41 protein-coding genes (2 of these 41 cut by a window edge) are annotated in these 57,671 nt (G+C 67.3%); 17 read left to right on the top strand and 24 right to left on the bottom strand.

Annotation, left to right across the window (positions count from 1 at the left end; translation table 11 throughout):
- Positions 1 to 830: the 3' portion of a glycosyl hydrolase gene (locus tag ACQY72_RS04930; protein WP_428156149.1), read on the top strand. 220 nt of this gene lie to the left of the window's left edge; the window shows 830 of its 1,050 coding nt (coding positions 221-1,050); the start codon falls outside the window, past its left edge; its stop codon occupies positions 828 to 830.
- A gap of 60 nt (positions 831 to 890) precedes the next feature.
- On the opposite strand, the gene ACQY72_RS04925 is transcribed toward ACQY72_RS04930, so the two are convergent.
- From ACQY72_RS04925 to ACQY72_RS04915, 3 genes are all read right to left on the bottom strand, one after another.
- Positions 891 to 2,822, bottom strand: coding sequence for a methyl-accepting chemotaxis protein (locus ACQY72_RS04925; RefSeq protein ID WP_428156148.1), 1,932 nt, complete (start codon positions 2,820 to 2,822; stop codon positions 891 to 893).
- A 76-nt stretch (positions 2,823 to 2,898) separates the two neighbouring features.
- Positions 2,899 to 4,299: an OprO/OprP family phosphate-selective porin gene (locus ACQY72_RS04920; protein WP_428156147.1), complete on the bottom strand. Its 1,401-nt coding sequence runs from the start codon at positions 4,297 to 4,299 to the stop codon at positions 2,899 to 2,901.
- Between the two features lie 131 nt (positions 4,300 to 4,430).
- Entirely contained in the window at positions 4,431 to 5,792 is a 1,362-nt protein-coding gene (locus ACQY72_RS04915; RefSeq protein ID WP_428156146.1) for a dicarboxylate/amino acid:cation symporter, read from the bottom strand.
- 178 nt (positions 5,793 to 5,970) lie between these two features.
- Between ACQY72_RS04915 and ACQY72_RS04910 the strand changes: the two genes are divergently transcribed.
- Genes ACQY72_RS04910 through ACQY72_RS04900 form a run of 3 tightly spaced genes read left to right on the top strand, consistent with a single transcriptional unit; the run spans position 5,971 to position 10,759 of the window.
- On the top strand, positions 5,971 to 7,806 hold the full coding sequence (locus tag ACQY72_RS04910) for a sensor histidine kinase (RefSeq protein ID WP_428156145.1): 1,836 nt from the start codon (positions 5,971 to 5,973) through the stop codon (positions 7,804 to 7,806).
- Positions 7,803 to 9,140 (top strand): sigma-54-dependent transcriptional regulator, encoded by a 1,338-nt coding sequence (locus ACQY72_RS04905; protein WP_428156144.1) that lies wholly within the window; start codon positions 7,803 to 7,805, stop codon positions 9,138 to 9,140. Before ACQY72_RS04910 ends, ACQY72_RS04905 begins: the two co-directional genes overlap by 4 nt.
- Before the next feature lie 41 nt (positions 9,141 to 9,181).
- Complete coding sequence (locus ACQY72_RS04900; RefSeq protein ID WP_428156143.1) at positions 9,182 to 10,759, top strand: hypothetical protein; 1,578 nt, start codon at positions 9,182 to 9,184, stop codon at positions 10,757 to 10,759.
- Positions 10,760 to 10,761: 2 nt separating this feature from the next.
- Here ACQY72_RS04900 and ACQY72_RS04895 read toward each other — a convergent pair whose 3' ends face one another.
- From ACQY72_RS04895 to ACQY72_RS04870, 6 genes are read right to left on the bottom strand one after another with little or no spacing between them, the layout of a single operon-like run.
- Complete coding sequence (locus tag ACQY72_RS04895; RefSeq protein ID WP_428156142.1) at positions 10,762 to 11,730, bottom strand: hypothetical protein; 969 nt, start codon at positions 11,728 to 11,730, stop codon at positions 10,762 to 10,764.
- Positions 11,727 to 12,851, bottom strand: coding sequence for an N-acetyltransferase family protein (locus tag ACQY72_RS04890; RefSeq protein ID WP_428156141.1), 1,125 nt, complete (start codon positions 12,849 to 12,851; stop codon positions 11,727 to 11,729). The genes ACQY72_RS04895 and ACQY72_RS04890 overlap by 4 nt, the downstream gene beginning before the upstream one ends.
- Entirely contained in the window at positions 12,848 to 14,041 is a 1,194-nt protein-coding gene (locus tag ACQY72_RS04885) for a hypothetical protein (RefSeq protein WP_428156140.1), read from the bottom strand. The genes ACQY72_RS04890 and ACQY72_RS04885 overlap by 4 nt, the downstream gene beginning before the upstream one ends.
- Positions 14,038 to 14,928 carry a HesA/MoeB/ThiF family protein gene (locus ACQY72_RS04880; RefSeq protein ID WP_428156139.1) on the bottom strand — a complete coding sequence of 297 codons (891 nt, stop codon included), beginning with the start codon at positions 14,926 to 14,928 and terminating at the stop codon, positions 14,038 to 14,040. The genes ACQY72_RS04885 and ACQY72_RS04880 overlap by 4 nt, the downstream gene beginning before the upstream one ends.
- On the bottom strand, positions 14,916 to 15,851 hold the full coding sequence (locus tag ACQY72_RS04875) for a hypothetical protein (protein ID WP_428156138.1): 936 nt from the start codon (positions 15,849 to 15,851) through the stop codon (positions 14,916 to 14,918). The genes ACQY72_RS04880 and ACQY72_RS04875 overlap by 13 nt, the downstream gene beginning before the upstream one ends.
- A gap of 31 nt (positions 15,852 to 15,882) precedes the next feature.
- Positions 15,883 to 16,656: a fatty acid desaturase gene (locus ACQY72_RS04870; protein WP_428156137.1), complete on the bottom strand. Its 774-nt coding sequence runs from the start codon at positions 16,654 to 16,656 to the stop codon at positions 15,883 to 15,885.
- 79 nt (positions 16,657 to 16,735) lie between these two features.
- Here ACQY72_RS04870 and crtY point away from each other — a divergent pair, with 79 nt between their 5' ends.
- From crtY to ACQY72_RS04855, 3 genes are read left to right on the top strand one after another with little or no spacing between them, the layout of a single operon-like run.
- The gene (gene crtY / locus ACQY72_RS04865) at positions 16,736 to 17,914 is read left to right on the top strand and encodes a lycopene beta-cyclase CrtY (RefSeq protein WP_428156136.1); all 1,179 of its coding nucleotides are present in this window, start codon (positions 16,736 to 16,738) and stop codon (positions 17,912 to 17,914) included.
- Positions 17,914 to 19,395, top strand: a complete 1,482-nt coding sequence (locus tag ACQY72_RS04860; protein ID WP_428156135.1) for a phytoene desaturase — start codon at positions 17,914 to 17,916, stop codon at positions 19,393 to 19,395. Before crtY ends, ACQY72_RS04860 begins: the two co-directional genes overlap by 1 nt.
- Complete coding sequence (locus ACQY72_RS04855; protein ID WP_428156134.1) at positions 19,392 to 20,324, top strand: phytoene/squalene synthase family protein; 933 nt, start codon at positions 19,392 to 19,394, stop codon at positions 20,322 to 20,324. Before ACQY72_RS04860 ends, ACQY72_RS04855 begins: the two co-directional genes overlap by 4 nt.
- A 4-nt stretch (positions 20,325 to 20,328) precedes the next feature.
- Here ACQY72_RS04855 and ACQY72_RS04850 read toward each other — a convergent pair whose 3' ends face one another.
- The 4 genes from ACQY72_RS04850 to ACQY72_RS04835 all read right to left on the bottom strand — a co-directional run bounded on the left by ACQY72_RS04850 (position 20,329) and on the right by ACQY72_RS04835 (position 23,819).
- On the bottom strand, positions 20,329 to 21,396 hold the full coding sequence (locus tag ACQY72_RS04850; protein WP_428156133.1) for an ABC transporter permease: 1,068 nt from the start codon (positions 21,394 to 21,396) through the stop codon (positions 20,329 to 20,331).
- Entirely contained in the window at positions 21,393 to 22,304 is a 912-nt protein-coding gene (locus tag ACQY72_RS04845) for an ABC transporter ATP-binding protein (protein WP_428156132.1), read from the bottom strand. The genes ACQY72_RS04850 and ACQY72_RS04845 overlap by 4 nt, the downstream gene beginning before the upstream one ends.
- A complete protein-coding gene (locus tag ACQY72_RS04840) occupies positions 22,294 to 23,190 on the bottom strand; it encodes a polyprenyl synthetase family protein (protein ID WP_428156131.1) in 897 nt (298 codons plus the stop codon). The genes ACQY72_RS04845 and ACQY72_RS04840 overlap by 11 nt, the downstream gene beginning before the upstream one ends.
- A 143-nt stretch (positions 23,191 to 23,333) precedes the next feature.
- Complete coding sequence (locus ACQY72_RS04835; RefSeq protein WP_428156130.1) at positions 23,334 to 23,819, bottom strand: sterol desaturase family protein; 486 nt, start codon at positions 23,817 to 23,819, stop codon at positions 23,334 to 23,336.
- 80 nt (positions 23,820 to 23,899) lie between these two features.
- On the opposite strand from ACQY72_RS04835, the gene ACQY72_RS04830 reads away from it, so the two are divergent.
- Positions 23,900 to 24,634, top strand: coding sequence for a sterol desaturase family protein (locus ACQY72_RS04830; RefSeq protein WP_428156129.1), 735 nt, complete (start codon positions 23,900 to 23,902; stop codon positions 24,632 to 24,634).
- On the opposite strand, the gene ACQY72_RS04825 is transcribed toward ACQY72_RS04830, so the two are convergent.
- From ACQY72_RS04825 to ACQY72_RS04815, 3 genes are read right to left on the bottom strand one after another with little or no spacing between them, the layout of a single operon-like run.
- On the bottom strand, positions 24,631 to 25,272 hold the full coding sequence (locus ACQY72_RS04825) for a 2-dehydro-3-deoxy-6-phosphogalactonate aldolase (RefSeq protein ID WP_428156128.1): 642 nt from the start codon (positions 25,270 to 25,272) through the stop codon (positions 24,631 to 24,633). The two genes, ACQY72_RS04830 and ACQY72_RS04825, sit on opposite strands and share 4 nt — an antisense overlap.
- Positions 25,269 to 26,156: a 2-dehydro-3-deoxygalactonokinase gene (locus tag ACQY72_RS04820; protein WP_428156127.1), complete on the bottom strand. Its 888-nt coding sequence runs from the start codon at positions 26,154 to 26,156 to the stop codon at positions 25,269 to 25,271. The genes ACQY72_RS04825 and ACQY72_RS04820 overlap by 4 nt, the downstream gene beginning before the upstream one ends.
- A gap of 1 nt (position 26,157) precedes the next feature.
- The gene (locus tag ACQY72_RS04815) at positions 26,158 to 27,732 is read right to left on the bottom strand and encodes a sodium/sugar symporter (protein ID WP_428156126.1); all 1,575 of its coding nucleotides are present in this window, start codon (positions 27,730 to 27,732) and stop codon (positions 26,158 to 26,160) included.
- 187 nt (positions 27,733 to 27,919) lie between these two features.
- Here ACQY72_RS04815 and ACQY72_RS04810 point away from each other — a divergent pair, with 187 nt between their 5' ends.
- The 3 genes from ACQY72_RS04810 (at position 27,920) to ACQY72_RS04800 (ending at position 31,436) form a co-directional block, all read left to right on the top strand.
- Entirely contained in the window at positions 27,920 to 28,693 is a 774-nt protein-coding gene (locus tag ACQY72_RS04810) for an IclR family transcriptional regulator (protein WP_428156125.1), read from the top strand.
- Positions 28,694 to 28,826: 133 nt separating this feature from the next.
- On the top strand, positions 28,827 to 29,576 hold the full coding sequence (locus ACQY72_RS04805) for an SDR family NAD(P)-dependent oxidoreductase (RefSeq protein WP_428156124.1): 750 nt from the start codon (positions 28,827 to 28,829) through the stop codon (positions 29,574 to 29,576).
- 75 nt (positions 29,577 to 29,651) lie between these two features.
- Entirely contained in the window at positions 29,652 to 31,436 is a 1,785-nt protein-coding gene (locus tag ACQY72_RS04800; protein ID WP_428156123.1) for an IlvD/Edd family dehydratase, read from the top strand.
- 49 nt (positions 31,437 to 31,485) lie between these two features.
- Here ACQY72_RS04800 and ACQY72_RS04795 read toward each other — a convergent pair whose 3' ends face one another.
- Both ACQY72_RS04795 and ACQY72_RS04790 read right to left on the bottom strand, forming a co-directional pair.
- Positions 31,486 to 33,468: a glycoside hydrolase family 97 protein gene (locus tag ACQY72_RS04795; protein WP_428156122.1), complete on the bottom strand. Its 1,983-nt coding sequence runs from the start codon at positions 33,466 to 33,468 to the stop codon at positions 31,486 to 31,488.
- Complete coding sequence (locus ACQY72_RS04790) at positions 33,465 to 34,997, bottom strand: tryptophan halogenase family protein (protein WP_428156121.1); 1,533 nt, start codon at positions 34,995 to 34,997, stop codon at positions 33,465 to 33,467. Before ACQY72_RS04790 ends, ACQY72_RS04795 begins: the two co-directional genes overlap by 4 nt.
- 215 nt (positions 34,998 to 35,212) lie before the next feature.
- Here ACQY72_RS04790 and ACQY72_RS04785 point away from each other — a divergent pair, with 215 nt between their 5' ends.
- The 4 genes from ACQY72_RS04785 (at position 35,213) to ACQY72_RS04770 (ending at position 45,070) form a co-directional block, all read left to right on the top strand.
- On the top strand, positions 35,213 to 38,104 hold the full coding sequence (locus ACQY72_RS04785) for a TonB-dependent receptor (protein WP_428156120.1): 2,892 nt from the start codon (positions 35,213 to 35,215) through the stop codon (positions 38,102 to 38,104).
- 86 nt (positions 38,105 to 38,190) lie between these two features.
- Positions 38,191 to 39,840, top strand: a complete 1,650-nt coding sequence (locus ACQY72_RS04780; RefSeq protein ID WP_428156119.1) for a DUF5597 domain-containing protein — start codon at positions 38,191 to 38,193, stop codon at positions 39,838 to 39,840.
- Between the two features lie 32 nt (positions 39,841 to 39,872).
- Positions 39,873 to 42,809 carry a TIM-barrel domain-containing protein gene (locus tag ACQY72_RS04775; RefSeq protein ID WP_428156118.1) on the top strand — a complete coding sequence of 979 codons (2,937 nt, stop codon included), beginning with the start codon at positions 39,873 to 39,875 and terminating at the stop codon, positions 42,807 to 42,809.
- Between the two features lie 296 nt (positions 42,810 to 43,105).
- Entirely contained in the window at positions 43,106 to 45,070 is a 1,965-nt protein-coding gene (locus tag ACQY72_RS04770) for a sialate O-acetylesterase (RefSeq protein WP_428156117.1), read from the top strand.
- Here the strand turns inward: ACQY72_RS04770 and ACQY72_RS04765 are convergent, their stop codons facing one another.
- From ACQY72_RS04765 to ACQY72_RS04755, 3 genes are read right to left on the bottom strand one after another with little or no spacing between them, the layout of a single operon-like run.
- Positions 45,071 to 45,700, bottom strand: coding sequence for a hypothetical protein (locus tag ACQY72_RS04765; protein WP_428156116.1), 630 nt, complete (start codon positions 45,698 to 45,700; stop codon positions 45,071 to 45,073).
- Positions 45,701 to 45,734: 34 nt separating this feature from the next.
- Positions 45,735 to 47,357, bottom strand: a complete 1,623-nt coding sequence (locus ACQY72_RS04760; protein WP_428156115.1) for an alpha-L-fucosidase — start codon at positions 47,355 to 47,357, stop codon at positions 45,735 to 45,737.
- Positions 47,354 to 49,609 (bottom strand): WD40/YVTN/BNR-like repeat-containing protein, encoded by a 2,256-nt coding sequence (locus ACQY72_RS04755; protein ID WP_428156114.1) that lies wholly within the window; start codon positions 49,607 to 49,609, stop codon positions 47,354 to 47,356. Before ACQY72_RS04755 ends, ACQY72_RS04760 begins: the two co-directional genes overlap by 4 nt.
- Before the next feature lie 302 nt (positions 49,610 to 49,911).
- On the opposite strand from ACQY72_RS04755, the gene ACQY72_RS04750 reads away from it, so the two are divergent.
- Together ACQY72_RS04750 and ACQY72_RS04745 are read left to right on the top strand one after the other, a co-directional pair.
- Complete coding sequence (locus tag ACQY72_RS04750; protein ID WP_428156113.1) at positions 49,912 to 52,467, top strand: glycoside hydrolase family 3 protein; 2,556 nt, start codon at positions 49,912 to 49,914, stop codon at positions 52,465 to 52,467.
- A 26-nt stretch (positions 52,468 to 52,493) separates the two neighbouring features.
- Positions 52,494 to 53,798: a cation:proton antiporter gene (locus ACQY72_RS04745; RefSeq protein ID WP_428156112.1), complete on the top strand. Its 1,305-nt coding sequence runs from the start codon at positions 52,494 to 52,496 to the stop codon at positions 53,796 to 53,798.
- 3 nt (positions 53,799 to 53,801) lie between these two features.
- Here the strand turns inward: ACQY72_RS04745 and ACQY72_RS04740 are convergent, their stop codons facing one another.
- The 3 genes from ACQY72_RS04740 to ACQY72_RS04730 all read right to left on the bottom strand — a co-directional run.
- Positions 53,802 to 54,533 (bottom strand): response regulator transcription factor, encoded by a 732-nt coding sequence (locus tag ACQY72_RS04740; RefSeq protein ID WP_428156111.1) that lies wholly within the window; start codon positions 54,531 to 54,533, stop codon positions 53,802 to 53,804.
- Between the two features lie 122 nt (positions 54,534 to 54,655).
- Positions 54,656 to 55,528 carry a hypothetical protein gene (locus ACQY72_RS04735; RefSeq protein WP_428156110.1) on the bottom strand — a complete coding sequence of 291 codons (873 nt, stop codon included), beginning with the start codon at positions 55,526 to 55,528 and terminating at the stop codon, positions 54,656 to 54,658.
- 64 nt (positions 55,529 to 55,592) lie between these two features.
- Positions 55,593 to 57,671, bottom strand: the 3' portion of a protein-coding gene (locus ACQY72_RS04730; RefSeq protein WP_428156109.1) for a fimbria/pilus outer membrane usher protein. 531 nt of this gene lie beyond the right edge of the window; the window shows 2,079 of its 2,610 coding nt (coding positions 532-2,610); its start codon lies beyond the right edge, outside the window; the stop codon is at positions 55,593 to 55,595.

Here is a 57,671-nt window from a genome sequence, read left to right as displayed (position 1 = left end):
CGTATCTTGAACGGGTGACCGGCCGCCAGCCGGCCCTGCTCGGTTTCGACTATATCCACCCCTACGACAACGCAGCGGTCAACGACCGCGCCATCGCCTGGTCACGCTCGGGGGGGCTGGTGTCCATCTGCTGGCACTGGGGCGCGCCGGGCGGCCCGCCGGGTTATGAGTCTTCGAAGAACGACTTCGATCTGGCGGCGGGACTGACGCCCGGCACGCCCGAAAATCGGGCCATGCTGCACGACATGGATGTCGTCGCCGAATTGCTGAAGGGCCTGCGCGACGCCGGCGTGCCGGTGCTGTGGCGACCGCTTCACGAGTTCAGCGGACAGTGGTTCTGGTGGGGGCGGCACGGCCCCGAAGGCTTCAAGGCCCTGTGGCTTTTGATGCGCGAGCGTTTCACCCGGCTGCACCGTCTGGACAATCTGATCTGGGTGCTGGGCTGGGCAGGCCAGAACGTCGATCCGGCCTTCTATCCGGGACGCGCCTCAGTCGATATCGTCGGCGCCGACATCTATGTCGAGGACGACGGCAATCTGGCGCCGATGTTCGCGCAGGTGAAAGCCATCGTCGGCGCGTCCGTGCCCATCTGTCTGCACGAGAACGGGCCGGTGCCGGATCCAAACCGTCTGGGACCGGAGGCGGACTGGCTCTGGTTCATGACGTGGCACACCGAATGGCTGGAGTCCGACAGGCTCAATCCGCCGGATCGGCTACGTCGGGCCTATGCCTCCGACCGCTACCTGACCCACGACAGACTGCCCATCGACCTTCTGACCCGACACAGGCTGGAGACGCCCTTCTTGCCTTCACCGCAGCGTAATTCTTAGCCCCGCCCTGCCGCCGGCTTCAGCGCCAGAGGCAGGGCCGTGCCCGCTTTCCAGCCGGCGTCAGAACTCTTCCCAGCCGTCGCTGTTCGATCCGACCGCGATGTCACGGCCGCCGGCGACCTTGATCACGCGCTGCTGGACGCGAGGCGCGGGGCGCGATGCCGGGCGGGCGGGGGTTGAAGCCGGCGCCTTGCGCGCGGCGCCGCGCCCGGCCGAGACCTGGAAGAAGGCGACCTCGGACGACAGTTCGGCGGTTTCCTGACGCAGGGCGGTGCTGGCGGCCGTGGCCTGTTCGACCATGGCGGCGTTCTGCTGGGTCACCTGATCCATCTGGTTCACGGCGACGTTGATTTCCTGCAGGCCGGTCGCCTGTTCCTTGGCGGAGGCGGCGATCTCGACCACCAGGGCGCTGATGTCGTCGACCTGCGAGGCGATGGCCTGCAGGGCCGAACCGGCCTGGCTGACCAGGCGCACGCCGTTCTCGACTTCCGATCCGGACTTGGAGATCAGGGTCTTGATCTCCTTGGCGGCCTCGGCCGAACGCTGGGCCAGGGCGCGGACCTCGGAGGCGACGACCGCGAAGCCGCGTCCCGATTCACCCGCGCGTGCCGCCTCGACGCCGGCGTTCAGGGCCAGCAGATTGGTCTGGAAGGCGATCTCGTCGATGACGCCGACGATCTGGCTGATCTGGCGCGAACCGCCCTCGATCTTCTGCATGGCGTCGACGGCGTTCATGACGACTTCGCCCGAGGCCTCGGCGCTCTTGCGGGCGCCGTTGGTGACATCGGCGGCCTGGTTTGCGGCCTCTGCGGTCTTCTTCACCGTGACGGTGATCTGGTCGAGCGCGGCGGCGGTTTCTTCCAGCGCGGCAGCCTGCTGTTCGGTGCGACGCGACAGGTCCTCCGACGCCTGGCTGATCTCGCCGGCGCCGGAATCGATGCCGTGGACCGAACCCAGGACGCCCGTGACGGTTTCCTCCAGACGGGAGATGGAGCGGTTGAAGTCGGCCTTCAGGATTTCGCTGCGGTCCGGGAAGGGCGCGTCGATGCGGTAGATCAAGTCGCCCTCGGCCAGGGCCGACAGACCCTTGCCCAGGCTTTCGATGACGACGGCGTTTTCGGCGGCTTCCTGTTGAGCCATGGCTTCACGGCGGCGGCGTTCGACTTCGGACTGGTCGCGCATCGATTCCGTTTCGACCTCCAGCGCCTTGGCGCGCAGGCCGTTGTCACGGAAGACCTGCATGGCCTGGGCCATGGCGCCGACCTCGTCCTTGCGGTCGGTGTCCGGGATGGCGACGTCCAGCTTGCCGCCGGCCATGATCGACATGGCGCCGGTCATGCGCCGCACCGGCGCGACCATCAGGATCGACAGTTGCACGCCCAGGAAGACGGCCGCGGCGACTAGGATCAGGCCTCCGACGGCCAGGGCGATGAAGGAGGCGGTGATGGCCGACGCCTGCTGGGCGTCACGCAGATTCATCCGCTCCATTTCCAGGTCGCGAACCTGGGTGATCGACTTGGTGATGTGGGTGACGCGCACCTTGTCGCCTGAATCGATGACCAGTCGGCGGGCGGCGTCGATGCGGGCGGGATCAAGCGCCGCCTGTGTCAGCGGCGTGCCGAACTCGGTGCGCCAGGCGGCGGCGTCGTCCTGGGCCTTCTTGACCAGGGCACGCTCTTCCGTGGACAGATCGGCGGCGTTCAGAGCGGTGACCGACTGTTCGAACTGTTCCCAGCCCGTCTTGTAGACGTCCAGATAGTCGGGATTGGCGGTCAGAAGCACGCCCCGCATCTGTGAGTTCAGGCGGATCACGCCCTTCTCGGCCACATGGGTGTGGTCGATGATGACTTTGCTTTCGGCGTTGAGCTGCGCCGCCGTCTTCATCGCGGACAGCTGGAAGAAGACCGCGCCGATCATGGCGGCGGCGACCGTCAGCAGAAGGGCGAACGCGATCGCCAACTTGCGCTGCATCGGAATGTTCTTGGGGTTCATCTCGGTCAGTCTCCGGGGGAGCGGAAGGCAGAAGAAGACAGTCCGGGGCGATGTCCGCCCCGGACCGAAAGAGGGGTCAGAAGCCGGTCTGCACGCGAAGCAGGGCCGTGTTGCCGCTGTCCTCGCCCAGGAAGGCGCCGGTGCGGTTTTCGACGGACCAGGCGCTCCAATGGGCGGAAACGCGGGTGTTGTTGGTCGGATACCAGTTCAGGCCCAGCACCCAGGCGTCGCCCTCGCCGCCGGTCGGATTGTCGCTCAGATCGGCGAAATCGTAACGGCCCACGACTTCGACCGCGCCATAGCCTTCGGTTCCAAAGGGCTTCAGCACCTTGGGACGCTGCCATGTGCCGGTGCGGGTCGACAGCGGCGGGGTTTCGCCGGTCAGGAACCAGCCTGCGGAAATGGCGTAGCCGTTCTGGTCGAAGTCGCGCGATGCGGTCTCAACGACCCGACGACCGCCCTCCGCCAGCAGCCAGCCCGAGCGTCTCACCCCGCCCAGCTCCAGCCCCAGGGTCTTCGCGCCCTTGGGATTGGCGTAGGCGCCGGTCGAAAGGCGCAGATTGTCGTTGAAGTGCGAGTCGATGGTGATGCCTCTGGAAGGCAGGGTCGCAAACGGGGTCAGATCCTCGATGAAGCCGAAGGCGCCGAGGTGCAGGAAGCCTTTCTCGGTCTTCATCGGCGACCAGTGGACGCGGCCCATCACGGTCGTCGTGTCGTTTGTGACGCCGTCGCCGACGGCATCGCCCGTCACCGACAGCGACGCATGCCAGTTGGCGCCGGTCAGCTTGGAGGACACGCCGACGCCGAATGCGCCGCGCTGGGCGGACAGCGTCGAAATCATCAGGCTGCGCTCAAGGAAGGGCACCTGATCTTCCGATGTGCCGCCTTCCAGACCGCGATCGTTCAGGCGTTGGCCGAAGGACACTTCCAGATCGTTGCCGGCGAACTTGCGCGTATAGGCGACGAAGACATTGTTCAGGCTGATCGTGTTGTCCGCCAGGTCGCCTTCGGCCCAGTAGCTGAGCCCGCCGCCCAGCTTGCCCTGGCCGCCCAGTCGGACGGCGCGCAGTTCGGTGCCGGCGATGTTGCGTGCGCCGAAGTCCGATCCGTTGGTCGCGGTGGCATCCACCATGATGCGGATGCGCGGCTTGAACGTGAAGGCGCCGTCCGGGCTGCGCAGTTCGGGAATGCCGGTCGACCAGTCGACCGAGGGTGCGGCGGGGGCGGGCGTTGTTGCAGCGGTCTGAACCGGGCGCGGCGCAGTCGCAGTGACGGCGGCGGGGCTTCCGGCGGCGAGGGGCGCGGCCTGGGCGGCAGTCTGCGATTGGGCCTCAAGCTGTTCGAGGCGGGCGGACAGGGCCTGCACCTGGGCGCGCAGGATGGCGATTTCTTCTGCCGACGGCGCCGATTGGGCGAGGGCGGAAGTGGCGAGCGCGGCGAGGCCGACACCCGCTGCGAGGGAGCGAAGCAAGGTCATGAACGATGTCTCTAAACGGTGATCGTTAAGGACAGCCCAAGCTTGGCTACGGAAAACTGCGTATGCCTGGCGGGGCCATCCAGATGCAGAACAGGCGCCGTGCTGGAAGCAACGGCGCCTGTTTGGCGAGCTTAGTCGGCGGCGACGACGTCCTTGTCGCCGGGGCCGGCCGCCGGGTCCGGCAGGGCCGCGACGGGGCGTGACGGACCGTCCAGCGCCGCCTTCAGCGCGTCGCGATCCAACTCGCCTTCCCAGCGGGCGACGACGATGGTGGCCACCGCATTGCCGATGAAGTTGGTCAGGGCGCGGCACTCGCTCATGAAACGGTCGATGCCCAGGATCAGCGCCATGCCCGCGACCGGCACGGCCGGGACGACCGACAGGGTGGCGGCCAGGGTGATGAAGCCGGCGCCGGTGATGCCCGCCGCGCCCTTGGAACTGAGCATGGCGACCAGCAGCAGCACGATCTGGTCTTGCAGGCTGAGGTCGATGTTCAGGGCCTGGGCGATGAACAGGGCGGCCATCGTCATATAGATGTTGGTGCCGTCCAGATTGAAGGAATAGCCCGTCGGAACGACCAGGCCGACGACGGACTTGGACGCGCCGGCCCGTTCCATCTTCTGCAGCAAGCTGGGCAGGGCCGCCTCGGACGACGAGGTGCCCAGGACCAGCAGCAGTTCTTCCTTCAGATAGCGGATCAGCTTGAGGATGTTGAAGCCGTTGGCCCAGGCGACCAGGCCCAGAACCCCGACGACGAAGATGGCGGCGGTGGCGTAGAAGGTGGCGACCAGGGCGGCCAGATTGGCGATGGAGCCGATGCCGTATTTGCCGATGGTGAAGGCGAAGGCCCCGAAGGCGCCGATGGGCGCGGCCTTCATCAGGATCGCGACCAGCTTGAAGAAGGCGATGCTGATCGATTCCAGGAAGTTCAGAACGGGCTTGCCCGTGTCGCCGATCATGGCCAGGGCCAGGCCGAACAGGACCGAGACGAACAGGACCTGCAGGATGTTGCCTTCGGAGAAGGCGCTGACGAAGGTGTCGGGGATGATGCTGGTCAGGAATCCGACGATGGTCGTCTCGTGCGCCTGGTCGGAATATTTGGCGACGGCGCTCGCATCCAGGCTGGCCGGATCGATGTTCAGCCCGTGGCCCGGCTGGACCAGGTTGGCCACGATCATGCCGAGGATCAGGGCCAGGGTCGAGAAGGTCAGGAAGTAGGCGAAGGCCTTGGCGGCGACCCGGCCGACCCGGCCGATGTCGCGCATCCCGGCGATGCCGGTGACGATGGTCAGGAAGATCACCGGGGCGATGATCATCTTCACAAGCTTGATGAAGGCGTCGCCCAGCGGCTTCAGGCTTTCGCCGAAGGTCGGCCAGAAATGTCCGATCAGGCCGCCGGCGAGGATCGCCAGCAGCACCTGAAAGTAGAGATGCCGATAGAAGGGCTTGCGCTTTGCGGAGCCGTCGTCGGCGATCGTCGGTGAAATGATCATAGTGACCTCCCAATCGTCCTCTCGGGGACGTTCAGCGATCAGAATGCGGTTCTGCGCAGAGAGGCCAAAACGCAATTTTTTCTGGCGACGCGATAGAGAAACACGTTTCAGGACAATGGCTTGCCGTATAGGCGAAGGTTCGACTTGTGCTGAAAAGGAAACCGGCTCAGGTTGAGTTGTGTCGAAATCAGCACAAAATCAGGCTGGGTCGAAAGCCGCGCCGGGACGTGACCTCGTCGGCGTCGCGGGCATCGGCGTCTTCGTCGTCGCCGGCCTGCTGATCCTGATCGCCATCATCGTCGCCGGCGATGCGGCGCGACGGAATGCGGCGCAGGACATCGTACGTAAGGCCGAGGCGACCCTGATGCTGGATCAGGCCCTGTTGGCCAGTGAGCTGGATCGCCATCGCGCGACGCCCGTCGTCCTCGCCAGCGAAGACCTCATCTTGCAGGCGCTGAAAAGTCCCGATCAGGCCACGCTGGACAGGGTCAACGCCCGACTGGACATGCTGGCCGTCCAGACCGGCGCCGCCGCCATCTATCTGCTGGACCGCCAGGGCAAGGCCATCGCCGCCAACAACTACCGCACGCCGGTCAGTTTCGTGGGCGCCGACTACGCCTATCGTCCCTATTTCAGGGCCGCGATGCTGGCGGGATCGGACGAGTATTTCGCCCTGGGCTCCAGAAGCGGGCGCCCCGGCCTCTATCTGTCGCGCCGGGTCGGCCCGGACCGCGACAGCGCAGGGGTGGTCGTGGTCAAGGTCGAGTTCGATCGGGTCGAGGCGGCCTGGCGTCGCCAAGCCGAACAGGCCCTGGTCGCGAACCGCGACGGGGTGATCCTGTTGGCGTCGGATCCCGCGCGGCGTTTCCGGACCCTGGCGCTGCTGGAGCCCGGCAGGGAGAAGGCGCTGCGCGGCAGCCGCCAGTTCGGCGACGCCCCGCTGACCCCGCTTGATCCCATGATCGTGGCGGCGCCCGACGGTCGAATCCAGATGGGGGGACAGGTCTTCGTTGCGCTGAGGCGCGCCTTGCCGGTGGAGGACTGGACGATGCTGCTTCTGGTTCCCATCGCCGACGCCGACCGTGCGGCGGGGCCGGTGCGCTGGACGGCGGGCCTGGCCGGCGCGCTTGCGATGGTCGTCCTGGCGTGGATCTGGCGGGCCCATCTGCGCCGGTTGGACGGACAGCGCCAGGAGGCCGAGGTGCGTCGGGAGCTGGAGCTTCGCGTCGAGGAACGCACGACCGCACTGACGTCGGCCAATGTTCAGTTGAGAAACCAGATCGAAGATCGCAAACGCACCGAGGCTCGCCTCAGAACGCTGCAAGCCGATCTGGTCCAGGCCAACCGGCTGGCCCATCTGGGCCAGATCGTCGCCGGGGTGGCGCACGAGATCAATCAGCCGGTGGCGGCGATCCGGGCCAATGCCGACAACGCCCTGACCCTGTTGTCGCGCGAGCAGCCGCAGGCGGCGCAGGACAAGCTGACGCGTATTCAGGGACTGACCGAACGGATCGGCTCAATCGTCGAGGATCTGCGGGGGTTCGCCCGCAAGACGCCGCCGCGCACGACGACCATCGTCGTCGATGAAGCCGTTGAGGGCGCGCTCCTGCTGGTCAGCAGCCGTATGCGGGATGAAGGCGTGGCCGTCGAACGGACGGGCCAAGCCAGGGTGTCGGCCCAGGGGGATCGCGTCCGATTGGAGCAGGTGCTGGTCAATCTGTTGCAGAACGCCTTCGAGGCTCTGGGGGATCAGGCCGACGCGCGGATCGGGCTGGATGTCTCGACGACCGAGGACTTGGTCGTCATCGCCGTGACGGACAATGGGCCGGGCCTGTCCAAGACGACGTTGCGCACCCTGTTCACGCCGTTTTCGACCACCAAGCCGAACGGTCTGGGGCTGGGGCTGGTGATCTCGCGCGACATCGTCGAGGCGTTCGGCGGCAGTCTGGTGGTGGCGTCGCCCGGACGACGCGGCGCGCGCTTCGAGGTTCGGCTCAAGAGGAACCCCGCATGACCCCTGAAGGCGTTCTGGTTCTGGTCGTCGACGACGACGACGATCTGCGCGAGGCTCAGGTCGAGACGCTGGTGCTCGCGGGATACGCCGCCACGGGCGTGAGTTCGGCCGACGAAGCCCTGACACGGCTGGAGACGGCATCGCCCCACGTCGTCCTGTCCGACATCCGAATGCCGGGGCTGGACGGGCTGGAGTTTCACAAACGGGTTGCGGCCATCGATCCAGAGCTGCCGTTCATTCTGATGACGGGGCACGGGGACATCGACATGGCCGTCGCGGCCCTGCATCGCGGTGTGTTCGATTTCCTGCCCAAACCCTTCGGCGCCGACCGCCTGCTGCCCGCCGTTCAGCGCGCGGCGCGTCAAAGGATGCTGGTGGTGGAGAACCGCCGTCTGACCGACCTGGTGGAGCTGGCCGACGCGGAGGAGGGGCGCAGCGGTCTGATCGGCCAGACGCCCAGCATCGTGCGCCTGCGCGAGACCGTCGCCCAGGTCGCCCGCGCAGGGGTGGATGTTCTGATCCAGGGCGAGAACGGCGTCGGCAAGGAGACCGTCGCGCGGGGACTGCATCGGTTGAGCGCGCGACGCGCCCGTCCCTTCGTCGTCGTGAACTGCGCGGCCCTGCCCGAGGTCGTGCTGGACGCCGAACTGTTCGGTCGATCGCCGACGTCCGGCTATGGCCGCAGGATCGGGGGCCGCGTGCGCGAGGCCGACGGCGGCACCCTGTTGCTGGAAGAGGTCGAGGCCCTGTCGCCGGCGTTGCAGATCAAGCTGTTGAAGCTGATGGAAACCGGGCAAATCTCCGGCGAGGACGATCAGGTGTTCCGCCTGAGGTTCCTGACGACGACGCGGATCGATCTGGACGGCGCCGCGACGCGCGGGGCGTTCCGATCCGACCTCTACTACCGGCTCAGCGTCGTGACCCTGAACATCCCCAGCCTGCGCGACAGGCGCGAGGATATTCCGCTGCTGTTCCGACACCTGGTTTCACAGGCGGGGGTCCGGCAAAAGAAGGTCGCGCCGCCGGTCGACGATGCGATGGACGCCCATCTGATGATGCGAGAATGGCCCGGCAACGTCCGCGAGCTGGCCCAGGCCGCCGAGCGTTTCGTCATCGGGCTGGACGGCCAGGACGCCGCGTCGGTCGCGACCAGCGGCAGTCTGAGCGAGCGTGTCGAGGCGTTCGAGGCTCGCGTCCTGGACGAGGCGCTGAAAACCGCCAAGGGCGACGTCAGGGCCGTCATGGCGCGGCTCGATCTCCCCAGAAAGACCTTCTACGCCAAGGTGAAGCGCCACGGAATCCAGCTTGACGATTACCGCCGGCTCGCGAACTGAGCGATGGTCATGGACCGTTTCCTCGTTCAGGGTCTGTGGCCATGAAGGCGCGCATCGGTCTGAGCCTGTGTCTGCTGTTCCTCGCCGCGTCCGCGCCGCTCGCGAGGGCGCCGGTTGGTGGGGCCGAGGCTTTCGCGCGGCACGATTTCGGGGCCGTGAACTTCAGGGCCTTGGACACGGTGGCCGTGCCGTGGAAGCTGGTCGCGGCGGCCCTGGTGCTGGACGATCCGCAGGGGGGCGAGGTCAGCCAGGCGCATCTGAAAGCACGCCTCCAGACCTTCGGCTTTCTGTGGCCCGAGCGGATCGAAGGCGCCGATGTGCCGATCATGCCCAGTCGCGATCATCCGCTGGGGATCAGCGTCGGCGAAGTCACGCCGGGCCTGCCGCCGGTCAAGGTGACGGTCGCCAACCTGGGCTGCGCCTCCTGCCATGCCGGGCCTGTGTATACCGCCGACGGGTCGCCGCGACCGACGACCGCCTGGCTGGGAGCGCCGAACACCAGTCTTGATCTGGAAGCGTACACCCGCGCCGTAACGCAGGCTCTGAAACGCCAAAGCGGCGATACGCCCGCGCTTCTTGCGGCGGTTCGAACCCTGTTTCCCGAGACCGATGCGTGGGAAATGGCCAGCCTGCGCTGGGCGGTTCTTCCGCTGGCGCGGCGACGGTTGGCCCAGGTGCCCGACGGGGGCAGTCCCCTGCCGTTCGTCAACGGCTCGCCCGGCCTGACGAACGGGATCGCGGCGTTGAAGCTGCAAGGCCACACCTTGTCCAGCGCGGAGGAGGCTGGCTTCACCTCGATCCCCGACCTTGCGGACCGCAGCTTCCGTTCGACCCTGTTGTACGACGGCGCCTATGCGCCGCAGGGCCAGCCGCGCTGGCGATCAATGGGGCGCGAGGACCTGACGCCGGAACACCGTGACCGGCTGGCGGCCATCACCAGCTTCTTCACCGTGCCCAGCATGGGTCAGTCGCCGCGCGGCGCCCATCATCAGATCCCGGCTGCGGAGCGCGCCTTCGCCTGGCTGGAGACGCGTCGCCCACAGGCCTTTCCGGGCCCGGTCGATCGGGCCGGCGCGGCGAGAGGGGCGGTGGTCTATGCCCGCGCCTGTTCGTCTTGCCACGGCGTCTATTCCGGGCCGGTGGAGCGCCCGCGGCTTGAGCGGTTTCCGAACTGGCATGGTCATGTCGGGTCCGACCCTGTGCGGGCCGCAGCCTTCACAAACGACCTGACGCGCTACGCCGCCAACGGCGGCTATGACAAGATTCTGGACGCGCGGCCGACCGGCGAATACGCCGCCACCCTGTTGTCCGGCCTGTGGGCCACCGCGCCCTACATGCACAACGGGTCGGTGCCGACGCTGGCGCAGTTCCTGTTGCTCGAACCGCGATCCGAACGGTTTCTCGTCGGTGGTCATCGGCTGGACTTCGCGGCCGTCGGCATCGCGGGACGGGATCAGCGCGAGGTCCGCGTCTATCCGGTAGGCTATACGCCGTGGTCTCAGCCGGTGGTGTTCGATACCCGCATGCCCGGCCGATCCAATCGCGGTCATGAAGCCCAGGTCGAGGGCCTGACGGTCTCCGAGCGCCGCGACCTGATCGAATATCTGAAAGGGCTCTAAGTTCAGACGATCAGGACGTCCAGCCCGAGGCGGGGCTTGGGCGCCAGGTCGCGAACCGGCGCGATCCCCAGCCGGAAGGCGGTGATCAGGCGACGGTCGTCGCCGATGTCGAAATCCGCCTTCACGCGGTCGCGTGCTTCGACATCATCCGCCAGAACCGCCATCGGCGCGGCCGACAGTCCGGCCTGGGTGAAGCCCAGCCAGGCGCGATGAAACCGTCTTCCTGTGTCGAAAGGCGCCTCGTTTACGGGCCGATGGAACAGGGCGATGGCCGAGGCGCTGCGCACCACCGCCGCCTCCGCGACCAGGGCGCCGGCCAGGCCGACCCGGTCCAGCGTCTCGAATACCCCAAGTCTCAGCACGACCCCGGCTCCTGCGGCCTCGATCCCGGACATTTCCATGGCCTCGGCGTTCAGCCCATCGAGGGACCAGGACGGATGGCGTCGCGACAGCCGCATCCACGACAGCAGTTCCGCCCGATAGGGGGCGTTGCGGAACCAGCGCAGGCTGGCCTCATCATAGAGGCGGGCCAGTTCGGCGATGGGCTGCGGGGTCTGGACGACGATCACGTCCTCGCTGCGCTCCAATCGGGCCAGCGCGGCCTGGGCGCCCGCGCCGCCTTCGAACTTTCCGCGATAGGTGCGCCGCTGCGTCAGAAACGCCGCCAGCGGATCGGAACCCTCGCCAGGGCGAACCGTCAGTTCCGCGACGCTGACGCCGTCATGCCCGACATCGACGATCAGGCTGCGCCGTCCGGCGGCGAGACAGAACCCCTCCACCGCCGAGCCATGGCTGACGTTCAGGTCGCGGCCTTCGGGATCGCCGACGGGCAGTCTGCGGCTTTCGTCCTCAAGCACCTGGACCCGGCCGTTGGGCGTCAGCCGCCACCGCGTGGGCTGAGTATTGTGGACGCTGGGGGAAAGGGCGGCCTCGGCCACCAGCGTCCAAAACGTCTCTGCATCCAGCGTCATCGCAGGTCTTTCCTGAACAGGTTCAGCCGCTGAAGCCGCCGCGCGCCAAGTTTTTCCATCTGGCGCAGCGAGGCGGTGTTCTCGTCGGCAATCCAGGTCACGCCGCATTGTTTGTAGCCGCCCGCGAACAGGGCCTTGATCACCCGGTGCAGCATGGCGCCGTTCAAGCCCTGTCCGTGCAGGGCGCGCTTGACCGAATAGAAGATGATCACAGCGCGTCGGCGTCTGACCCGCTCTCGTATGAAATGGACCAAGGTCATCGGCCCCATCCGACCGCGCGTCGCCTTCTGGAACGGGTTCAGATCCGGGATGCAGATCACTACCCCCGCAGGTTCGCCCCTATAGTGAACGACGCAGGCGATGCGGGGATCGACGATCCACATCATCTCACCCGCCTGAAAGTCGAACTCGGCCGGGGTCAGAGGCACGAACATCGGATTGTCGCTGAAGCCGTCGTTGAGGCATTGCCGGGCCTCCTCGAACCGAGCCTTGAAGGCGCTGCGGCTTATTGGCTTCCAGGTCCAGTCGGGGTCCGATAGCACCGCGCGCTGATTGTCGCCGAGCAGGGCGTCGGCGGTCGTCGGCCCGACATCGAACTCGAACGTCGACATTGGAAACACGGGTAGATAGCCGCAGGCTTCCAGCAGGCGCGGCAGATGCGGAGCGCCCCAGATCATGTCGGTATAGGGCGGGTTCTCAAACCCTTCGGTCAGGATGCCGGCCTGCTGCATGGCCGTCAGGTTGAAGGCGCCGACCAGTTCATCGCAGCCCTCGGCGCGCGCGAAGGTCTCTGCCGCGTCGAACAGAAGCTGCGCGGTTTCGACACTGTCCTCGCAGTCGAAATAGCCGAACTGACAGCGCCGCGTGCCGTGACGCGTATTCGACGACGGATGGGTGTGGGCCGTCAGCCGCCCGACCGGACGCCCCTCGCGCCAGGCGGTGAAGAAGGTCAGGCGTCCGCCGTCGTCGCGCATCAGCGGGTTGCGCGCCGGGTCCAGATACCGCTCCAGATCTGCACGCATCGGCGTCACATAGGGGCTGTCGGCGGGATAGATTTCGAACGGAACCCGGAAGAAGCCTTCCAGATCGCCCTCGCGAAGGGTCACGGCGGCAGCGGTCATGCGGGCCTCTCCGTCGTCAGCCGCGCCATTCGGAAGGCGAGGCCCAGATCGATCTCGGCCTCGGTGTTGCGCAACAGATCCGGCAACCGAACCAGGCCGATCCGAACCGGCGACAGGCTCAACAGTCCGACGTGGGTGGCGTCCGATCGCGCCAGAAGATCCAGCAGAGGCTCTCGTTCGGTCTCGTCGATCGTCCCCGCACCAGCCTGCAGGGCGGCGGCGCTCCACAGAGGCTGGCGCTCCAGCGTCTGCGCCATTTCTTCGGCACGATAGTCGGCGAGATCGTGTTCGGACAGGACCGACAAGTCCTTCAACATCGGCTCCTTGGTCAGGTCGCCCAGGAAGCCGTCGAGGGATCGGGTGTTCGCCGAGGCCATGCGCTGGCGCAGACTGGTGCGCCGTCCGGCGGCGCCGAACGGCTGGATGCGGACCACCAGGGTCATGGTGATCAGGGCCGCGCCGATCAGGGCGAACAGGCGAACCCTATCGTCAAACGCGCCGACATCCAGTTGTTCAATCAGGCCGCAGGTCAGGGCCAGGGTCGTCGCCACGATCACGGCGACGTCGATCCAGACGTCGCGTGCATCGCTGACCCCGTTCGACAGGGCCAGCAGGACGATCACGAGCGCGGCGATGGGGCTGAAACCAATGGGCGAGGCCACCAGTTCGGAAAAGTCCGTGCCGATCAGCGGAATGACGATGGCCAGGCCGACGGCGAGGCGGCGAACGGCGCCATTCTCCGCGCGCGACAGGGCCTTGCGATCCCTCGCCCACAGCAGGATCAGGATGGCGATCAGGGATGAAAGGATGATGACGGCCAGCGCGCTGCGAGAGCCGAAGGCGACATGGCTGGTCGTGAACAGGGCGAAACCCAGCCCCAGGGTGGACGCCGCGAAGACGGCGATCTTCATCGCGCGCGGCGCGTGACGGCGAAGCAGCCCTTCGGCCAGCAGCAGCGCCGCCAGCGGGGCGAGCGATATGGCGGCGTAGGTCGCGCCTTCGAAGATCGGCAGGCCCGTCCGGACGGCCAGGCTGCGAACGCCGTAGAACACCGACATGACCCCGAACAGGAAGACCAGCCGCGGCGTCAACGGACCGCCGGCGCGGCGCACGAGCAGGGCGACGACATAGGCCGCCAGACCCGCCGCCGCGAACCCGTCGAGCAGGGCCTGGGTCTCGACCCGGATCATGCGGCGCCCTTCAGCAGCCGGGCCATAAAGGCGCGCACGATCAGGCCCTTTATGGCGGCGACGGGCGCCCACAACGGCCGTTCGGTTCGGCCCGCGAACGCATTGAGGAACCAGCCTCGACAATCGGTCCTGGATCGGCGGCCTATCAGCAGCCACAGCGCTTCGTAAGCCATCAAACAGCCGGTCGAGATCACCATCGGCGCGAAGGACATCCGTTTGGCCGTTCCGGCGGCGAGGGCGGCGGCGGCGTCCAGATCGACGTGACGAGCTGACGACGAATGGACCATGACGTATTCGAGTTCCTTCATGAAGCTGGCTCGCAGGTCTTCGGGCCGGATCGCGTCCAGCGCCTTGCCGCGCGTCGGATACCTCAGACGCTCCTCCGGGCGCGGGTCGTAGGGTCGCACCACGATCACCGAGGGCAGGGGCGAGGCATAGGCGTCGATCACGGTCGCGCCCGCCGCCTTGGCGGCGCGATACAGGGCGATGCTGGCGGCGATGTCGTCGGTTCCGTTGACGATCACCGGATAGCGCGCGGCCAGGTCCGCGACCTGATCGACCCATTCCGCGCCCAGGCGCTCGATCTCGACTTCGGGATTGATGCGCCGCGCCGCCGCGCAGGCGACCTCGGCCTTGTCCTGCCCGACCGTGTCGGTGAAGGCGAAGACCTGACGGTTCATGTTGGAGGTTTCGAACACGTCGATGTCGCAGACCGCGAACCGCCCGACGCCTGCGCGGACTAGGGCCAGGAAACAGGCGCCGCCCATGCCGCCGACGCCTGCGACGAACACGGCGCCGCCTTTCAGGGCCGCCTGTTCCGCCTCGGTGACGAAGCCCAGATTGCGGGTGGTGAACTCGGCGTAGTCGAAGGCGGTCACGTCTTCCATGCGCGCAAACTTCCCCAGGGTTGAGTGTGATCGAGCCAATGCACCAGCGGCAGCAGGGCCGCCTGGATCATCAGCAGGGCGAACCGGCCGAGCAGGCCGGGAACGGTGTCGGGCGGGGCCACCTTGGCCAGATAACGGCTGGCGGCGCGCATATCGATCTGACCGATCTGCAGCAGGTCGTCGCCCCGGCCGTAATCCAGCTCTGCGGCGCAGAGGGCGTTGTAGGTCGCGTCGCGATGTTTGGCGGCGCTCTCGAACGTCTTTTTCAGCTCGTCCGACCCGCCGGTATAGGCGTCGGTGATCACGAACCGATCCGCGTCAAAACCGGCCTCGTCGCCGACGCCGAAGGCGTGACGCCAGCAGCCCATGATCTGGCGAGCCAGTCTCTCGTGCTGGAAAGAGCGTCGGGCGGCCGGCCTGCCGGGATAGACGTCGGAAAACGTCTCGGCGACCATGCCGACGACGGCCGGAACCTGGGTCACGCTGGACACCCAGACGGCCCGGCATTGCCGGCGCACGAACAGCAGCACGCAGGTCAGGCCATAGAGGGTGGCGGACAGACCGCTTCCGCGCACATCTGGACGCACCATGACCAGCCCCAGGTGCAGGATCTCCACCGACCGTCCGCCCAGATCGGCCTCCAGAATGGCCAAGGCGTTGAACGCGACCGGGCGTCCGCTCCGCTTCTCATAGACCACCGTCAGCACGGTTCGAGACAAGGTCTCTGGATCGCCGGAGAAGATGCCATAGGTCAGGTCGCGGTCGCCCAGAACGCTGCGGGCGATGGATCTGACATCCTCGACCAGGGCCGCAAGATCGGCCGCCGTCAGAATGATACCCGGCCGTTCGACGATGCGCGACCGCAGACCCGCACCCGCGCCCACCGTCGTGTCCAGCAGTCGTGGCGTCACAGGCTTGCTCATGAATGACGATCTCGCTTCAGCACGGCTCTGCTTACTGCGTGCGACCTTCACCTTTATGAACGTCAAACGAACCCGCCGAACGCCGCGAAAGCCCCCACCAGGGTTCCCATGGGCTGAGGTGATGCTCGTGATGTCGGCCGAAGTGGAAACAGGTCAGCAGGGACAGGACGTCGCCGAACGGGCTGCTGCGGGCGTTGTGGTGGTCGGGGAAGGCGTCGTCGGTGTGGCGATGGGGCAGCCAGGTGCCGAAGGTGAAGAGCTGGAGCGCCGAGAGCAGGGCCGGGGCGGCCCAGAAGACCAGCAGGTTCGGGACGTGCGCGCCCAAGGCGAAGACGGCGATGCAGACCAGCAGGGTCAGCACGGCCAACTCGCGCCAGCCGAAATAGGTGCGAAAGAAGCCGTAGAACCACTGAAGAAAGGCGCGCGGGGCGTCGGCATGGAAGTCGGGATCGTCCACCGTGCCGGGCGCGGCGTGATGGCCGTGATGGGCGGTCTTCAGCGGCGTGAACCGGAAACCGGCGTAGAGGCCCAGAGCCAGGCTGCCGACCGCGACGTTCAGCCGGGGCCGGCCCGGCGCCAGCGAGCCGTGCATGGCGTCGTGCGCGACGATGAACAGTCCGACGGACAGCCAGGTCTGGATCGCGACGATCAGCGGGGCGATCAGCAGGCTCCACGCGGTCCAGCGATGAAAATAGACGCCGTAGATGTGCAGGATCAGCCAGGCCGTCATGATCATCCCGGCGAGCGTCAGACCGATCAGGGTCTGGTTCGGGACGATCCTGGGCGCAGGGGAGACGGCGGACATGGCGCGACACTAGCGCACTGTGGGCGGGTAAGCATCCTGTTCGCTTGCCGCATCCGTCGTCGCGTGCCACCTGTCGGGAATGCAGGCCGACGCCTTTGACACCTCCGGGCCCGACCTCCTCCTGATCGGCGGCGGCCTCGCCAACGGTCTGTTGGCGCTACGCCTTTCGCAGGTTCGGCCCGACCTGGATGTCCGAATCGTCGAGGCGGCCGAGACGCTGGGCGGCGTGCACACTTGGTCCTTCTTCGAGGGCGATCTGACGGCGGCGCAGCACGGCTGGATCGACCCCTTGGTCGTGCATCGCTGGCCCGGTTATGCGGTTCGGTTCCCTCAGTTCGAGCGTAATCTCTCCACCGGATACCGCAGCGTGACGGCCGAACGGTTCGCGGCGGTGGTCAGCGCGGCCTTGCCCGGCCGCATCATGCTGGGGGCGCCGGTCGTGTCGGTGTCCGAGACCGAGGCGGTGCTGGCCGACGGTCGGCGGCTGAAGGCCAAAGCGGTCATTGACGGGCGAGGGCCGGTCGCCACGCCGGACCTGGCGCTGGGGTTCCAGAAGTTCGTCGGGCTGGAGGTTCGACTGGCGGCGCCGCACGGCCTGACCGCACCCATCGTCATGGACGCCCGCGTCGATCAAGCGGGGGGCTATCGCTTCCTCTACACCCTGCCGTTCGACGACCGGACCCTGTTGATCGAGGACACACGCTACACAGACGGCGCCGAGCTGGATCGCGACGTGTTCCGGCAGGGCGTGCGCGACTATGCTGCACAGCAGGGGTGGGTCATCGAGACGGTGCTGAGGGAGGAGGACGGCGTCCTGCCCGTGGCCCTGGACGGTGACATCGCCGCGCATCTGACCCGCATGGGGCCGACGGCGTTGAGCGGCCTGCGTGCCGGGCTGTTTCATCCGACGACCGGCTATTCCCTGCCGGACGCCGTGCGCCTGGCCGATCATCTGGCGGACCGCTTGGCGAAAGATTTCGAGGGTGCGACCCTAGCCGCCGACATCCGCCGCCATGCTGGCGAAGTATGGGCCGGACGAGGCTTTTATCGGTTGCTGAATCGCATGTTGTTTCGCGCGGCGCGCCCCGAAGAACGATACAGGGTGCTGGAGCGTTTCTATCGTCTGCCCCAGCCGTTGATCGAACGCTTCTACGCCGCCGGATCCACCCTCGCCGACAAGGCGCGGATCCTGAGCGGCAAACCCCCGGTGCCCATCGGCGCCGCACTGACCTGTCTGGTCGAAAAAGGACGTGCGTGATGCGGGCTGCAGTGATCGGATCGGGTTTCGGGGGGCTGTCGCTGGCCATACGGCTGCAGTCGGCGGGCATCCAGACCACGGTGTTCGAGGCGCGCGATTTGCCAGGCGGCCGGGCCTATGTGTTCAAGGACAAGGGCTACACCTTCGACGCCGGTCCCACCGTCATCACCGACCCGTCGGCGCTGGAGGAGCTGTTCGAGGCCAGCGGGCGCAAGCTGTCGGACTATGTCGAACTGCTGCCGGTCGCGCCCTTCTATCGGTTGTGCTGGGAAGACGGCGACGTATTCAACTACGTCAACGACCAGGACGAGCTGGACCGCCAGATCGTCGCGCGAAACCCCGCTGATAAGGAGGGCTATCGCAAGTTCCTGGCCTATTCCGAGGACCTGCTGAAGGAAGGCTATCTGAAGCTGGGGGCGGTGCCGTTCCTGGATTTCGCCAGCATGATCAAGGCGGCGCCCGAGCTGATGCGGCTTCAGGCCTGGCGGTCGGTCTATGACAAGGTGGCCAGTTTCATTCAGGACGAGCACCTGCGCCAGGCGTTCAGCTTCCACTCCCTGCTGGTCGGCGGCAATCCGTTCGCGACCTCGTCGATCTATGCGCTGATCCACGCGCTGGAGCGGCGCTGGGGCGTGTGGTTCCCGCGCGGCGGCACCGGCGCCCTGATCCAGGCCATGGTGCGCCTGCTTGAGGACCTGGGCGGCGAGGTCAGGCTGAACAGTCCGGTCGAACGGATCACCATGGCCGACGGCCGTGCGACCGGCGTGGTCGTGGGCGGCGAGACCCTGGCCTTCGACATGGTCGCCTCCAACGCCGACGTGGTGCACACCTATCAGCGCCTGCTGGGCCAGGAGCCGCGCGGTCAGAAGGAGGGCGCCAAGCTGGCGTCGCGCCGCCATTCCATGTCGCTGTTCGTCATCTATTTCGGCCTGAAGCGCGTCCACCCGGAGGTGCGTCACCACACGGTGCTGTTCGGGCCGCGCTATCGCGAATTGATCGCCGAAATCTTCAAGGGACCGGACCTGCCCGACGACTTCTCGCTGTATCTGCATGCGCCGACGCGAACCGATCCGTCCCTGGCGCCCGAAGGGTGCGACGCCTTCTATGTGCTGGCGCCCGTGCCGCATCTGGCCTCGGCGGACATCGATTGGGAGGTCGAGGGCCCGCGCTATCGCGACCGGATCCTGGCCTATCTGGAAGAACGCTATATCCCCGGCCTGACCGCTGATCTGGACACCTGCCGCATCTTCACGCCGGTCGATTTCCGCGACCAACTGAACGCGCACCAGGGCTCGGCCTTCTCGCTTGAGCCGATCCTGACCCAGAGCGCCTGGTTCCGGGTGCACAATCGCGACGATCAGATCCCGAACCTGTATTTCGTGGGCGCCGGCACCCATCCCGGAGCAGGCGTGCCCGGCGTGGTCGGCTCGGCCAAGGCCACGGCCGCCCTGATGATCGAAGACGCGAGGCAGCCGGCATGACCGACGCGGTCCTGGACCACAGCCGCCAGGCGATGGAGCAGGGCTCCAAGAGCTTCGCCGCCGCCGCGCGCCTGTTCCCGGCGGCGATCCGCGACGACGCCTGGATGCTGTATTCCTGGTGCCGGCATTGCGACGACGAGATCGACGGTCAGGTCCTGGGCCACGGCGCCGTCGGCATCGACCCGGTGCTGGCGGGGCACAAGCTGGTCGAATTGCGCGCCCGCACGGCAGCGGCTCTGGCCGGAGAGCCGCAGACCGACCCGGTTTTCACCGCCTTCCAGCGCGTGGCGGATCGGCATTCCATCCCGGCCGAGGAGGCCATGGACCTGTTGCGCGGGTTCGAGATGGACGTGGTCGCACGGCGTTACGACACGCTGGAGGACACGCTGGACTATGCCTATCACGTCGCGGGCGTGGTCGGGGTGATGATGGCCCGGATCATGGGGGTCGAGGACGCGCCTACCCTGCGCCGCGCCCAGGACCTGGGGCTGGCGTTCCAGCTGACGAACATCGCGCGCGACGTGGTCGAGGATGCGAAGGGCGGGCGGGTCTATCTGCCCGGCGCCTGGCTGGACGAGGCGGGTGTGCCCCGCGATCAGGTCGATCAACCCCAGCACCGCGCCGCCGTCGCACGCACGGCCCAGCGCCTGGTCGCGGCGGCCGAACCCTTCTACGCCTCGGCCCGGTGGGGCTTGCGCGATCTCAACCCGCGTTCGGCCTGGGCCATCGCCACGGCGCGAGGCGTCTATCGCTCGATCGGCCGCCATGTGTCGCGCGCCGGGCCGGCGGCCTGGGACGGGCGGACCTCGGTCGACAAGGCGGGCAAGCTGATGCTGCTGGGGCGTGGCGGCCTGATCGCCCTGTGGTGCAAGACGCTGGACGCCTGGCGCGAACCGCCGCCGCGCCCGGCCCTGTGGACCCACGTCTGAAGGCTCAACGCGCCGCGCGCCGCCGTTCCAGAATCAGGGATACCCCAAGCCCTGCTGCGCCGAGGGCGGCCAGAACCGCCCAGCCGGCGACGACGCTCGGCGTGAACTCGGCCCGCCAGATCACGGCCTGATAGGCCTCGATGGCCCAGGCGTGCGGCGTGATCCAGCCCAAGGCGCGGAAGGCCTCGGGCATCAGGAAGCGCGGCGCCATCGACCCGCCCAGCGCCGCCAGCAGCAGGACGACGAAGGTGGTCAGGGGCTGGGCCTGTTCGCGTGATCGACACGCCGCCGTCAGCGCCAGGGCCAAGCCCGCCGCCGAAAACCCGACCAGAACCGCCGTCACGGCCGCCGCCGCCGCCTGCCATGGCGCAAGGTTGGGCAGTTTTGCCCAGGCCGCGACGAAGACGGCGGCCGACTGCATCACCCCCACGACCGTCAGCCATCCCGCCCGCCCGGCCAGGATCGGCGCCAGGCCGCCCCTCGCCAGGGCCAGCCGCGCCTGAAGCCCCGAACGCCGCTCGTCCAGTCCGCCCATGGCGCCGTGCATGGCGGCGAAGAAGACGAACATGACGCTGACCGCCCCGGCGTAATAGGCGGCCTGGACATCGCCGGTCGGCCCGACCTGCACCGTCGCGACGCGCGCGGTGGGCGGCGCGACCTGGCCCGCCAAGGCCGCCGCCATCGGCTCCAGCCGCGCCTGAAGCGCCGCCGCCGCCACGTCGCGACCGGCGGCGGACACCACCACCACCTGGGGCGGGCGTCCGGCCGAGGGACGGATCAGGATGCCCGCGTCCGCGCGACCGTCGATCACCGCGCGCTCCAGCTCGCCCACGTCCTCGACCGTGCGCAGCCGGGCGCCCATGTCGCGCGCCAGGACATCGTGCATCGCCGCCGTCGCCGGGGTGCGCGCCGCATCGTGCATGACCACGGCCGTGTCGATCTCGCCCCGCGCCCCCGCGCCGAAGATGGCCGCGAACAGCAGATAGACCAGGGGCGGCAGCAGCAGCGTCAGCACCACCCCGGCCCGGTCGCGCCAGAAACCCCTGGCCCAGGCGCCCGCCACGGCCATCATGACGACGCCGCCGACAGATGCGCGACAAGGTCGTCTAGTCCCGGCCGGCGAACCGCGACCTCGCCCCCCTCGCCATCGACCACGGGCGCCAGGGTCTGGGCCACGGCGAGTGCATCCTCGCAGAGGCGACGCCATTCCAGACTGTCGTCGGCCTGGGTCAAGCCGGCCTGAGCGAACCATTGGGCGGCGGTGTCAGAGGCTGGCCGCGTCAGGCGGACGCTGAGCAGCCGCGCCGCGCCGAAGGCCTGATGCAACAGGGCGTTCGGCGCGCCTTCCGCCAAGAGCCGACCCTGCGCCAACACGCCGATCCGGTCTGCCGTATCGGACACGAAGACCGCGTCGTGGCTGATCAACAGGCAGCCGGCGCCCGCCTTGACCGTCTCACGCAGTGCGGCGGACAGGACGCCGCGCGTGGCCGCATCAACCCCTTCCGTCGGCTCGTCCGCGATCAGCAATCGGGGCTGTCCGACCAGGGCGGCGCTCAGGTTCGCGCGTCGTCGCCATCCGCCGGACAGGGTGCGCACCGGCTGATCCGCGCGCGGGCCGCAGCCGGTCAGGTCGAGGGCGCGGTCCACCGCCGCACGGCGGTCGTCGCGCGCGACCCCGCAAAGCCGCGCCGTCACCTCGACATTCTCGCGCGGCGACAGGGCGGGAAACAGGGCGCTGTCCTGGGGAGCCAGACCGATGCGCGCCTGGGTTCCGTCGCCCACCGCCACACGCCCCCGGCGCACGGGCAGCAGGCCGCAGGCCACGCGGGCCACCGTGGACTTGCCGGCGCCGTTCGCGCCCAGCAGGGCGTATACCTCGCCTGCATTCACGGTCAGGCTGAAATCCCGCAGCACCGGCCGGCCGTCATAGCCGGCCTCTATTCCGCTCAGGACCAGCGCCGGCGCGACGCTAGATCCCAAGATCGGCCTGCTGGAAGAGATCGAGGACATAGAGGGTCAGGGGGCTGTCGTGGCCGACCGCCTCGGCCGCCCTGGACAGGGACTGGCGCACCGCCGCTCGGACCCGCCCTTCGCCCCACAGATCGACGAAGGTGGTCGTGTCCTGATCTTGGCCCACATCCTTGCCGACGGCGCTGGTGGTCGAACAGGCGTCCAGCAGATCGTCATAGAGCTGGAAGGCGAAACCGACCGCCTCGCCGAAGGCCGACAGCCGGACCAGGTCGTCGGCGTCGCCCCCGCCCAGCAGGCCGCCGCCGCGCACCGTCGCCACGAACAGGGCGCCGGTCTTGAGGTCGTTGATCTGACGCAGGGCGACGGCGTCCCGCTCTTGCGCGTCGTCGCGCAGGTCGCGCATCTGCCCCTCGGCCAGACCGTCGAAACCGACGGCCTGCGTCAAAAGGTCCAGCGTGGACAGTCGCGTTTCGGCCGGCAGTCGGCTTTGCAGGATCAGTCGAGTGGACTGGTTGAGCAGGGCCACCGCCGCCAGCACGGCTGCATCCTCGCCGTGGCGGCGATGCAGCGTCGGCTGCCCCCGCCGCAGGATCGCGTCGTCCATACAGGGCAGGTCGTCCAGCACGAGAGACGCGGCATGGACCATCTCCAGCGCACAGCCATAATCCAGCGCATCGTCGGGACGCCCCCCGACATGGGCCGCCGCCAGCATGGCCAGCACCGGTCGGACCCGTTTTCCCTGTCCCAGCAAGGCCTCGCGCGCAGCCAGCGACAGCAGGCTGTCCGACGACGGCGCCAATTCGGTCAGGCGTGACTGGACCCGCAGACGCAGGTCGTCGGGCGCGCAAGGTTCGCATGCCACAGGCGGCTGGGGCCTCGCGCCGACGATCGCCATACAGGTCTCCTGGTGTCGCCTGACCGTCGCGTTGCGACGGCGATCCGAACCTCTATGATCTCATCAGGCATCACGACCGCCTCGGATGCAAGCCGCCGTCGCCGTGTTTCCCGGTCAGGCGATACTCAGGAAAACCGACCGGCTCAGGCGCCGCTTCTGGAAGAGCCGCGCTTCTGAGACAGTTCGGCCTTCAGCGCCCGCGCCGACCGCACCCACAGAAAGCCGAACGAGACACAGCCTTCTTTCGTGCGCACCGCGTGGTGCAGGCGGTGGGCCTGGATGCGCCGCGTCCAGAAGCCTGAACGGCCTTCAACGCCGGTCGGGAATCGCCGATGCACCAGCCCGTCGTGGAAATAGAAATAGATCATCCCATAGGCCGTCACACCCAGACCGATCGGCAAGGCCCAGGCCCAGACGTGAAGGCCCAGCGCGATCAGGACGATCGCCGGCGCCGCGAACACCACGGCGAACAGGTCGTTCTTTTCCAGGACATCGTCGTGCGGTTCGTGGTGGCTGCGGTGCCAGTCCCACAGCAGGCCGTGCATGACGTAGCGATGCATGGCCCAGGCGAAGACCTCCATCCCGAAGACGGTCGCAAGGAACAGCAGGATCATCACCGGCAAGGACATGATCGTATCATAGGCGGTTTGAACGGCGCCCGCCACAACTTGACCCGGGCATATGTTTGGCCGTCTGTGCGCCCATGCTGATGGACCTGCTCGTCACGACCCTCGCGCTCAGCCTGATCATCGGCGTGCGCTATCTACTGGTCGGCGTTGCGACCCACTGGTTGCTGTGGTCCGGGCCGGGGCGGGGGCGTCAGTTGAACCACAAGGCGCCGGCCGTAAAACGCATCCGCGCGGAAATCATTGCCTCCCTGATCTCCTGCCCGATCTACGCCCTGCCGGCCGCCCTTGTGCTGGAGGCCTGGAAACGGGGCGGGACGGCCATCTATGACGATGTGAGCGCTTGGCCGCTGTGGTGGCTGCCGGTCAGCTTCGTCGTCTATATGCTGGCCCACGACGCGTTCTACTATTGGGTCCACCGGGGGCTGCATCACCCGCGCATCTTCCCTTGGGCCCATGCCGAGCATCATCGGTCGCGCGACCCCAGCGCCTTCGCCTCCTTCGCCTTCGATCCGGCCGAGGCCGTCGCCACCGCCTGGTTCCTGCCGGCCCTGGCGCTGTTCGTGCCGATCCATTGGGGCGTGGCGCTGGCCCTGCTGACCCTGATGACCGCCACGGCCGTCTTGAACCACGCCGGCCGCGAGGTCTGGCCCGCATCCTGGCTGAGCCGCGCGCCGCTAAGCTGGCTGATCACCGCCACCCACCATGACGCCCATCACAAGCGGTTCAACGGCAACTACGGCCTGTATTTCCAGATGTGGGACCGCTGGGCCTCGACCGAGGTGTCGACCAAGCCGGGCCACCGAGGCCGCGACTAGGCCTGCGCCGTCTGCGCTGCGTTCCAGGCCGTGACGAACTGCGCCGCCTGACGACCGACCTGATCGGCGGTCTGGCCCGGCTTGAAGACGGCAGAACCGATGCCGAAGCCCGAGGCGCCGGCGCCAAGCCAGGCCGCCATGCTGTCGGGATCGACGCCGCCGACCGGATAGACGCGGGTGGCGGCGGGCAGGACTGCTCGGACGGCCTTCAGTCCCTTCGGACCGGCGATCTCGGCGGGGAACAGTTTCAAAGCGTCGGCCCCGGCGTCCAGGGCGGCGAAGGCTTCGGACGGTGTGAAGAAGCCGGGCAGGGACAGAAGGCCGAGGGCCTTGGTCTCGCGGATCACGTCGGTGTTGGTGTTGGGCGAGATGATCAGTTGGCCGCCGGCCTCTGCGACTTCGCGCGCCGCCGCGACGTTCAGCACCGTGCCGGCGCCGACTAGGGCGCGACCGTTCAGCGCCTGGCGCAGGCGGCGGATGCTCTCCAGCGGCTGGGGTGAGTTGAGCGGCACTTCCAGGCAGAGAAAGCCTGCGGCGACGATGGCCTCGCCCACGTCCACCGCCTCGTGGGGCGTGAGGCCCCGCAGGATGGCGATCAGGGGCAGGGCGTCCAGGCTTTCGATGGAAACAGGGATCATCGGGATACGGCCTCGTGAATGCGCCACAGACCCTTGGCCGTGGCGGCGGCGCCGTCCGCGATGCGAACGTCGTGGAAACCGCCCAGCGCCAGGGCGGCGGCATAGCGGCGACACAGCGCCTCGACGCCGATCAGGATGACGGGGCGATGGTTCGCATCGACCTGCGCCGCAACCTCGGCCCCGATCAGCAGACCTGACAGATAGTCGGCCGACGACGCCGGCGAAAGGCGTCCGGCCAAGCCCTCGACCCGCACCGAGAACAGGGCTGCGGTGACGGCGGGATCGCGCAAGGCACGCTGTACCCCGGCCGCAAAGGCGTCGTCGTCCACGCCGGGATCGCCCATGTCGGCGCCCAGGATCGTGCCCTTGCGGATGGCGGCGAACAGTTCGCCGGTCATGAAGGTGCGAAAGTCCGTGATCCGGCCGCCTGCGGTGCGGATCCATTTGCTGTGGGTGCCGGGGCCGACGACCACCGCCTCGTCCGGGGCGTCCAGGCCGAACACCTGGGTCTCCTCGCCGCGCACCACGTCCTGAAGGCGACCGTCCGCGAACACGGCGACGCCGGGCACGATGGAGACATGGGGCGCATCGTCAGGGCTGGCCACTGCGCCCGCCAGGTCGGCGACACCGGCGGGGCAGGGCAGATAGGCCATTTCGCGCCACCGGCCGCGCGCCCCGGCCATGCCGCTGATCAGGACCGGCAGGCCGTCGTTCAGCCAGTCGCCGGCGACCTGGTTCAGCACGACCTGAAACTGATCCGGCGCCAGGCCGCCTGCGCCGCGCGGGTCGGAGCGGCTGTCGAGCACCGCGCCGCCCTCGGCGATCCGCATGACGCGCAGATTGCTGGTGCCCCAGTCGACTCCGATCAGCCTTGTTTCGCTCACCTCACCACCAGATCGAATAGACCAGGATCAGGAAAGCGATCACGCCGACCCCGGCCAGGTTGAAGCCCAGCGAGGTCTTGTAGCTGATCTTGTCCAGCTTGATCTTCATGGCGTCGGGCTTGGCCGGGATCAGCAGGGACACGACCACTGCCGCGATCAGGGAGACGACGAACACGACCGCCACCCGGTTCATGAACGGGAAGATGAACTGACCCGTCTCCTGCAGCCACCAGAAGACGGCCGACAGCACCACCGAGCCGATGGCGGCGGTCAGGGCGCCCGCTTCGGATGCGCGCTTCCAGAACAGGCCCAGCATGAAGATGACCACGATGCCGGGGGTGAAGAAGCCGGTGAACTCCTGAATGAACTGGAAGGCCTGGTCGAAGCCGCCCAGCAGCGGGCGAGCGGTCAAGATGCCGATGATCACGGCGACGACGGCGGCGATGCGGCCGACCGTGACCAGTTGGTGCTCGGGCGTGTCCTTCTTGATCTTGGCGTAGAGGTCCAGGGTGAAGATAGTCGAGATCGAGTTCACCTTGGACGCCAGCGAGGCGATGATGGCGGCGATCAGGGCCGCGAAGACCAGGCCTTTCAGGCCCACCGGCAGCAGGTTCATCATGGTCGGATAGGCCTGGTCCGGCGCCGACAGGTTGGGAGCCAGGATCAGGGCGGCCATGCCCGGCAGCACCACGATCACCGGCATCAGCAGCTTCAGATAGGCGGCGAAGGCGATGCCCTTCTGCGCTTCCGGCAGCGACTTGGCCGCCAGCGCGCGCTGGATGATGTACTGGTTGAAGCCCCAGTAGCTGATGTTCATGACCCACAGCCCGCCCAGCAGCACGGCGATGCCCGGCAGCTCCTGATAGTGTGGATTGTCCTTGGACAGGATCATGTCGAACTTGTCCGGGAACTCGGTCAGCAAGGTCTGGAAGCCGGCCAGCGCACCGCCCGCGCCGCCGATGGTCGATAGGGCGATGAAGCCGATGATCAGGCCACCGCAGACCAGCAGGGCCACCTGCACGATGTCGGTCAGGGCCACGGCCTTCAGCCCGCCCCACAGCTGATAGGCCAGGGCGAAGACGCCGATGGCGACGATGGCGTAATCCTGGTTGAACCCGGTCACGGTGTGGACGGCGATCGCGCCCAGCCACAGGATCGAGGTCACGTTGACGAAGACGTAGAGCAGCAGCCAGAAGACGGCCATCACGTTGCGGATCGTCGGCCCGTACCGCTGCTGCAGAAACTGCGGCATGGTCACGATCTCGTTGCGCAGGAAGATCGGCAGGAAGAACTTGCCCACGATCAGCAGGGTCAGCGCCGCCATCCATTCATAGGACGCGATGCCCAGGCCGATCACATAGCCCGATCCGCTCATGCCGATGATCTGCTCGGCCGAGATGTTGGCCGCGATCAGCGAGGCGCCGATGGCCCACCAGGGCAGGCTCTTGGACGCCATGAAATAGTCGGTGGAGGTCTTCTGCTCGCCCTTCTTGGTGCGCGAGACCCACTGGGCCAGGCCGAAGATGAAGACGGCGTAGATCGCCAGGATCGCCAGATCGATGCCCGCAAGCGACATGGTGCATTCCCCCATATGGCCCTTTGGTTCGGGCTCGCGCAGAAGCCTAGGTTAGGCGTCAGTCTGTCGCAACGGTTTTTTATATGTGCGTAGAGATTTCACCCGCGATAATGTAATCTCGTTCGCGTCGCAGGCTTCACCGAGGCGAGCGCCGCCGTTAGCCTATGGACCGCGCCACAGGATTCCCATGACCGACCAAGATCCGACCGACGACCGCAAATATCGCGCCCCCGCCCTCGAAAAGGGACTGGACGTGCTGGAGCTGCTGTCGTCCCAGGGCGAGGCGATGACGCCGTCGCAGATGTCGGTCACCCTGGGCCGGTCGGTCAGCGAACTGTTCCGCATGATCCAGGTGCTGGAGTTCCGGGGCTATATCGAACAGTCGTCGGACGGCTATCGTCTGACCAATCGGCTGTTCACCCTCGGCATGACACAGGCGCCGATCAAGTCGCTGGTGGATGTGGCCATGCCGGCGATGCGGGATCTGGCGTCCAGCACCATGCAGTCCTGTCACCTCGTCGTGCCGTCCGGCGACCAGATCGTGGTCATCGCCCGGATCGAGAGCCCCGGCGACCTCGGCTATTCCGTCCGCATCGGCTATCGCCGCAGCATCCTGCTCGCCACCTCGGGTCTGATGTTCTACTCGCGCGCCAACGAGCGGGCGCAGAAACATCTGCACGACAGTCTGGTCGCCCTGTTCGGCGAGGCCCCGGTCGCAGAGTTCGCGGAGCGGGCGGCCGCCATGACGCAAGGCGGCCACGTCGAGCGGGCCAGCGATTTCGTCAAGGGCGTCACCGACCTGGTCGCGCCCATCATGGGGTCCGACGGCATCATCGCCACCCTGATCACCCCCTTCATCGAACAGGCTCCCATGGTCTGCACCCGAGAAGAGGCGGCGGCGATGTTGGTGCGCACCACGACGATCATTTCCGATCAGATGGGCGCGGTTTCCCAGGCCTGATCGGGCCAATCGCACTCCCCCGTTGACAGAAACCGCAGCCCTCGCCATTTTTGTTGACGGTAACGGCTTTCATTTGTGAAAGATTACACATCGTCGATCAACGACGAGGCGTCGGGGAGGCGCGAGACCGATCATGGCCGCCATCTACTCCGACCTGAAAGACAAGACCGTCATCGTCACCGGCGGCGCCGGCGGCATCGGCGAAGGCATCGTCCGCAGCTTCCACGCCCAAGGCGCCCGCGTCGGCTTTCTGGATATCGACACGGTGCGCGGTCCCAAGCTGCAATCCGAACTGGGGCAGGGGGCATTGTTCGTCGCCTGCGACCTGACCGACATTCCGGCGCTGAAGGCTGCGATCGCCACGGTGCGTGACGCCTTCGGTCCCATCGACATCCTGGTCAACAACGCCGCCCATGACGAACGTCACGCTACTCTTGAAGTGACCGAAGAGTACTGGGACGGCCGCATGGCCGTGAACCTGAAGCACCAGTTCTTCGCCGCCCAGGCCGTGCTGCCGGACATGCAGGCGACGGGCAAGGGCGCCATCGTCAACCTGGGCTCGACCTCTTGGGTCATCGGCCAGGGTGGAATGCCCGCCTATACGGCGTCAAAGTCGGCGGTGATCGGCCTGACCCGTTCGCTGGCCCGCGACTTCGGCCCGTTCGGCATTCGCGTGAACGCGGTCGCCCCCGGCTGGATCATGACCGAGCGCCAGCTGGCGCTGTGGGTCACGCCGGAAACCGATAAATACATCAACGAAAACCAATGCCTGAAGCGCCGGCTCGTGCCCGACGACATCGCCCGCGTCGTCGTCTTCATGTGCTCGGACGAAGCCGGGGCCATCACCAACCAGCATTATGTCGTCGATGGCGGTTGGACCTGATCACGGGTTGAACTGCGACGGATCGATTTGTAATATTATATGCCGCATTGTCCTCGCGGCCCGAGAACCTGATCAATGACCAAGACCCTCCGCAGCCGCGCCTGGTTCGACAACCCGGAAAACCCCGACATGACCGCGCTCTATCTTGAGCGCTATCTGAACTATGGCCTGACGCGCAAAGAGCTGCAGTCGGACAAGCCGATCATCGGCATCGCCCAGACCGGCTCGGACCTGTCGCCGTGCAACCGCCACCACCTGGTCCTGGCCGAGCGTGTGCGCGAGGGCATCCGCGAGGCGGGCGGCATCGCCATGGAGTTCCCGGTTCACCCGATCCAGGAAACCGGCAAGCGCCCGACGGCGGGCCTGGACCGCAATCTGGCCTATCTGGGTCTGGTGGAGAGCCTTTACGGCTATCCGTTGGACGGCGTCGTGCTGACCATCGGCTGCGACAAGACCACGCCCGCCTGTCTGATGGCCGCCGCCACCGTGGACATCCCCGCCATCGCCCTGTCGGTCGGCCCCATGCTGAACGGCTGGCACAAGGGCGAGCGCACCGGCTCCGGCACGATCATCTGGAAAGCGCGCCAGATGATGGCGGCCGGCGAGATCGACTATGACGGCTTCATCGAACTGGTGGCCTCGTCCGCGCCGTCGGTCGGCTATTGCAACACCATGGGCACGGCGACGACGATGAACTCGCTGGCCGAGGCCCTGGGCATGTCGCTACCCGGCTCGGCCGCCATTCCGGCGCCGTATCGCGAGCGCGCCCAGGTCGCCTATCAGACCGGCCTGCGCATCGTCGAGATGGTGCGCGAGGATCTGAAGCCGTCCGACATCCTGACCAAGGAGGCGTTCCACAACGCCATCGTCGTCAACTCGGCCATCGGCGGCTCGACCAACGCCCCGATCCACCTGACGGCGCTTGCCCGCCACGCCCACGTCGATGTGCCGCTGCAGGACTGGCAGACGCAAGGGCTGCACGTGCCGCTGCTGGTCAATCTTCAGCCCGCCGGCGACTATCTGGGCGAGGACTATTTCCATGCCGGCGGCGTGCCCGCCGTCATGGCCGAACTGATGAAACAGGGGCTGATCAACGAGGACGCCCTGACCGTCACCGGCAAGTCCATCGGCGAGAACTGCAAGGGCGCCGAGATCGTGCTGCCCGACGTCATCAAGACCTTCGACGCCCCGATGAAGACCGATGCCGGCTTCGTTGTCTTCACCGGCAATCTGTTCAACTCGGCCATCATGAAGCTGAGCGTGATCAGCCCCGAGTTCCGCGAACGCTACCTGTCCAACCCCGACGACCTGAACGCCTTCGAAGGTCCGGCCGTCGTCTTCGACGGCCCCGAGGACTATCACCACCGCATCGACGACGAGAGCCTGGGCATCACCGAACAGACCCTGCTGTTCATGCGCGGGGCCGGTCCCATCGGCTATCCCGGCGCGGCCGAGGTCGTTAACATGCGGCCGCCGTCCTACCTGATCAAGAAGGGCGTCAGCGCTCTGGCCTGTATCGGCGACGGGCGTCAGTCCGGCACCTCGGGTTCGCCGTCCATCCTGAACGCCTCGCCGGAAGCGGCGGCGGGCGGCAATATCGCCCTGCTGAAGACCGGCGACCGGGTGCGCATCGACCTGAACACCGGCCGCGCCGACATCCTGATACCGGACGAGGAACTGGCCGAGCGCCGCAAGGCGTTCGAGGCGGCTGGCGGCTACAAATACCCCGCCTCCCAGACCCCATGGCAGGAGATGCAGCGCGCGGTTGTCGGTCAGCTGGAAACCGGCGCCGTGCTGGAACCGGCCATCAAATACCACCGCATCATCGATCAATTCGGCCTGCCGCGCGACAACCACTAGGCCTGACGAACGACAGGGAAGGGGCGGCGCGAGCCGCCCCTTTTTCACGTCAGCGCGGCGTGATGCGGATCGCCGCCCCGCCGCTGGGCTTCAGCGCCAGGCTCAGGGTCGTTCCCGCCTCGACCGCCTGGGTCGAGATCGTCGTCCGGTTCGGCGCCTCGCCGTCGGCGTAGATGGTCGCCGTGAACCGTCCACGTCCCAGGAAGTCCAGCGGCAGGCTGACCGTTCGACCGTCCGCATTCGTCATGGCCCCCACGTACCAGTCGCGACCCTTGCGACGGGCCAGCACGATCGACTGGCCGATCTCGCCGGCGATGAAACGGGTCTCGTCCCAGGTCGTCGGCACCTGCCCGATGAAGGCCGTCTCCGGCTGGCCGGCATAGGCGTCCGGCGTATCGGCGACGGTCTGCAACGGGCTTTCATAGACGACGAACATCGCCAGCCCATGCGCCCGTGTGGTCATCACGGTCGGCAACAGGAACTTGTAGCGGAAGGTCTCTGGCGTCTGGTTGTCGAAACCGCCGGGCGTATAGTCCATCGGCCCCAGCAGCATGCGCGTATAGGCCAGGGTGACGTTGTGTTCGGCCGTGATCCGGCTGGACCATTTGTTGTTCTCGGCTCCCAGAACGCCTTCCTGGGTGATGAAGTTGGGATAGGTCCGCGTCAGCCCGGTCGGGTGGAAGGCGCCGTGCAGATTGACCATCAGCCGATGCTGCGCCGCCTGGTCCAACAGCCGGTGGTACCAGTCGACCATCTGCTGGTCGTCGCGGTCCATGAAGTCGACCTTGATCCCGGCGATCCCCCAGGCCTGATACTGGGCCAGGGCCGCATCGAACTGGGCGTCCAGCGCCTTCCAGTTCAGCCACAGGAACAGACCGACCCCCTTGGACCGGCCATAGGCGACCAGTTCTGGAATATCGATCTGCGGCACGGTCTGGGTCACGTCCGCGCCGGGACGCACCACGCCGCCGCCGCCCGCGCCGCGATACCAACCCTCGTCGATGGTCACGTATTGCAGGCCGTTGGCCGCCGCGAAGTCGATGAAGGCCTTGAAGGTGGCGGTGTTCATGCCGCTGTCCGGCACGGCCGCGATCTTGCCGCCGTTCCACCAGTCCCAGGCCGACTTGCCGGGCTTGACCCAGGAGGCGTCGAAGGCGGCCGGTTCGCTCAGGTCGGTGATCAGCGTCGATTGGATCAGGTCGCCCGCATGGTCGCCGATCATGACCACCCGCCACGGCGTCTCCAGGTCCTGTCCGACGCGCGCCGTTGCTACCACGGCGGGCGCGCTGGTCGGGGCGTCCAGCCGGGGCGCCAGCTTGGCCTGAACCCCCAGGCCGCCGTCGCCGCGTCCCGATAGATAGAGGCCCGGATAGGCCTTCAGGTCCGCCTCGGCGATGGCGAAGGCCGGGCCGCCCGGTGCGGTCTCGCACACCAGCGGCGCGTCATAGGCGTTGTATTCGCGAATGTGAGAGGCAGGGATGGGATCGAACTCGCCCTCGTGGCTGGAGTTGAACCGGCCCAGGTTCAGGCCCCAGCAGGTGTAGTCGGTCGGAAAGGCGAACTGGGTGTTCTCGGCCACCACCCCCAGCGGCGCATCGCCGACGGCCGGCACGCGATAGCGGAAGGCGACGCCGTCGTCATAGGCGCGCAGCACGACCTGCATCGCTGGCCTGCCGTCGCCGGTCGGTGCACTCAGCGTCATCTCGCGCCAGGCCGACCGGACGTGCGACGCGCGCCCCAGCAGGGCGTAGTCCTCCACCCCTTCGCGCACCGGCGCGGCGGCGAAGGTCTCGTTCGCCCCCACCGTCACCCGGTTTTCCAGCGTCAGGCCAATATCCGACGGCGCGATCACCGCGCGACCATCGCGCAAGACCGACAGGGCCGGCTTTCCGCCGACCGTCTCGACCCGGATGGTCAGTCGGCCGTCGGGCGAGGTCAGTTGCGCCGGATCGGCCTGTGCGAACGAAGAGGCGGTCGTCGCCAGAACGGTCAGGGCCGCGCCGCACAGCAGCCGGGCGAGGGAAGGGGTCATGCGGGCTCCTTCGCTGCGGGGCTGTCCGCCCGGCAGTGTTTGTCGATGAATTGCTGGTGGGTCGGCATGGCCGCGACGCCGCTCTGGATGACGTTGCGGATCTGGGCCAGGCGGGCGGCCATCTGGGGGGCGGGCGTCTGGTCGGCCATCGGGTCGTGACCCTGCGGCATGATCCCTTGGCCCAGCATGACGGCGACCCAGCTGGTGTGGGCGAACAGGTCCTCATTGCGCCCCATCACCCGTCCGCGCGAGCGGAACAGGTCGATCCGCTCCTTCAGGCTGTCGGGAATGTCGGTCGCGCGGACATGGCGCCAGAACTCGGAATCGTCCCGGTCGCCGGCGTGGTAGTGCAGGATGATGAAGTCGCGGGCGTGCTCGTATTCCTCGCGCATCAGGGCGTTGTATTTGTCGATGTCGGCCTGATCGAACCGCTTGTCCGGGAACAGCGACATCAGGGTCGTCACCCCGCTCTGCACCAGGTGGATGCTGGTCGATTCCAGCGGCTCCAGGAAACCGGACGCCAGGCCCAGCGACACGACGTTCTTGTTCCACGCCTTCTTGCGTCGCCCGGTCACGAACCGCAGCGGTCGGGGATCGCCCAGCGGCTTGCCGTCCAGATTGGCCAGCAGGGTGTCGCGCGCCGCCTCCTCGGTGGTGAAGGCACTGGCGTAGACATGGCCGTTCCCGGTCCTGTGCTGCAACTGGATCCGCCACTGCCATCCGGCGTCGTGCGCCGTGGAGCGGGTAAAGAGGGTCGGCGCCCCCACCGCCTCGCACGGCACGGCCAGCGCCCTGTCCATCGGCAGCCAGTGCGACCAGTCCTCGTATCCGGTCTTCAACGCCTGTTCGATCAGCAGGCCCCGGAAGCCCGAGCAGTCGATGAACAGGTCCCCCTCGACCCGCCGCCCGTCGTCCAGCGTCACGGCCTCGACGAAGCCGTTGTCCGCATTCAACGCCACATCGACGATCTTGCCTTCGATCCTGTTGACGCCCCGCGCCATCGCCAGCTCGCGCAGGAAGCCGCCATACAGGCTGGCGTCGAAATGATAGGCGTAGGCCATGCGCGAATGGACGTGGCGCGGGTCTTCGACCGTGCGGACGAACCGCCCGGCCTTCATCGCCATGATCGGCAGGGAGTAGGCGTCGATGGGCCCGACCCCCGCCTGATCACGCAGTCTCAGCCAGTGCTGATGGAACTGAAGCCCCTCCAGGTCGGCGCCATAGGTGCCGAACGGGTGGACATACTCATGGCCCAGCCGCCCCCAGTTTCGAAACTGGATGCCCAGCTTGTAGGTGGCCTGGGTTCGGCGGACGAATTCGTTCTCGTCGATGCCCAACAGCCGGTTCAGCGTCAGGATCGGCGGGATGGTGGCCTCTCCGACGCCGACAGTGCCGATCTCGGCCGATTCGATCAGATCGATCTGCGCATAGTCCGGCGCAAGGTTCTTCGAGATGACGGCGGCCGCCATCCAGCCTGCGGTGCCGCCGCCGACGATGACGATTCGCCTGATCCTGTGGTCTTCCGACATCGTGGTCCTCACCTACCGAACGCCCGATGCGATACATGGCCGCATCGGTGTCATCCTAAAAATGTTAGCGCTACCGAAAACTGTTTTCTTTCTGTGAAACTTGTTGCATCCTTGAAATCGGGTCAAGCGGAACGCAGGCCTGTTGTCTTGGGAGCGATGCTCGTCAATGCGCCTTCAGAGCGCGGCGTGCATCAGAGGGAAGGGAAATGAGACTCATGTCTCGCATCACTCGCGCCAATCGCTTCGCACTGCTGTGCGGCGCGTCGATTCTTTCGTTGTCGGCTCTGGCTGCGCCGTCCCTCGCCGTGGCGCAGGAGGCGACGCCTCCGGCGACCACCACTGACGACGATCAGTCCACCGAAGTCGGCGAAGTCGTCGTCACCGGACTGCGCGCCAGCCTGGCCTCGGCCCAGTCGATCAAGAAGAACTCCGAGCAGTTCGTCGACTCCATCACCGCCGTCGACATCGGCCGCCTGCCGGACGTCAACGTCGCCGAGGCGCTGCAACGCGTTTCGGGCATCCAGATCACCCGCAACTACGGCGAAGGCTCGGGCATCGCGATTCGCGGCCTGACCAACGTCCGCTCCGAACTGAACGGGCGCGACATCTTCAGCGCCAGCGGCGGTCGCGGCCTGAGCTGGGAAGAGGTCGGCTCCGACCTGCTGGCCGGCGTGGACGTCTACAAGAACCCGTCCGCCGAAATGATCGAAGGCGGCCTGGGCGGCACCATCAATCTGAAGACCCGCCTGCCGTTCGATGCGCCGGGTCATGTGCTGTCCGCCAGCGCGGCCTACACGCACTACGACCTGGCCAACGACGACGGCTACAACGCCTCCTTCCTGGCCAGCGACCGTTGGCAGACCGCCGCCGGCGAGTTCGGCGCCCTGTTGAACATGTCCTATGGCGAGACCTCGTTCCGCCAGGACCTGGACGTGGTCGAACCCTATCTGGTCCGCACCGACGTGCCTGGCTTCGCCGGTCAGCAGATCGCCGTGCCGAACGGCGGCGGCTTCAAGGTCGGCTTCGGCGACCGCGAGCGTTTCAGCGCCGCCCTGGCCCTGCAATGGCGTCCGAACGACCGGACCGAATTCTATCTGCAGGCCCTGCGCACCGACTACACCTTCCATGACAACGGCCTGTCCTTCTTCGCCTACGGCGGAAACGGCGTGCCGCTGGACCTGGCGCCGGGCGCGACCTTCACGGTCGAAGACGGTCTCGCCACCTCGGGCTCCTTCGTCAATCCGGGTGTCGATGGCGTCACCTTCGCCACGACGCGCCAGACGGATACGACCGACATCTCCTTCGGCGGCAAGTGGCGCCCGACGGATCGGCTCCAGATCAGCGCGGACGTGCAGTACATCAACTCCAAGGTTGATCAGCAGACGATGAACCTGACGGCCAGCGTCCTGACCAACACGTCGGGACCGCGCGACGGCGCCGGCAATCCGCTGTTCCCCGGAAACTACGTCTTCAACTTCGACACCCGTCCGTCGATCCCCGAATTCTCGGCGTCCAACGGCTACTACGGCGACATCAGGAACTATGGTCTGACCGCCGTCCTGCCCTATGCCGAACTGAACGACGCCGAAAGCTGGGCCGGTCGCGCCGACATGCGTTGGGACTTCGAGGAAGGCGGCTTCTTCAAGGACTTCCGCGCCGGCGTTCGCGTGACGGATCGCACCGCCGTCAACCGCTCGACCACCTTCGGCACCTGGACCGCCATCGGCACGACCTGCGCCAACTGGTCCAGCCCGTCTGGCTGCTTCCGCCTGGCCGACTTCCCGCAGGTCGCCGAACAGTTCCCGTTCCGCAACAGCTTCCTGAACGGCGAAGGCCAGAACGTCTTTGGCGACGTCTGGATGTTCGGCCTGCGCCAGGTCGGAAACCCGCAGTCGGTGTTCGACTTCCTGAACAGCGCGCCGTTCAATCAGAACGTCGGATTCCGTTCGTTCGACGACCCGGCGGCCCAGGTCTCCAACGTGTCTGAAACCACCTACGCGACCTACGGCGTGGTGCGCTTCGCCTCCACTGTGTTCGGCAAGAACTGGGACGGCAACCTCGGCGTCCGCATCGTCAAGACCGAGTCGGCTTCCGACGGCTTCCAGACGATCAACTATCGCGATCCGTCGTTCACGTCGGGCACGCCCGGCTCGGCCCCGACCGCACTCTCGATCGTGACGCCCATCGTCGGCGGCAACAAATACACCAACATCCTGCCCAGCCTGAACCTGCGGATGTTCCTGACGGATCAGTTGCAACTGCGTTTCGCCGCCTCGCGCAACCTGGCGCGGCCGGACTTCGGTCAGTTGAACGCCAGCTTCAACATCAGCCCGAACTACGGAACCAACGCCGGCGAAGTCATTCCGCAAGGCGTCGGACAGGGCACCGCCACGGGCAATCCGTTCCTGGATCCGCAGACGGTGGATGCGCTGGACATCGCGGCGGAATGGTATTTCGCGCCGACCGGCTTCGTCTATGTCACGGCCTTCAAGAAGGACATCAAGGACCTGTTCTTCAACGAGTCCGGCATCGAGAACTACGACCTGTTGTTCCGGGACGGCAGCGTGGCCTTCCCGCAGGTGCCCTTCAACATCTCGCGCCTGAACAACGTCGACGAAGGCACGCTGGAAGGGTTCGAGGTCGGCGGTCAGCGCTTCTTCGACTTCCTGCCGTCGCCGTTCGATGGACTGGGCATCCAGGCCAACTACACCTTCATCGACTCCAACGCGGCGACTGTGGCGGCCAACGCCCAGACGGGCGGCACGGCGATCTCGGTGCCGATCGCGGGCCTGTCCAAGAACAGCTACAACCTGGTCGCCCTGTACGAGAAATACGGCTTCAACGCCCGTCTCGCCTACAACTGGCGCGACGACTATCTGCAGACCACGCAGGGCGTCGGCACGGGCCAACTGCCGATCTTCGGCAAGGCTTACGGCGTGCTGGACGCGTCGATCAGCTACGACTTCAGCCCGGCCCTGGCGATCACCTTCGATGGACAGAACATCCTGAACCAGGAGTTCCAGACCTATCAGATCACCGAGAACCGCTATCGCGACTATCAGGTCGACGATCGTCGCTTCAGCGTGCGACTCCGCTTCCGCTACTGAAGCCGGGACGACTGACCTAACCTAGACCGGGCGTCGTCGTCAGCGGCGGCGCCCGATTTCGTTTCGGGACAACGCAAGGGATGCCCATGACCCGCAACCGCATGCTCAAGGCCTGCACGGCCGGCCTGGCCATCGCCGCAACGCTCGCTGCCGCCGGCGCCGCCTTCGCCGCCGAGCCCATCCCCCAGTTCGTGACCCGCGACGGCCGTCATGCCTTGATGGTCGATGGCGCGCCCTTCACCATCCTGGGCGGACAGGTCAATAACTCGTCCAACTATCCCGCGCCTTTGGCCCAGGCCTGGCCGGCGCTGCGCTACATGGGCGTCAACACGGTCCAGATCCCGCTCGGCTGGGAACAGATCGAGCCGGAGGAGGGGCGTTTCGACTTCTCCTTCGTCGATCACGCCATCGAACAGGCCCGCGCCAACGACATGCGTGTCGTCTTCCTGTGGTTCGCCACCTGGAAGAACACGGCCCCTGCCTATGCCCCCGCCTGGGTCAAGCTGAACCCCGAACGCTTCCCGCACCTGATCGAAAAGAGCGGCAAGGAAAGCTACGCCCTGTCGCCCTACGGCGCCGAGACGATGGCCTCCGACGCCCGCGCCTTCGCCGCCCTGATGCGTCACATCCGTCAGGTGGACGAGCGCGAACGCACGGTCATCATGGTCCAGCCAGAGAACGAGGTCGGCACCTATGGCCCGGTGCGCGACTATTCGCCCGTCGCCCGCGCCGCCTTCGACGGCCCCGTGCCCCAGGCCCTGCTGGACCGCACCGGCAAGGCGCCGGGCACATGGTCCGCCGTGTTCGGCAAGGACGCGGACGAGTTCTTCCACGCCTGGTCCATCGGCCATTACGTCGGCGTGGTCGCCGCGGCCGGCAAGGCGGAATATCCGCTGCCGATGTATGTCAACGCCGCCCTGCGCGACCCGACGAACCACCAGGATCCCGCCACCTATGCCTCCGGCGGTCCGACCTGGAATGTGATCGAGGTCTGGCAGGCCGCGGCCCCGTCCATCGATTTCCTGTCTCCCGACATCTACACGCGCAAGTCCGGCGAATACGAAGCCCATCTGGATCGCTACACCCGCCCCGACAACGCCCTGTTCGTCGCCGAGACCGGCAGCGACACCCAGTATGCCCGTTATCTGATGGAGACCCTGGGCCGCGGCGGCATCGGCTTTTCGCCGTTCGGCATCGATTACACCGGCTATTCCAACTATCCGCTGGGCGCCAAGGAGATCACCGAAAAGACGCTGGAGCCCTTCCGCGACCTCTATCGCCTGATCGGCCCGTGGCAGCGGACCTGGGCGCGTCTGGCCTTCGAGGGCAAGGTCTGGGGCGCCGCCGAGCCGGACGACCGCAAGCCCGAGGTCATCGACCTGGGCGACTGGACCGCCACCACCGGCTACCAGCGCTGGCAGTTCGGCACGACCAATCAGCCCATCGATCCGAACGACGTGCCCGCCGCCTCGGCCCTGCCGAACGGCGCCATCGCCATCGCCGAGATCGAGCCGGGTCAGTTCATTCTGGCCGGCCACCGCATCCGCATCGACTTCGCCGCCAAGCCTTCGACCGACGGCAAGCGCCGCATGGTGCTGCGGGTCGAGGAAGGCCATTTCGACGACGCCGGCAAATGGGTGTTCGAACGCATCTGGAACGGCGACCAGGTCGATTACGGCCTGAACTTCTCCACCGACCGGCCGCAGCTGCTGCGCGTCGTCACCGCCACCTACTGAACCCCTGAATAAGTAAAAAGCGAGCGCCCGCCATGATCCCGACCCTCGCCCGCCGCCTGTTCCTGGCCGCCCTGATGACCGCTCCCCTGGCCGCCTGCGCGGGGCAGGGCCTGATGAACGGCGCCTCCGCCGGCGCCATCCAGCAGGCGGCGTTCGAACGCACCGCCAGCGGCATCGTCGTCACTCCGGCCGAGGGCTCCGCCCGCCGCGTTCGTCTGGAGGTCTATGGCCCCGAGACCATCCGCGTCACCGCGACCGAGAACGCCGACCTTGAACTGCCCGCCAGCCTGATGGTCACGGCCCAGCCGTCGACCACCACTCCGTTCCAGGTCGAGACGCGCGGCGACGTGGTGCTGCTGAAGACCGCCGAGGCCACGGCCGAGGTCTCGCGCGAGACCGGCGCCGTCCGCTTCCTCGACGAGAACGGCCAGGAGGTGTTGAAGGAACGCCCCGGCAGCCGCGAGCTCAGCCCCGTCACCGTCGAGGACCAGAAGGGCGACCACCGCTTCCTGGCCACGCGCCAGGTTTGGGAAAGCCCCGCCGACGAGGCCTTCTACGGCCTGGGCCAGCACCAGCAGGGCGTGATGAACTATAAGGGTCACGACGTTCAGCTGGCCCAGCACAATATCGACGTGGGCATTCCGCTGGTCGTTTCCAGCCGCAACTACGGCGTCCTGTGGGACAACAACTCCATCACCCGCTTCGGCGACCCGCGCCCCTACGGCATGATCGCCGACCAGTTCATCGTCCGCGACGCCACGGGCCGGTTCGGGGGCCTCACCGCCAGCTACTATCAGAACGACCAGCTGAAGGTTCAGCGCCAGGAGACCGAGGTGAACTACGAGTTCATCCGCGAATGGTCGCGCTGGCCCGAGGGGCTCAAGTCGCAACCGGGCCAGCCGGTCCAGACCGGCGACATGGGCAAGCCCGGCCAGGCCGGCGTCAAGGTCGTCTGGGAAGGCACGCTGGAGACCGCGACGGCCGGCCTGCACAAGTTCCGCCTCTATTCGTCCGGCTATGTGAAGGTCTGGATCGACGGCCAGATGGTCGAGGATAACTGGCGCCAGAACTGGAACCCGTTCGACCACGACTTCCAGGTCCAGATGGCCGCCGACGCCCGCGTGCCGATCAAGATCGAGTGGATCCCCGAGGACGGCTATATCTCGCTGCGTCACCAGGACCCGCTGCCCGCCGCCGACCAGGGCGCGCTCAGCTTGGCTTCCGAAGTCGGCACGGCCATCGACTACTACTATATCGGCGGCGACAACCTGGACGGCGTCATCTCCAACTACCGCGGCCTGACCGGCAAGTCGGTCATGCTGCCCCGCTGGGCCTACGGTTTCTGGCAGAGCCGCCAGCGCTACAACACCCAGGCCGAGGTGGTGGACACGGTGCGCCGCTATCGCGAGCTGGGCCTGCCGATCGACAACGTCGTTCAGGACTGGTTCTACTGGCCCGAGAACGCCTGGGGCTCGCACCAGTTCGACCCCGCGCGCTTCCCGAACCCGACCCAGATGGTCAAGGACGTTCACGACATGAACGCCAACATCATCATTTCGGTCTGGCCGAAATTCTATCCGACGACCGACCACTACAAGCAGCTGGACGCCATCGGCGGCATGTACACCCGCAACGTCGATGTCGGCGCGCGCGACTGGGTCGGCCCCGGCTATGCGAACAGCTTCTACGACCCCTATCTACCCGCCGCCCGCGACCTGTACTGGAAGCAGATGTCCGACAGCTTCAAGGGTATGGGCTTCGACGGCTGGTGGCTGGATTCGGTGGAACCGGACATGCACTCCAATCTCGACATCCCCGAGCGGACCCTGCGCATGGGACCGACGGCCATCGGTCCGGGCGCCTATGTCTTCAACTCCTATCCGCTGATCAACGCCGAGAACGTCTACAACAACTTCCGGCGCGAGCAGGGCGACGAGCGGACCTATATCCTGACCCGCTCGGCCTGGGGCGGCCTGCAACGCACCGGCTCGACCCTGTGGTCGGGCGACGTGGTGGCGCGCTGGGACAATCTGAAGGACCAGATCTCGGCGGGCGTGAACACCGGCCTGTCGGGCCTGGCCAACTGGACCCACGACATCGGCGGCTTCTCGGTCGAGAGCCGCTATTCCAACCCCGCCGGCATGAAGCCCGAGGACAAGGCCGAGTGGGACGAGTTGAACCTGCGCTGGTTCCAGTTCGGCGCCTTCTCTCCCGTCTTCCGCTCGCACGGCGAGTTCCCGCTGCGCGAGGTCTATAATCTGGCCCAGCCCGGCACGCCGATGTACGACGCCTATGCCGAGCAGATGCGCACCCGCTACCGCCTCATGCCCTACATCTACAGCGTGGCGGGCGACGTCTATCAGCGCGACGGCACCATCATGCGCGGCCTGGTCATGGACTTCCCGTCCGACCTGAAGGCGCGCGACATCAACGACCAGTATCTGTTCGGCCGCGCCCTGCTTGTCGCGCCGGTGACGCAATACAAGGCGCGCAGCCGCCCGGTCTATTTCCCGCAAGGTGCCGACTGGTACGACATGCTGACGGGCCAGAAATACGCGGGCGGCCGCTCGGTCACGGTCCAGGCCGCGGTCGACAAGATCCCCGTCTTCGTCCGCGCCGGCTCCATCCTGCCCACCGGCCCGGCGATCCAGTATACGGCCGAGAAGCTGGACGGCCCGCTGACCCTGGTGATCTACACCGGCGCGAACGGGACCTTCTCCCTCTATGAGGATCAGGGCACGACCTACGCCTATGAGCGTGGCGAGTTCTCCAACATCCCCATGACCTGGAACGATGCGACCGGCGTCCTGACCATCGGGGCGCGCACGGGGTCGTATCCCACCATGCCGGCGAACCGCACCATCAATGTGCGCTTCGTCAGCGGACCGGGCGCCGATGTGGGTGACTTCGACGCCGCGCCGGCCAGGACCATCCAGTACGATGGACAGGCGGTCGAGGTTCGCCGCTAGGGACCACGCGAGCATTGACATCTGACATGATGTCGATGCTCAACCCCTTGTCTTCGAATGTATTTTCTAAAAGATCGGGTCTTCTTCCATACAGGGCGCCGAGCTGCCTTATAATCGCGGCTCGGTCTTTGATATCGCCAGCCCCCGATCCTTGCGAAGTTGGACTCGTTGGACTGTTTTTTCGTTGGACAGTCCAAGTCTGCGGCGAAATTGCACCTTCTTGCACTTTGCACTCGTTTTTGGGGTGCAGTGCAGTTTCGGACCCTCCGCCTGAGGCGGAACATCAGGAGGCGCATATGCGCTCGTTCTTGCTCGCCGCCGTCGCCATGGGCGTCCTCGCCACCGCCGCTCCAGCCCTGGCACAGACGCCGGCTACCGCCCCCCTGTTCGACGCCATGTTCCAGGACCACGCCGTCCTGCAACGCGGTCGCCCGGTCAATGTGTGGGGCAGGGCGGCGCCCGGCGCCGCCGTCTCGGTCAGCCTCGGCCAGACCCAGGTCCAGGCGACGGCCGGCCCCGACGGCGCCTGGCGCGCCGCTCTGCCGACCCTGACCGCCGGCGGCCCCTATGTCCTGACGGCCCAGTCGGGCGGCGCGACCCAGACCCTGTCGGACGTCATGGTCGGCGATGTCTGGCTGTGCTCGGGCCAGTCGAACATGGAGTTCGCCGTTCGCCAGGCGACAAATGCCGACAGCGAGATCGCCAACGCCAACGACGCCAAGATCCGCCTGTTCCTGGTCGGCCGCTCCAGCCTGCCGGCGCCGTCATCGACCCCGCATTCAGTCGGCCAGTGGCGCACGACCAGCCCGCAAAGCGTGCGCGACTTCTCGGCCGCCTGTTATTTCATGGGCCGGGATCTGCGCCGCACCGAAGACGTGCCTGTCGGCCTGATCGCGGCCTCCTGGGGCGGGTCGATTATCGAGGACTGGCTCAGCCGCGACGCCATGGAAAAGCTGGGCGGCCATCAGGAGGCGCTTAACGCCCTGGATGCCTATGCCCGCGATCCGTCCCAGGGCGACGCCATCTGGCGTCAGGTCACGCAAGTCTGGTGGACCGCCAACGACCCCGGCACGAAGCAGGGCTGGCATCTGCCGCGCACCAATGACGCCGACTGGGCGCCCATCCCGGCCGAGGGCTTCTGGGAATCCACCGTGCCGGGCCTCGCCACCTTCGACGGCATCGTCTGGCTGCGCAAGGACGTCGAACTGACCGCCGCCCAGGCCCGCCACGCCGCGACGCTTGAGCTGGGTCCGGTGGACGACGCCGACGTGACCTGGGTCAATGGCGAATATGTCGGCGGCCAACAGGGCTGGGACACGCCGCGCACCTACGCCATTCCGGCCGGCACGCTGAAGGCCGGCCGCAACCTGATCGCGGTCGGGGTGCTGGACACCAACGGCGGCGGCGGTGCCTGGGGACCGGCGGCGAACAAGCGGCTGGTGCTGGCGGACGGCACGGCCGTCGCCCTGTCCTCGGGCTGGCGTCACCGCGTCGCCGCGCCCCTGGGCGACCTGCCCAATCCGCCGCGTACCCCCTGGATCGGCGGCAGCGGCACGACCACCCTCTACAACGGCATGATCGCACCCCTGGGCGCCTACGGCCTGAAGGGCATGGCCTGGTATCAGGGCGAATCGAACATCGGCGATTATGTCGGCTATCGCCGCCTGCTGCCGGCCCTGTTCGCCGACTGGCGCGCCCGGTTCGAAAACCCCGAGATGCGGATGCTGGTGGTGCAACTGGCGAACTTCGGTCCCGCCGCCGTCCAGCCGACCAACTCCTCTTGGGCCGCCCTGCGCGAGAGCCAGCGCACTGTGGTCAATGCCGATCCTCTGGCGGGCCTTGCCGTCGCCATCGACATCGGCGACCGCTACGACATCCACCCGACCAACAAGCTGGAGGTCGGCCGCCGCCTGGCGCTGGAGGCCCGTCGCCTCGACGGCCCGGCCCAGCCCGTCTCGCCCCAGCCCGTCTCGCCCCAGCCGATCGCCGTGACCCGCGCCGCCGACGGCGTCCACATCCGCTACGCCGCCTCGGCTCGGCTGGTCGCCTATGGCTCGAACCGCCCGGTCGGTTTCGAGCTGTGCGGGGCCGCTGACGCCTGCCGCTTCGTCGATGCGGCCTTAGCGGGGAACGACGTCGTGCTCGCTTCGGCAATGGCGACCGACCTCAAGGTTCGCTTCTGCTGGGCCGACAGCCCGGTCTGCAACCTCTACGGCCCCGCCGGTCTCCCGGCGGTTCCGTTCGAGGCCGAGATCCGCTGATCAGGGGTTCTGGGGCAGACGCGCCCGGTCGTAGTCGGGACCGAAGTCGAACAACAGCGCCGGACCCAGCTCCAGCGTATGCACGGCCTGGCCCATCTGCAGGATGATGCTGCTCTGGCCCGCCGCGACATCCTTGGCCGCGACGCCCGAGGCGTAAAGCATCGTCCACGCCTCGCCGACGGCGACGTTGCCGGCCTGGGCCAGGGCGACCTTCGGCTCGCCTTGCGCCTCCAGCAGGATGACGGGCATCCGGGTTTCGGTCTGGCCCTCGGGCAGCCTGCTCGCGCGGACCCAGACGCCCAGCAGCAGCACATCGCCCGCCTTGATGGCCCCGCTGTTGGGCATGACGGCTCCGACCGACCAGGGATCGCCCGCCTGTTTGACGTCGATGGTCAGGGCCTTGCCGCCCGTCACGCCCTGCGCGTCATGCGGCGTCGGATTGGGCGTCAGGCCCCAGGTGCTCCAGTTCTGCACGAAGGGCAAGTTGATCAGCTTGTCGATCATGGTGGACCGGGCCGCCGGCGCAGGCGTGGCGCTTGCCGCTGGCTCGGTCTGGGCCGGCGCCGTCTGGGTCAGCGCGGGCGTCCCAAGCATCAGGCCGATGCTCAGGGCGATGGACAGGGTCTTCATGGCGTTTTTTCCTCCCGTTTTCGCCTTGTGAAATTCAGACCAGACCCGCGCCCCTCAGCCGCACGGCGGGCGCGGTGGCCACGGGCCGCTCGGCCGGCAGGTCGATGACCAGGCCCTCGGCCGTCTGGCGGAAGGGCAGGGCGCCGCCGCCCAGCAGTTCGACCGCCTCGACGCGGCCCGCCTGCGGGTTCAGCGCGCGCACCACCATCTTCTGGTCCTGCGGCCAGTCCAGCGCGAAGGCGTAGAGGACGTCGCCTTTGGTGGTGAAGCGGATGTCCTGGCCGGTCCACGGCCGCGCCGCGCCCTCGCCGTGCATGCCGCCCACGACCGCCGTCGGCCCCTCGCCATAGATGCGCCAGGGCCGGGTGTCGAAGATGGCCTCGCCGTTGACGGTCATCCAGGCGGCGATGTCCGTCAGGATCTGGCGCTCGTCGCTGTCGATCGACCCGTCGCCGCGCTGGGGGATGTTCAGCATCAGATTGCCGTTCTTGGAGACGACATCCACCAGCCGCTGCACCACGCTGTGGGCCGGGACATAGTAGTGGCCGGTGAAGCGGGCGCGGTTGTAGTGCCAGTCGCCGATACAGGTGTCGGTCTGCCACGGCTCGGGCTTCAGGCTGTCCGAGAAGCCGCGCTCGACCGTCTCGGTGATTCCCTTGCGCTGGCGGTCGTCCAGCCGCTTGCCGTTAACGACCGGCAGTTCGCCGCGCCATTCCAGCGAGGCGTTGTAATATTCCGCCGTCGCCTCCAGCCCATACCGCCCCAGCGGCAGGCCGTAGTTGTCGAAATAGACCATGTCCGGCTTGTATTTGGTGATCAGGTCGCGCTGCCGCGCTACCCAGGACCGCACGAAGGCCGGGTTGTTGGCGGGCGGCGTCTCGATCCACTGACCGTCGCGCGCATCGTGCCAGGCGTTCATCTCGGCGATGGAGCCGATCCCCTCCGGCGGGGCGAAGGTCGGGCCGGTGTAAAGCTCCTGCGGGTCCAACCCATCCCACCACTTGCCGGCGCCGTCCGCCCTGGTTAGCCGCGCGGCGTCATAACGCACGCCCTTCAGCGGCCCCTCGGCGTCATAGCCATAGGCCGTCTGCCACCAGTGCCAGGCGTGGGCCGCATGGTTCGACACGGCGAACCGCAGGCCCCGCGCCCGAACCGCCTTCTCCCAGGTGCCGACGATGTCGCGCTTGGGCCCGACCCGCATCACGTTCCAGTCGTGATGGGCGCTGTCGAACAGGTCCAGATTGTCGTGGTGGTTGGCCATCGACATGATGTAGCGGGCGCCCGCCGCCTGATAGAGGTCCAGCAGACCCTCGGGATCCCACTGGTCGCCCTTCCACTGGTCGATGAACTCCATGAAGCCGAACCGGCTGGGATGGCCGTAGGTCGCGACGTGGTGGTCGTAGAAGGGGTTGCCCTGGATATACATCTGGCGGCCGTACCAGTCGCCGAACTCCGGCACGCATTGCGGCCCCCAGTGCGACCAGATACCGAACTTGGCGTCCCGGAACCAGTCCGGCGTCTTGTAGCCTGCGGCCAGGCTGTCCCAGGTCGGCTTGAACGGCCCAGCCGCCGTCGTCGCGCCCGGCGTCGTGGCGCACGCGCCCAGCATCGAGGCCGAGGCGCCGGCGCCCAGAAGTCCGCGTCGCGACAGGTTCATGCCGGTTCTCCATAGACGACGCCGCGCCCGTCGGTGGCCACATAGACGCGGCCGAAGACGCGGGAATCGCCCGCGATGGCGCGGAAACGGCGCCCATACTCATGTTGGTCGTCATTGACCCGTACCCAGGCCCGGCCCCGGTCGTCGGACCGGAAGACGCCGCGCACATCTCCCTGCGTGCCGATGGCGAACAGGGCGGGATAGGTCGAGCCGGCGGGCGGCTTGCCGAAGTCCATCATCTCGACGCTCAAGCCCCTGTCGATCCTGTCGAACCGCTGACCCCCGTCGCGGCTGTTGTAGAGGCCGCTGCGCGACACGAACCACAGGTCGCCCTCGTGGTTGGGCGTCGCCTTCAGCGGGAAGGCGACCTCGCGCCAGGTCGGCCGGTCCTCGGCGCTGGTCGCGGGCAGGCCGGTCGACGGCACGGCGGCGAAGCTCTCGGCCCCGTCCACGCTGACGTACCAGGCGCCGGTGCGGAAATCCAAGGCGTAGAACAGCATCGGATCCTTGCGATCCGCCACAGGTCTCAACAGCATCGGCAGGCCCGCACAGGCCTTCCACGTCGCGCCGCGATCCCGCGACCAGACGACCTGCGGCGTGGCCAGAACGAAGGTCGATCCGTCCGCCGATACGGTGATCGGCGCGTCGCGATAAAGGTCCATGCGGGGATTGTCGGCGACCACCGGCGTCTGGCCCGAGGCTGGCCGGGGACGGCCCAGCGGCTTCCAACTCAGCCCCGCGTCGTCGGACCAGGCCAGGGTCGAACCGTCGTGACCTTGCGAGGCCACGCCCTCGTGCGGCGTGCCGCTGCGCACCACGATGTCGGGGGCGGCGCCCGCATAGTCGATCTGGTTGGTGTTGGCGAAGACCGGGGTGGTGAACTGGCGTTGCGGCGAGCGGCTCAGGTCCTCGTGAGCGAAGCCGGAGATGTCGCCGAACCCGGTCAGCAACTGCGGTCCCTTCGGCGGACTGACCAGTGTGATGACGGCCGTCTGTTCGATCCCCTCGACCCAGGGCGTCCAGTCGGTCGGCTTGCGGTCGTCGGCGGCGGACAGGTTTCGCGTCTCGTAGACGGTGGCCCCGGTGGCGTAGACCAGCCGGTCGCTGTCGAACGGATCCAGCGCCAGAGCCGCGATCCACCAGCCGAAGTCCGGCCGTTCGTTGCCCCAGTTCAGATAGGGGGTCGCGCTGACGTCGTGCCGCGCCCTTTCCCGCAGGCTGGTCCAGTTTCGTCCATCGTCGGTGCTGCGCCAGATCGTGTCGCCGGGCTGCCAGCGGTTCAGGGTCGAGACCATGATCACGCCCGGCCGCTTGCGATCCAGCGCCACTCCCATGAAGCCGCCGGACGGGCGGGGCGGGGTGATGTCGCTCCAGGCGCCGGTATTCGTATCCAGCCGCCAGACCGCGCCGTCCGTCACCCCGTTCGGGCCGATGCCCAGGGTGCAGGTGACATAGAGGACGCCCCGGTCGTCCAGCTCGGCCTTGGCCGCCGACAGTTCGGCGCGCGGCCCGCCCTCGACCAGTCGCCAGGTTCGCCCGGCGTCGTCCGAGCGATAGAGGGCATGTTCGTGCGGATCGGCGACGCCGACGAACAGCGTCCGCGACGGCTGACCCCTCTGGCCGCTGCGGGGATCGAAGACCACGAAGCTGAGCCCGCCGTGGGTGCTGCGGTCGGTGGGCGTGCCCAGCCCCTTCAAAGGAAAGGCCTCGACCTTGCCCCAGCTCTCGCCGCCGTCGGTCGAACGCTGCAGGCCGTCGTGGCGCGATCCGAAATAGAGGATGCGGTTGTCGTTGGGGTCGATGGCCAGCCGCTCGCCCAGGCCGCGTCCGTCCTCGTTGCCGCCCATGCGGAAGGGGACTTCGGTCCTGATCCAGGTCTCGCCCCGGTCGGAGGAGCGCAGCATGGCGCCGGGATCGGCCTTGTGAACACCGACCGCTGCATGGACGATGTTCGGATCGACAGGATCGGCGGCGATGCTCTCGATGCCGAAATCGCCGGCACGGGGGCTGGAATCCATCAACGGCGACCAGCGACCGGCGGCCGCATCGAACCGATAGGCCCCGCCCATGTCCGAGCGCGCATAGGCCAGACGGCGCTCGACGGGGCTGAAGACGATGCCGGGAATGAAGCCGCCCGCGCCAACCACGACGTTGCGCCAGACATAGGGCGCGGCGTCCTGCGCCCTGGCCTTGGAGGCCGTCGCCAGTCCGCCGACAGCAAACGCCAGCATACCGGCCGTGCGTCGTGTCACGCCTGTCGTCATCCCACCGTCTCTCCCTGGATCGGAGACGTTTTCCCGCCCCTCGATGTTAGCGCTAACGTGAGCAGTTGACATGATTGTCATAGGTGCATCAAGTTGCGTCTGTAAAAATCAGGGCGTCGGTCAACGACGTGTCGGGAGCGAACCTCGGGTTCAAACGGATTTCGCCGCTGTCGGCGCGTCGAGCGACGCCTGGATTTTTGCAGACCCTGAGCGAACTTCCGGTGCGACCTGCATGGTCGCGCCGGGTTTTTCGCCGCATAGTTTTCGCCGCCACACTGACGGACACCGACATGACCCTGCGTATTCCGACCTCGCGCCGTAGCGCCGTTTCCGCCCTTGCGCTGGGCGTCGCTCTCGCGACCGGCGCTTGCGCCGTGGCCACGGCCTCGACCCGTCCTGCGCCGGTTCAGGCCGTCACCGCCCAGGCCTCCATCGTCACCGACGCCACGCGCGCCCATCCGGCCCTGTGGCCGCACGCCGCATCGCCGGCCGCCATGACCGACGCGGCGACCGAGGCCTTCGTCACCGAACTGATGAGCCGGATGACGCTGGAGGAGAAGGTGGGTCAGACGATCCAGGCCGACATCGCCTCCATCAAGCCCGAAGACTTGCTGACCTATCCGCTGGGGTCGATCCTGGCGGGCGGCAACTCCTCGCCGGGCGGCGACGAGCGCGCCTCGGCCCAGAAGTGGGTCGAACTGGCCCAGGCCTTCCGCGCGGCAGCGGCCCAGCGTCCGGGCGCCAAGGTGCCGCTGATCTACGGCATCGACGCCGTCCACGGTCACAACAACATCGTCGGCGCCACCATCTTCCCGCACAACGTCGGCCTGGGCGCCGCGCGCGATCCCGATCTGATCCGCCGCATCGGCCAGGCGACCGCGCTGGAAGTCGCGGTGACCGGCGCCGACTGGACCTTCGGCCCGACCCTGGCCGTGCCACAGGACGACCGCTGGGGCCGCGCCTTCGAAGGCTATGCCGAGAACCCCGAGGTGGCCCAGAGCTACGCCGGTCCGATGACCTTGGGCCTGCAAGGCGCGCTGTCGGCCGACCATCCGCTGACCCCCGGCCATATCGCGGGTTCCGCCAAACACTTCCTGGCCGACGGCGGCACCACCGGCGGCAAGGACCAGGGGGACTTCGCCGGGACGGAGCAGGAGCTGATCCGCACCCACCTGTCCGGCTATCCCCAGGCCATCGACGCCGGCATCCTGTCGATCATGGCCAGCTTCTCCAGCTGGAACGGCGTCAAGCACACGGGTAACGAGACCCTGCTGACCGACGTGCTGCGCGGGCCGCTGGGCTTCGACGGCTTCGTGGTGTCGGACTGGAACGCCCAGGGCCAACTGCCGGGCTGCTCCAACGAAAGCTGCGCCCTGGCTTTCAACGCCGGCATCGACATGTTCATGGCGCCCGACAGCTGGAAGCCGCTGTACGAGAACACCCTGGCCCAGGCCAAGTCGGGCGAGATCCCGATGGCGCGGCTGGACGAGGCCGTGCGTCGCATCCTGCGGGCCAAGGTCAAGACCGGCCTGTTCGTCGACGCCCGTCCGGTCGAGGGTCATTTCAACGAGCTGGGCTCGCCCGCCCACCGCGCTCTGGCGCGCGAAGCGGTGCGCAAGTCACTGGTCCTGCTGAAGAACGAAGACTCGGTCCTGCCGATCCGCGCCGGTGCCCGGGTGTTGGTCGCCGGTCATGCCGACGACATCGGCCAGGCCTCGGGCGGCTGGACCCTGACGTGGCAGGGCACGGGCAACTCCAACGCCGACTTCCCCAACGGTCAGTCGATCTGGGGCGGCATTCAAGAAGCCGTCGCGGCCGGCGGCGGTCAGGCGATCCTCAGCGCGGACGGATCGTTCACCCAGAAGCCGGACGTCGCCATCGTCGTCTTCGGCGAGACCCCCTATGCCGAGTTCCAGGGCGACGTGGACACGCTGGACTTCTTGCCGACCGAACCGCTGGAGACGCTGAAGCGACTGAAGGCGGCTGGCATTCCGACCGTGTCGGTCTTCCTGTCGGGCCGCCCGATGTGGACCAACCCCGAGATCAACCAGTCCGACGCCTTCGTCGCCGCCTGGCTGCCGGGCACGGAAGGCGCAGGCGTCTCCGACGTTCTGATCGGCGATGCGGCCGGCAAGGCGCGCAACGAATTCACGGGCAAGCTGTCGTTCAGCTGGCCCAAGGACGCCAAGGGCGAGCCTCTGAACGTCGGTCAGCCCGGCTATGATCCGCAGTTCGCCTATGGCTACGGCCTCAGCTATGCCCACGGCGCCCGCGTCGGCGCCCTGTCCGAGGACAGCGGCGTGGTCGGCGAGATCGGCAGCCTGGATCGCTATTTCGTCGATGGCCGCTTCGTCGCCCCCTGGTCGCTGATGCTGCGCGACGCCGGCGGCGAGACGCGTCTGGGCATCGAAAGCACGGGCGCCAGCCCGCGCTCAGGCGTCACCGTCCGCTCCACCGACGGCGAGGGCCAGGAATCGGCCCGCGCCCTGACCTTCGGCGACATCGGTGGTCATGCCCTGATCGTGGCCAAGCCCGTCGATCTGACCCGCCAGGCCAATGGCGAGATGGCGATGGCCTTCCACTACCGCATCGACGCCCGTGCGCGTGGCCCGGTCTTCCTGACCCTGGGCAAGGGATCGGTGGATGTCAGCAGCCTGCTGAACGCCGCGCCGGTCGGGGAATGGCGCACGCTGAAAGTCTCGCTGTCCTGCCTGCAGGCTGCGGGCGCCGACCTGGCGGCCGTGGACGAACCCTGGGGCCTGCGCACCGACAAGGCCCTGGGCGTCACCGTCGAGGACATCCGTCTGGGCTCCAACGAGGGCGACGCGGTCTGTCCGACGCGCTAGGCATAGGTTGAGCGGGGGAAAGACGGATGACGAACGCAGAACTGAGCGTGGCCTTCTTCCTGCAGATGGCGGTGATCATCGCCGTCTGCCGCATCGTCGGCTGGCTGGCGAAACGCTACCTCGGCCAGCCTCAGGTGGTGGGCGAGATGATCGCCGGTGTGATCCTGGGTCCGTCGCTGTTCGGCCTGCTGGCGCCCGATCTTCAGGCGGCCCTGTTTCCGAAGGATTCGAAGTCGATCCTGTTCGTCGGCGCCCAGCTGGGCGTAGGCCTCTACATGTTCCTGGTCGGGCTGGGCTTCCAGCGCGATCACTTCAAGACGAACGCGAAGAGCGCGGCGGCCGTGTCGCTGGCGGGTATGGCCGCGCCCTTCCTGGTCGCCGTCGCCATCGCGCCCTGGCTGGTCAGCCAGGGGCTGTTCGGCGCGGGCATTCAGACCTGGCAGGCCATGCTGTTCATGGGCGCGGCCATCTCGATCACCGCCTTCCCCATGCTGGCGCGCATCATCCATGAGCGGGGCCTGAGCGGCACGCGGCTGGGCTCGCTGTCGCTGGCCGCCGGGGCCATCGACGACGCCGGCGCCTGGTGCGTCCTGGCCATCGTCCTGGCAAGCTTCGGCGACGGGCCTGTGGTGGCGATCAAGGCCATCGCCGGGGGCGGCGCCTTCGCCATCCTGATGCTGACGGTCGGACCCAAACTGCTGGCGCCGCTGGGCCGCATCGTCGAGCGGGAGGGACGGCTTAGCCCCACCGTGCTGGGGATCGTGCTGATCCTGTTCATGCTCAGCGCCTGGGCCATGGACGCGGTCGGCATCCACGCGGTCTTCGGCGGCTTCATCCTGGGCGTCGCCATGCCGCGCGGCCTGCTGAGCCAGGAGGTCAAGCGTCAACTGGAGCCGTTCGCGGTGCTGGTGCTGCTGCCGATGTTCTTCACCTTCTCGGGCCTGAACACCCAACTGACCATGGTCAACAGCCTGGGCCTGCTGGCGGTGACCGCCGTCATCCTGCTGGGCTCGATCCTGGCCAAGGGCGGGGCCTGCTGGGCCGCCGCGCGCCTGACGGGCCAGGACAACGCCACGGCCTTGGGCATCGGCGCCCTGATGAACGCCCGCGGCCTGATGGAGCTGATCATCATCAACATCGGCCTGCAGCGCGGCATCATCGGCCCGGCGCTGTTCTCGATCCTGGTGCTGATGGCCATCATCACCACCCTGATGGCCTCGCCCCTGTTCGAATGGGTCTATGGCAGGAAGGCCCGCGAACGGGGCGAACTGGGACAGGTCAACGAGGCGGACGATGCGCCGCCTGCGCGTCTCCAGCCGATCCAGCCCTGAGGTTCAGTTCGTCAGCTGGAAACTCAGTCTCAGGGCGCCGGTGATGCCCTTGACGCCCATGCGCATGCAGATGGCGCGCAGGTGGGCGCGGACGGTGTGGATCGACATGTCCATCTTGCGGCCGATGTCCTTGGGCGCCTCGCCCTGGGTCAAATGGGCCAGCACCGAGAGCTCGGCGCGGGTCAGGCCGAAGATGGCGCGCAGCGGCTCCATACCCTCGACCCCCATACAATGGGCGGGCCGCGCCGTTGCGAAGATGCGCCCGGCCGCATCCGGCGCCGTCGCCAGGTCCAGCAGGCACCAGGCGTCGTCGCCGGCGCGAAACAACAGACGGCCATGGGATTGGCGTCCTTCCAGCAGCCTTGTCGCCAGGGCGTCGAACTCGGTGCGATTTCGGTGGCTGGGACAGATGAAGGCCCCGCCGGCGCCTAGAACGCCCGAGGCGATCATGGCCTTCGCCTTGGCGTTGGCGCGCAGGACGCAGCCCTGAGGGTCCAAGACGAAACGCGCGATGGCGTCATGTTCGAACCAGGCGGTGCAGTCCGCATGGGTCAGGGATGTCGGGTTTCGGGCAGGCCTGAACGGCGTCACACGCTGTGTGAACTCCTCCTTCAGGATCGCCGTCGCGGCAAGGCCGTTTCGCCGCGGCGTCGCCGCCGCCATCTTCTGCTCGTACATTCGCGCCACCCAATGTTCGAAGACCGTCGAGACCAGGGATATGGCTGTCGGTCTCAAGCTTACGATCCGTAAGGGCCGGCTCCTCCAAGCATTTCGGCCCATCGCGTTAACTTGTTATCAGTTTGATGTTTAGGCCGTAATCGCCGCCATGGGCTAACTATAATGGGGTATGCCCGTCGTCAGTGGGGCGAAATGTCGATGGCGATTACGTCCTGATATCGCCCGGCCATCTGATCCCTGACCGTGCCCAGGGTGAACAACATCGGCAGCGACATGCCGGCGAGGGTGCGGGGAGGATCGACCTCCTTGGTCCACGGCGCCGTCAGATCGACCAGCGCCCCGTCCAGTTCGACCGCGTAGGCGACGCTGGATTCCGTCTCCACATCGCCCTGACGCCGCATCACGCCCCCATGTTCGGACTTGATCGAGATGACGGACGGCGAATTGGCGCGGACCTGGACGAAGATGCGCCGCGTCAGGCCGGTGGAGGCGTCGCCGAAATCCACCACCTCCACGCTGGAACCGGACCCGAAAGCGCCCGCGGCGCCGGCCAGATTCAGTTGCGCCCTGGGTGTGGAGACCAACTGCATACGCACCGGGATGGGGGCGAGCAGGGCGGTCCCATCGGCGTCCTTGACCAGCAGTTTCAGGTCGCTGGCGTAGGTTCCGGCGTCGGGCACGGCGTCCACGACGATGGCGACATCCATCTGGGCCTGACCTGTCGTCTTGCCGGCGAGTGTGTAGCGGAAGACCCCAGGCTCGACGTCGGAGGTTTGAAGCCCCGACGCTTCTCGCGGGCGAAACTGCACCCCCACGCCGCCCAGGGCCAAGCTGGAGACGGCCGCCCCGCCGTCGTCCACGAAGGATAGTCGCAACTCGCAGGCCTCGTCGCCTTGGTTCTTCAGGCCCAGGTCGATGGCGCCGCTGGACGGGCCGATGGCGAAGGGGTTGTAGTTGATGACCACCGTGCTGGGGCTCTGGGTCAATGCCAAGTCGCAGGCTCTCGCTTCAGACGCGGCCAGGGCCAGAACCGCCGCCAGGGCTAGTGACACAGCGAGCGTCAAAGTGTCGGACCAAGTCAGGGCTGGCGTCCTGCGGTTCCATAGCCCCTTGCGGCTACGGCGGCGGCTGAGACGTGCGGATTTCGCCGACATCGACTGTTCCTTCCACTTTCTCGGGAATGGTGAATTCGCCCACCACAGCGCCCTGGATCAGCAGGCGATAGCGACCGGGGGCCAGGCCGTCGGCGACGAATCGCCCGGAGCGGTTGGTGAAGAAGGGCTTGCCCTCCGCATCGGCCGGGGCGTCGACCGCCTGGATGACGCCGCCGGCCAGGGCGACCGGCCCGCTGGCGGACACCAGGACGCCGCGCGCGGTGCGCGACGCCTCGCTGCCGACGACGAAGCGATAGCCGTTGCCGAAGCCGGGGAAGATGTTGATGACGCCGCTGCCCAGATCATAGCCCTGGGGCAGGGGATCGGCCTCGATTTCGTATCGATTGACGCCGTAGCCGCGATCCAGGCCGACCAGCGCCGGACCCAGCCACCCGCTGTGCGCGACTGTATAGCCGCTGGAGTCCGTCAGGTTGATGCGTGACCGCGACAGGGTCGGGTGGGGCGTGGCGATGACGAAGCCTTCGCGGGCCGAACGTCCCACGCCGAACGCGCCGTCGGCATAGCCGATCATCGTCGACAGCCGCCATAGCGATTCCTGGCGGGTCGCGCCGCCCGGTTCCGACGACACCAGTCGGTTGGATACAAGCTCGGCGTCGAACCGATTGTTGATGTAGCGCAGGTCGGCCGTGACCGCTTGGTTGGTGCGATCCTGCGACAGCCGCACGTCGCCGCTCAGGTCGTTCAGACGACCCGATGAGGCGCGCGATACGCCCACCTCGCGGAAGTCCATGTCGCTGTTGTAGCGTGCAGTGCTGCTCCAACGTCCGCCGAAGCGCGAGGTCAGCGTCAGACCGAAGCGATCCTCGTCGCGACCGTCGTCCGTTGACCCTCTCTGCCAGGCCAGATTGACCGCGAACCGGCGGAAAGTGCGACCCAGCCCCAGGCTGTAATCGGTGCGGTCCTTGCGGTCGCGACCCTTCACGAAGGCGGCGCCGCCACTGATCGAATAGTCGCGAAAGCGAAGCAGCAGCCGCGCGGCGGCGCGCCACTTCTCGTTGTTGAAGGCGGACGGGTCGAAGGCGCTCTGAAAATAGCGGCTGGTCGCCTGGGCTGACGCCACCAGGCGCGCATCGGCATTCTTGCCCAGCGCGCTTTCGAGAAGATAATCGACCGAGGCGACATAGCCGTTCGTGCCGGTGTCGCCGTTATGGCTGGCGGCGCCGCTGATCTGGACCAGACCCAGCTTGGATCCCCACGTCGCCATTGCGCCGGCCTGGCCCTTGCGGTCGGCGATCTGGGCGTTGGCGCCGACCGTCAGAACGTCGGACAGGCCCTTGCGGACAAAGCCGCTGGCGGCCAGCGTAGAGCCGTACTGAAGATTTCCGCCTTCTTCCAGCACCCCCGCCGAAACGCCGAAATCCACCACGCCGCGATCCAGAAGACCGGCGCCGCCGAACAGGTCGAACACGGCGATCTCGCGCTGACCGTTGTCGTCCTCGACCAGCAGGCGAACCGTATTGGCGCCCTGTGCGAAAGGAAAATCGCCGATGGAATAGGGGCCGGCGTCTAGGCGGATCCGCTCCACCACCACGCCGTTGACCTCGACGACGACGAGGGCCGGGCGGTCGAGGATGAACTGGCGGCGGCCTGCAGGGCGCACGTTCTGGAACGGACGGATCGTGGAATAGGCCCGTGCCGCCGACACGCCCAGAAACCGCTGCGAGCCCTGGAAACTGTCGATGGGAGGCGCGAACTCGCCCGCGGTCAGACGCACGGCGGATTTGAAGATGTCCTTGGTCAGGCGGATTTCGCGCCGCTGCCAGCGGCCCTGGTCGTTGCTGCCGTCATAGTCGATGCCGGTGGTCAGGGTGACGCCGTCGAAGCCGCCGAAGTTGGCGAACATGTCGATCCCGCCCTGAAGCGGCGAAAATCGGCTTTCGGTATGGGAATAGAGCTGGGCCAGGGCGATGTTCGCGCCGGCCGAGAGGTTCGCCGGCTGATCGAAGGCGGCCGGGTCGATCACCGGGTTCTGGGAGAAGCCGACATCGCGCCGCGCCCGGCTTTCTGGTGTGGAGGTGGC

It is taken from the genome of Brevundimonas sp. (assembly GCF_965279155.1).
Classification (GTDB): domain Bacteria; phylum Pseudomonadota; class Alphaproteobacteria; order Caulobacterales; family Caulobacteraceae; genus Brevundimonas.
This window is presented reverse-complemented; position numbering and strand designations above follow the sequence as displayed.

Excerpts from the sequence above, each read along its gene's own strand:
- ACQY72_RS04925 (WP_428156148.1), bottom strand. The coding sequence starts at position 2,822 with ATGAACCCCAAGAACATTCCGATGCAGCGCAAGTTGGCGATCGCGTTC.
- ACQY72_RS04920 (WP_428156147.1), bottom strand. The coding sequence starts at position 4,299 with ATGACCTTGCTTCGCTCCCTCGCAGCGGGTGTCGGCCTCGCCGCGCTC.
- ACQY72_RS04915 (WP_428156146.1), bottom strand. The coding sequence starts at position 5,792 with ATGATCATTTCACCGACGATCGCCGACGACGGCTCCGCAAAGCGCAAG.
- ACQY72_RS04905 (WP_428156144.1), top strand. The coding sequence starts at position 7,803 with ATGACCCCTGAAGGCGTTCTGGTTCTGGTCGTCGACGACGACGACGAT.
- ACQY72_RS04900 (WP_428156143.1), top strand. The coding sequence starts at position 9,182 with ATGAAGGCGCGCATCGGTCTGAGCCTGTGTCTGCTGTTCCTCGCCGCG.
- ACQY72_RS04895 (WP_428156142.1), bottom strand. The coding sequence starts at position 11,730 with ATGACGCTGGATGCAGAGACGTTTTGGACGCTGGTGGCCGAGGCCGCC.
- ACQY72_RS04890 (WP_428156141.1), bottom strand. The coding sequence starts at position 12,851 with ATGACCGCTGCCGCCGTGACCCTTCGCGAGGGCGATCTGGAAGGCTTC.
- ACQY72_RS04885 (WP_428156140.1), bottom strand. The coding sequence starts at position 14,041 with ATGATCCGGGTCGAGACCCAGGCCCTGCTCGACGGGTTCGCGGCGGCG.
- ACQY72_RS04880 (WP_428156139.1), bottom strand. The coding sequence starts at position 14,928 with ATGGAAGACGTGACCGCCTTCGACTACGCCGAGTTCACCACCCGCAAT.
- ACQY72_RS04875 (WP_428156138.1), bottom strand. The coding sequence starts at position 15,851 with ATGAGCAAGCCTGTGACGCCACGACTGCTGGACACGACGGTGGGCGCG.
- ACQY72_RS04870 (WP_428156137.1), bottom strand. The coding sequence starts at position 16,656 with ATGTCCGCCGTCTCCCCTGCGCCCAGGATCGTCCCGAACCAGACCCTG.
- crtY (WP_428156136.1), top strand. The coding sequence starts at position 16,736 with ATGCAGGCCGACGCCTTTGACACCTCCGGGCCCGACCTCCTCCTGATC.
- ACQY72_RS04860 (WP_428156135.1), top strand. The coding sequence starts at position 17,914 with ATGCGGGCTGCAGTGATCGGATCGGGTTTCGGGGGGCTGTCGCTGGCC.
- ACQY72_RS04855 (WP_428156134.1), top strand. The coding sequence starts at position 19,392 with ATGACCGACGCGGTCCTGGACCACAGCCGCCAGGCGATGGAGCAGGGC.
- ACQY72_RS04850 (WP_428156133.1), bottom strand. The coding sequence starts at position 21,396 with ATGATGGCCGTGGCGGGCGCCTGGGCCAGGGGTTTCTGGCGCGACCGG.
- ACQY72_RS04840 (WP_428156131.1), bottom strand. The coding sequence starts at position 23,190 with ATGGCGATCGTCGGCGCGAGGCCCCAGCCGCCTGTGGCATGCGAACCT.
- ACQY72_RS04835 (WP_428156130.1), bottom strand. The coding sequence starts at position 23,819 with ATGTCCTTGCCGGTGATGATCCTGCTGTTCCTTGCGACCGTCTTCGGG.
- ACQY72_RS04830 (WP_428156129.1), top strand. The coding sequence starts at position 23,900 with ATGGACCTGCTCGTCACGACCCTCGCGCTCAGCCTGATCATCGGCGTG.
- ACQY72_RS04825 (WP_428156128.1), bottom strand. The coding sequence starts at position 25,272 with ATGATCCCTGTTTCCATCGAAAGCCTGGACGCCCTGCCCCTGATCGCC.
- ACQY72_RS04815 (WP_428156126.1), bottom strand. The coding sequence starts at position 27,732 with ATGTCGCTTGCGGGCATCGATCTGGCGATCCTGGCGATCTACGCCGTC.
- ACQY72_RS04810 (WP_428156125.1), top strand. The coding sequence starts at position 27,920 with ATGACCGACCAAGATCCGACCGACGACCGCAAATATCGCGCCCCCGCC.
- ACQY72_RS04805 (WP_428156124.1), top strand. The coding sequence starts at position 28,827 with ATGGCCGCCATCTACTCCGACCTGAAAGACAAGACCGTCATCGTCACC.
- ACQY72_RS04800 (WP_428156123.1), top strand. The coding sequence starts at position 29,652 with ATGACCAAGACCCTCCGCAGCCGCGCCTGGTTCGACAACCCGGAAAAC.
- ACQY72_RS04795 (WP_428156122.1), bottom strand. The coding sequence starts at position 33,468 with ATGACCCCTTCCCTCGCCCGGCTGCTGTGCGGCGCGGCCCTGACCGTT.
- ACQY72_RS04790 (WP_428156121.1), bottom strand. The coding sequence starts at position 34,997 with ATGTCGGAAGACCACAGGATCAGGCGAATCGTCATCGTCGGCGGCGGC.
- ACQY72_RS04785 (WP_428156120.1), top strand. The coding sequence starts at position 35,213 with ATGTCTCGCATCACTCGCGCCAATCGCTTCGCACTGCTGTGCGGCGCG.
- ACQY72_RS04780 (WP_428156119.1), top strand. The coding sequence starts at position 38,191 with ATGACCCGCAACCGCATGCTCAAGGCCTGCACGGCCGGCCTGGCCATC.
- ACQY72_RS04775 (WP_428156118.1), top strand. The coding sequence starts at position 39,873 with ATGATCCCGACCCTCGCCCGCCGCCTGTTCCTGGCCGCCCTGATGACC.
- ACQY72_RS04770 (WP_428156117.1), top strand. The coding sequence starts at position 43,106 with ATGCGCTCGTTCTTGCTCGCCGCCGTCGCCATGGGCGTCCTCGCCACC.
- ACQY72_RS04765 (WP_428156116.1), bottom strand. The coding sequence starts at position 45,700 with ATGAAGACCCTGTCCATCGCCCTGAGCATCGGCCTGATGCTTGGGACG.
- ACQY72_RS04760 (WP_428156115.1), bottom strand. The coding sequence starts at position 47,357 with ATGAACCTGTCGCGACGCGGACTTCTGGGCGCCGGCGCCTCGGCCTCG.
- ACQY72_RS04750 (WP_428156113.1), top strand. The coding sequence starts at position 49,912 with ATGACCCTGCGTATTCCGACCTCGCGCCGTAGCGCCGTTTCCGCCCTT.
- ACQY72_RS04745 (WP_428156112.1), top strand. The coding sequence starts at position 52,494 with ATGACGAACGCAGAACTGAGCGTGGCCTTCTTCCTGCAGATGGCGGTG.